Annotated in this window: 52 protein-coding genes (1 of these 52 running past the window's edge); 46 read left to right on the top strand and 6 right to left on the bottom strand. The window is 32.6% G+C overall.

Features of this window, described 5'->3' with window-relative positions:
- Positions 1–2 precede the first annotated feature (2 nt).
- Entirely contained in the window at positions 3–374 is a 372-nt protein-coding gene (gene folB / locus R1X58_RS06090; RefSeq protein ID WP_240572467.1) for a dihydroneopterin aldolase, read from the bottom strand.
- Positions 375–377: 3 nt separating this feature from the next.
- Positions 378–584, bottom strand: coding sequence for a zinc ribbon domain-containing protein (locus tag R1X58_RS06085; protein WP_188222633.1), 207 nt, complete (start codon positions 582–584; stop codon positions 378–380).
- Positions 585–722: 138 nt separating this feature from the next.
- On the opposite strand from R1X58_RS06085, the gene R1X58_RS06080 reads away from it, so the two are divergent.
- The 7 genes from R1X58_RS06080 (at position 723) to R1X58_RS06050 (ending at position 7,699) form a co-directional block, all read left to right on the top strand.
- On the top strand, positions 723–2,738 hold the full coding sequence (locus R1X58_RS06080) for a glutamine--tRNA ligase/YqeY domain fusion protein (RefSeq protein WP_240572466.1): 2,016 nt from the start codon (positions 723–725) through the stop codon (positions 2,736–2,738).
- 86 nt (positions 2,739–2,824) lie between these two features.
- Positions 2,825–3,307: a DUF1761 domain-containing protein gene (locus tag R1X58_RS06075; RefSeq protein WP_240572465.1), complete on the top strand. Its 483-nt coding sequence runs from the start codon at positions 2,825–2,827 to the stop codon at positions 3,305–3,307.
- A gap of 69 nt (positions 3,308–3,376) precedes the next feature.
- Positions 3,377–4,525, top strand: a complete 1,149-nt coding sequence (locus R1X58_RS06070) for a GNAT family N-acetyltransferase (RefSeq protein WP_240572464.1) — start codon at positions 3,377–3,379, stop codon at positions 4,523–4,525.
- A 71-nt stretch (positions 4,526–4,596) separates the two neighbouring features.
- The gene (locus tag R1X58_RS06065; RefSeq protein WP_240572463.1) at positions 4,597–4,818 is read left to right on the top strand and encodes a hypothetical protein; all 222 of its coding nucleotides are present in this window, start codon (positions 4,597–4,599) and stop codon (positions 4,816–4,818) included.
- 154 nt (positions 4,819–4,972) lie between these two features.
- Positions 4,973–6,640 carry a sensor histidine kinase gene (locus R1X58_RS06060; protein ID WP_240572462.1) on the top strand — a complete coding sequence of 556 codons (1,668 nt, stop codon included), beginning with the start codon at positions 4,973–4,975 and terminating at the stop codon, positions 6,638–6,640.
- The gene (locus R1X58_RS06055; protein ID WP_240572461.1) at positions 6,633–7,265 is read left to right on the top strand and encodes a response regulator; all 633 of its coding nucleotides are present in this window, start codon (positions 6,633–6,635) and stop codon (positions 7,263–7,265) included. The genes R1X58_RS06060 and R1X58_RS06055 overlap by 8 nt, the downstream gene beginning before the upstream one ends.
- Before the next feature lie 107 nt (positions 7,266–7,372).
- The gene (locus R1X58_RS06050; protein WP_240572460.1) at positions 7,373–7,699 is read left to right on the top strand and encodes a hypothetical protein; all 327 of its coding nucleotides are present in this window, start codon (positions 7,373–7,375) and stop codon (positions 7,697–7,699) included.
- Positions 7,700–7,793: 94 nt separating this feature from the next.
- On the opposite strand, the gene R1X58_RS06045 is transcribed toward R1X58_RS06050, so the two are convergent.
- On the bottom strand, positions 7,794–8,714 hold the full coding sequence (locus R1X58_RS06045; RefSeq protein ID WP_240572459.1) for an SPFH domain-containing protein: 921 nt from the start codon (positions 8,712–8,714) through the stop codon (positions 7,794–7,796).
- Positions 8,715–8,790: 76 nt separating this feature from the next.
- Here R1X58_RS06045 and R1X58_RS06040 point away from each other — a divergent pair, with 76 nt between their 5' ends.
- A complete protein-coding gene (locus R1X58_RS06040) occupies positions 8,791–9,474 on the top strand; it encodes a hypothetical protein (protein WP_240572458.1) in 684 nt (227 codons plus the stop codon).
- A gap of 72 nt (positions 9,475–9,546) precedes the next feature.
- Here the strand turns inward: R1X58_RS06040 and gltX are convergent, their stop codons facing one another.
- Positions 9,547–11,058 (bottom strand): glutamate--tRNA ligase, encoded by a 1,512-nt coding sequence (gene gltX / locus R1X58_RS06035; protein WP_240572457.1) that lies wholly within the window; start codon positions 11,056–11,058, stop codon positions 9,547–9,549.
- Positions 11,059–11,153: 95 nt separating this feature from the next.
- On the opposite strand from gltX, the gene R1X58_RS06030 reads away from it, so the two are divergent.
- The 10 genes from R1X58_RS06030 (at position 11,154) to R1X58_RS05985 (ending at position 26,281) form a co-directional block, all read left to right on the top strand.
- On the top strand, positions 11,154–14,543 hold the full coding sequence (locus R1X58_RS06030; protein WP_240572456.1) for a DUF4175 family protein: 3,390 nt from the start codon (positions 11,154–11,156) through the stop codon (positions 14,541–14,543).
- Entirely contained in the window at positions 14,536–14,946 is a 411-nt protein-coding gene (gene ybeY / locus R1X58_RS06025) for an rRNA maturation RNase YbeY (RefSeq protein WP_240572455.1), read from the top strand. Before R1X58_RS06030 ends, ybeY begins: the two co-directional genes overlap by 8 nt.
- 85 nt (positions 14,947–15,031) lie before the next feature.
- Complete coding sequence (mnmG, locus tag R1X58_RS06020) at positions 15,032–16,903, top strand: tRNA uridine-5-carboxymethylaminomethyl(34) synthesis enzyme MnmG (protein ID WP_240572454.1); 1,872 nt, start codon at positions 15,032–15,034, stop codon at positions 16,901–16,903.
- A 108-nt stretch (positions 16,904–17,011) separates the two neighbouring features.
- Positions 17,012–17,878, top strand: coding sequence for a class I SAM-dependent methyltransferase (locus tag R1X58_RS06015; protein ID WP_240572453.1), 867 nt, complete (start codon positions 17,012–17,014; stop codon positions 17,876–17,878).
- 223 nt (positions 17,879–18,101) lie between these two features.
- On the top strand, positions 18,102–18,617 hold the full coding sequence (locus R1X58_RS06010) for an OmpH family outer membrane protein (protein WP_240572452.1): 516 nt from the start codon (positions 18,102–18,104) through the stop codon (positions 18,615–18,617).
- A 221-nt stretch (positions 18,618–18,838) separates the two neighbouring features.
- A complete protein-coding gene (locus tag R1X58_RS06005; RefSeq protein WP_240572686.1) occupies positions 18,839–21,214 on the top strand; it encodes a TonB-dependent receptor in 2,376 nt (791 codons plus the stop codon).
- 5 nt (positions 21,215–21,219) lie between these two features.
- On the top strand, positions 21,220–22,071 hold the full coding sequence (locus R1X58_RS06000) for a DUF4249 domain-containing protein (protein ID WP_240572451.1): 852 nt from the start codon (positions 21,220–21,222) through the stop codon (positions 22,069–22,071).
- 300 nt (positions 22,072–22,371) lie between these two features.
- Positions 22,372–22,884, top strand: a complete 513-nt coding sequence (locus tag R1X58_RS05995; protein ID WP_240572450.1) for an RNA polymerase sigma factor — start codon at positions 22,372–22,374, stop codon at positions 22,882–22,884.
- Positions 22,885–22,936: 52 nt separating this feature from the next.
- Positions 22,937–23,863, top strand: a complete 927-nt coding sequence (locus R1X58_RS05990; RefSeq protein ID WP_240572449.1) for a FecR family protein — start codon at positions 22,937–22,939, stop codon at positions 23,861–23,863.
- A gap of 63 nt (positions 23,864–23,926) precedes the next feature.
- Positions 23,927–26,281 carry a TonB-dependent receptor plug domain-containing protein gene (locus R1X58_RS05985; protein ID WP_240572448.1) on the top strand — a complete coding sequence of 785 codons (2,355 nt, stop codon included), beginning with the start codon at positions 23,927–23,929 and terminating at the stop codon, positions 26,279–26,281.
- A gap of 4 nt (positions 26,282–26,285) precedes the next feature.
- Here R1X58_RS05985 and R1X58_RS05980 read toward each other — a convergent pair whose 3' ends face one another.
- Positions 26,286–27,437 (bottom strand): DNA polymerase III subunit, encoded by a 1,152-nt coding sequence (locus R1X58_RS05980; RefSeq protein WP_240572447.1) that lies wholly within the window; start codon positions 27,435–27,437, stop codon positions 26,286–26,288.
- 162 nt (positions 27,438–27,599) lie between these two features.
- Here R1X58_RS05980 and R1X58_RS05975 point away from each other — a divergent pair, with 162 nt between their 5' ends.
- The 4 genes from R1X58_RS05975 (at position 27,600) to R1X58_RS05960 (ending at position 32,615) form a co-directional block, all read left to right on the top strand.
- Positions 27,600–28,448, top strand: coding sequence for a T9SS type A sorting domain-containing protein (locus R1X58_RS05975; RefSeq protein ID WP_240572446.1), 849 nt, complete (start codon positions 27,600–27,602; stop codon positions 28,446–28,448).
- A 222-nt stretch (positions 28,449–28,670) separates the two neighbouring features.
- Complete coding sequence (locus tag R1X58_RS05970) at positions 28,671–29,858, top strand: phosphoglycerate kinase (RefSeq protein WP_240572445.1); 1,188 nt, start codon at positions 28,671–28,673, stop codon at positions 29,856–29,858.
- Between the two features lie 79 nt (positions 29,859–29,937).
- Positions 29,938–31,500, top strand: a complete 1,563-nt coding sequence (locus R1X58_RS05965) for a LysM peptidoglycan-binding domain-containing protein (protein ID WP_240572444.1) — start codon at positions 29,938–29,940, stop codon at positions 31,498–31,500.
- Positions 31,501–31,607: 107 nt separating this feature from the next.
- A complete protein-coding gene (locus tag R1X58_RS05960; protein ID WP_240572443.1) occupies positions 31,608–32,615 on the top strand; it encodes a DUF4837 family protein in 1,008 nt (335 codons plus the stop codon).
- Positions 32,616–32,682: 67 nt separating this feature from the next.
- Here R1X58_RS05960 and tatA read toward each other — a convergent pair whose 3' ends face one another.
- Positions 32,683–32,865: a twin-arginine translocase TatA/TatE family subunit gene (gene tatA, locus R1X58_RS05955; protein WP_240572442.1), complete on the bottom strand. Its 183-nt coding sequence runs from the start codon at positions 32,863–32,865 to the stop codon at positions 32,683–32,685.
- A gap of 118 nt (positions 32,866–32,983) precedes the next feature.
- Here tatA and R1X58_RS05950 point away from each other — a divergent pair, with 118 nt between their 5' ends.
- The 24 genes from R1X58_RS05950 to R1X58_RS05835 all read left to right on the top strand — a co-directional run.
- Complete coding sequence (locus R1X58_RS05950; protein ID WP_240572441.1) at positions 32,984–33,853, top strand: M23 family metallopeptidase; 870 nt, start codon at positions 32,984–32,986, stop codon at positions 33,851–33,853.
- Between the two features lie 3 nt (positions 33,854–33,856).
- Positions 33,857–35,350 carry a GH3 auxin-responsive promoter family protein gene (locus R1X58_RS05945; protein WP_240572440.1) on the top strand — a complete coding sequence of 498 codons (1,494 nt, stop codon included), beginning with the start codon at positions 33,857–33,859 and terminating at the stop codon, positions 35,348–35,350.
- A 37-nt stretch (positions 35,351–35,387) separates the two neighbouring features.
- A complete protein-coding gene (locus R1X58_RS05940; RefSeq protein ID WP_240572439.1) occupies positions 35,388–37,076 on the top strand; it encodes a DUF6909 family protein in 1,689 nt (562 codons plus the stop codon).
- A gap of 11 nt (positions 37,077–37,087) precedes the next feature.
- Positions 37,088–38,155: a hypothetical protein gene (locus tag R1X58_RS05935; RefSeq protein ID WP_240572438.1), complete on the top strand. Its 1,068-nt coding sequence runs from the start codon at positions 37,088–37,090 to the stop codon at positions 38,153–38,155.
- A gap of 5 nt (positions 38,156–38,160) precedes the next feature.
- Positions 38,161–39,207, top strand: a complete 1,047-nt coding sequence (gene rfbB / locus R1X58_RS05930) for a dTDP-glucose 4,6-dehydratase (protein ID WP_240572685.1) — start codon at positions 38,161–38,163, stop codon at positions 39,205–39,207.
- Entirely contained in the window at positions 39,208–40,074 is an 867-nt protein-coding gene (gene rfbA / locus R1X58_RS05925) for a glucose-1-phosphate thymidylyltransferase RfbA (RefSeq protein WP_240572437.1), read from the top strand.
- On the top strand, positions 40,074–40,619 hold the full coding sequence (gene rfbC, locus R1X58_RS05920) for a dTDP-4-dehydrorhamnose 3,5-epimerase (protein ID WP_240572436.1): 546 nt from the start codon (positions 40,074–40,076) through the stop codon (positions 40,617–40,619). Before rfbA ends, rfbC begins: the two co-directional genes overlap by 1 nt.
- Positions 40,616–41,467: a dTDP-4-dehydrorhamnose reductase gene (gene rfbD / locus R1X58_RS05915; RefSeq protein WP_240572435.1), complete on the top strand. Its 852-nt coding sequence runs from the start codon at positions 40,616–40,618 to the stop codon at positions 41,465–41,467. Before rfbC ends, rfbD begins: the two co-directional genes overlap by 4 nt.
- A gap of 193 nt (positions 41,468–41,660) precedes the next feature.
- Positions 41,661–42,779, top strand: a complete 1,119-nt coding sequence (gene gmd / locus R1X58_RS05910; RefSeq protein WP_240572434.1) for a GDP-mannose 4,6-dehydratase — start codon at positions 41,661–41,663, stop codon at positions 42,777–42,779.
- A gap of 5 nt (positions 42,780–42,784) precedes the next feature.
- The gene (locus R1X58_RS05905; RefSeq protein ID WP_240572433.1) at positions 42,785–43,870 is read left to right on the top strand and encodes a GDP-L-fucose synthase family protein; all 1,086 of its coding nucleotides are present in this window, start codon (positions 42,785–42,787) and stop codon (positions 43,868–43,870) included.
- Positions 43,863–44,660, top strand: a complete 798-nt coding sequence (cysQ, locus tag R1X58_RS05900; protein ID WP_394804322.1) for a 3'(2'),5'-bisphosphate nucleotidase CysQ — start codon at positions 43,863–43,865, stop codon at positions 44,658–44,660. Before R1X58_RS05905 ends, cysQ begins: the two co-directional genes overlap by 8 nt.
- A complete protein-coding gene (locus tag R1X58_RS05895) occupies positions 44,660–45,118 on the top strand; it encodes a DUF2061 domain-containing protein (protein WP_240572431.1) in 459 nt (152 codons plus the stop codon). The genes cysQ and R1X58_RS05895 overlap by 1 nt, the downstream gene beginning before the upstream one ends.
- Entirely contained in the window at positions 45,073–45,675 is a 603-nt protein-coding gene (gene cysC, locus R1X58_RS05890) for an adenylyl-sulfate kinase (RefSeq protein ID WP_240572430.1), read from the top strand. Before R1X58_RS05895 ends, cysC begins: the two co-directional genes overlap by 46 nt.
- Positions 45,668–46,573 carry a sulfate adenylyltransferase subunit CysD gene (cysD, locus tag R1X58_RS05885; protein WP_240572429.1) on the top strand — a complete coding sequence of 302 codons (906 nt, stop codon included), beginning with the start codon at positions 45,668–45,670 and terminating at the stop codon, positions 46,571–46,573. Before cysC ends, cysD begins: the two co-directional genes overlap by 8 nt.
- 53 nt (positions 46,574–46,626) lie before the next feature.
- Positions 46,627–47,880 carry a sulfate adenylyltransferase subunit CysN gene (gene cysN, locus R1X58_RS05880; protein ID WP_240572684.1) on the top strand — a complete coding sequence of 418 codons (1,254 nt, stop codon included), beginning with the start codon at positions 46,627–46,629 and terminating at the stop codon, positions 47,878–47,880.
- 48 nt (positions 47,881–47,928) lie between these two features.
- Positions 47,929–49,281: a flippase gene (locus R1X58_RS05875; RefSeq protein WP_240572428.1), complete on the top strand. Its 1,353-nt coding sequence runs from the start codon at positions 47,929–47,931 to the stop codon at positions 49,279–49,281.
- Between the two features lie 34 nt (positions 49,282–49,315).
- Entirely contained in the window at positions 49,316–50,218 is a 903-nt protein-coding gene (locus R1X58_RS05870) for a glycosyltransferase family 2 protein (RefSeq protein ID WP_240572427.1), read from the top strand.
- Positions 50,219–50,224: 6 nt separating this feature from the next.
- Positions 50,225–51,193 carry a sulfotransferase family protein gene (locus R1X58_RS05865; RefSeq protein ID WP_240572426.1) on the top strand — a complete coding sequence of 323 codons (969 nt, stop codon included), beginning with the start codon at positions 50,225–50,227 and terminating at the stop codon, positions 51,191–51,193.
- Positions 51,194–51,258: 65 nt separating this feature from the next.
- Positions 51,259–52,098 carry a sulfotransferase gene (locus R1X58_RS05860; RefSeq protein ID WP_240572425.1) on the top strand — a complete coding sequence of 280 codons (840 nt, stop codon included), beginning with the start codon at positions 51,259–51,261 and terminating at the stop codon, positions 52,096–52,098.
- 40 nt (positions 52,099–52,138) lie between these two features.
- On the top strand, positions 52,139–53,392 hold the full coding sequence (locus R1X58_RS05855; RefSeq protein WP_240572424.1) for an O-antigen ligase family protein: 1,254 nt from the start codon (positions 52,139–52,141) through the stop codon (positions 53,390–53,392).
- On the top strand, positions 53,379–54,677 hold the full coding sequence (locus R1X58_RS05850; protein WP_240572423.1) for a glycosyltransferase: 1,299 nt from the start codon (positions 53,379–53,381) through the stop codon (positions 54,675–54,677). Before R1X58_RS05855 ends, R1X58_RS05850 begins: the two co-directional genes overlap by 14 nt.
- The gene (locus R1X58_RS05845; RefSeq protein WP_240572422.1) at positions 54,655–55,740 is read left to right on the top strand and encodes a hypothetical protein; all 1,086 of its coding nucleotides are present in this window, start codon (positions 54,655–54,657) and stop codon (positions 55,738–55,740) included. Before R1X58_RS05850 ends, R1X58_RS05845 begins: the two co-directional genes overlap by 23 nt.
- 10 nt (positions 55,741–55,750) lie before the next feature.
- Positions 55,751–57,019, top strand: a complete 1,269-nt coding sequence (locus R1X58_RS05840; RefSeq protein WP_317293011.1) for an O-antigen ligase family protein — start codon at positions 55,751–55,753, stop codon at positions 57,017–57,019.
- Positions 57,019–57,671, top strand: the 5' portion of a protein-coding gene (locus R1X58_RS05835; protein ID WP_240572420.1) for a glycosyltransferase. It continues 469 nt past the right edge of the window; 653 of the gene's 1,122 nt are visible here — the first part of the coding sequence; its start codon is at positions 57,019–57,021; its stop codon lies off the right edge, out of view. Before R1X58_RS05840 ends, R1X58_RS05835 begins: the two co-directional genes overlap by 1 nt.

Genomic DNA, 57,671 nt, shown 5'->3' with positions numbered 1-57,671 from the left:
GGTTATCCTTGAAAATCTTTGCGTCTATCCATCATTTTAATGGTTACTTTCTCTACATCGCCACCAATAGGAGGATTTAATTTACTAACCCAAACCGTAGCTTTTCTAACCATTTTATCTTCATTAAAAATACGATCTAAAATACGGCGCGCTACAGTTTCTAATAAATGCGAAGGCACAGCCATTTCCTCTTTTATTATGCGGTTTAATAAAACATAATCTACCGTATCTTTTAACTGGTCAGATTTAGCCGATGGCTGTAAGTCGGCCTTAACTTCTAAATCTACAAGATAATCGCTACCTATTTTAGTTTCTTCTTTTAAACATCCGTGGTATGCAAATACACGAATATTTTCAACTTTAATAATGCCCATAGTTTATGTGAATAAATCAAAAATATTACTCAACGCGCTGGTACTGGCTTTGTAAAATTCGGTGTAGGTACAATTCGAGCAGGTTACCGAGGTGAATTTCTTGTTTTGAACATCAAAAATTTTCGATAAGGTGCCGCCGGTTGCACGTATTTCACCAACTTCAAAAGTTGTATTAGCACATTTAGGGCAAATGTAGTTAGTATTTTTCATTGTTATCAGGTGTTTTGTAAGATTTAAATGATTAGTAACGTTAAGTTAAATTTTGTTACGCTTCTGTTGGTATATTCATTTATAATAACTTGTTTTTATGTAATTTTGAGCCTTATTTAGTTGAAATAAATTTCAAGTATGTCTGAAGAAAGAAAATCGCTCAACTTTTTAGAGCAAATTATAGAAGAAGATTTGGCTAATGGCATGCCAAAAAGCAACCTAAGATTTCGTTTTCCACCAGAACCAAACGGGTATTTACATATAGGTCACACTAAAGCTATAGGTATTAGTTTTGGTTTGGGAGAAAAATATAACGCACCAGTAAACCTTCGTTTTGACGATACGAATCCAGCTAAAGAAGAGCAGGAGTATGTTGATGCTATTAAAGAAGATGTGGCGTGGTTAGGTTACAAATGGGATAAAGAATTATACTCTTCAGATTATTTTCAGCAGTTATATGACTGGGCTGTTCAATTAATAAAGGACGGTAAAGCTTATGTGGATTCACAAACCAGTGAAGCTATGGCAGAACAAAAAGGAACGCCTACACAACCTGGTGTCGATGGACCTTACCGTAATCGTACAGTAGAAGAAAATCTTGATTTATTCGAACGTATGAAGGCTGGTGAGTTTAATGAAGGCGAACATATTTTACGAGCTAAAATAGATATGCAGCATCCTAATATGTTGATGCGCGATCCTATTATGTATCGTATTTTAAAGAAACACCACCACCGTACAGGAGACGATTGGTGTATTTATCCAATGTACGACTGGACGCATGGTGAAAGTGATTATTTAGAACAAATATCACACTCGTTATGTTCTTTAGAATTTAAACCGCATCGTGAATTATATAACTGGTTTAAGGATCAGGTTTACGATTACAGTAAAACCGAATATCCGTTATTACCTAAACAACGCGAGTTTGCCCGTTTAAACTTAAGTTATACTATCATGAGTAAACGTAAGTTATTACAATTGGTAAACGATAAAGTTGTTGCCGGTTGGGACGATCCGCGTATGCCTACCATTTCAGGATTACGTCGACGTGGTTATACGCCTGCTGCTCTTAGAAAGTTTGTAGAAACCGTTGGTGTGGCTAAACGTGATAATGTTATTGATGTATCGCTTTTAGAATTCTGTATTCGTGAAGATTTAAATAAAACGGCACCACGTGTTATGGCGGTTTTAGATCCGGTAAAAGTGGTAATCACCAATTATCCGGAAGGTAAAGAGGAATGGTTTGATGCTGAAAACAATCCGGAAGATGAAGCTGCAGGTTCAAGAAAAGTACCTTTTTCTAGAGAAATTTATATTGAAAAAGATGACTTTAAAGAAGAAGCAGGAAGTAAATTTTTCCGTTTAAAATTAGGTGGCGAAGTACGTCTTAAAAATGCTTATATCATTCAGGCTAATGATGTAGTAAAAGATGCTAATGGAGACATTACAGAAATTCACTGTACCTATTCTGAAGACACCTCTAAAAAAGTAAAAGGAACATTACACTGGGTGTCTATTAAGCATGCGGTAAAAGCCGAAGTTCGAGAGTACGACCGCTTATTTATGGACGAAGCTCCGGACAGTCATCAGGATAAAGATTTCATGGATTTCTTAAATCCGGATTCTTTAAAAATTATTGAAGCTTATGTTGAGCCAAGTTTGGTTGAAGCTAAAGTAGGGGATCGATTCCAGTTCCAACGTCTTGGGTATTTTAATGTTGATAACGATGCAACTTCAGATAAGTTAGTATTTAATAAAACCGTTGGATTGCGAGATACCTGGGCTAAACAAGAAGCTCCGGTAAAGCAGGAAGCAAAACCACAACATGCGAAACCACAAAATCAGCCACCAAAGAAAAAGGCGATTGATGTGATTCAGCAATTAGGTAAAAAATACACGAATTTACCAGAGGCAAAGCAGGAAAAAGTAAAAGCTGAAATTTTAGAATTAGCTAAAGACGTAACCTACGAAGAACTTCAACCGTTATTCAATACCGCAGCTAAAAAGGTGGGAACACGTATTGCCGTGGCACTGGCATTAGGGGTGTTATTAGAAAATGGTTTAGATAAGAATTCTGAAATTCAGGAGTTCATAGATAAAGCTTTAGAAGATTCTAACGATGTTTTAGTAGCTGAAGCTCAGACTTTATAATAAGTCGCTTTCATTCAGTAAATTATATTGAAAATCCATAATAATTTTGGTTATATTTAAAGTATCTAACTGTAACTAAAATTATTATGGATTTTAATTTATTAGCAATTATTGTTGCTGCGTTTTCAGCTTTATTGGTTGGTTTTATCTGGTATCACCCAAAGGTATTTGGAACAGCCTGGATGCAAGCTGCCGATATGACTGAAGAGAAAATGCAGGGCGCTAACATGGGTAAAATTTTCGGATTAGCCTTATTGTTTTCATTTTTCTTAGCCTTTGCCCTTCAGTTTTTAACTATTCATCAATCTGGAGCTGTAAGTATGGTAGGTGGCGATGTTGAAAATGCATTACCATCATTCCATGCATTTATGGAAGATTACGGAACGGCCTTCAGAACATTCAAACATGGTGTTTTACATGGTGTAATAGCCGGAATTTTTATTGCCATGCCTATATTGGGAATCAATGCACTTTTTGAGCGTAGAAGCGGAAAATACATTTTAATCCATACAGGGTATTGGATTGTAACATTAGCATTAATGGGTGGAATTGTTTGCGCCTGGCAATAATGTTGTAATTTTTATAGATATTTAGAGACTGAAGGGATTTAACTTCAGTCTTTTTTTGCTTTCAATTGTATGTATCAAATTTATAATACTGTTTCCAATTTACCTGATTCCTGGGATGCTTTAGTTAAGCATGATATTTTTCTTCAATCAGATTATTTAAAAGCCCTGGAACATTCGGCTCCTGCTAATATTAGGTGTTATTATGTTGGTATTTTTAAAGAGGAAACTTTAGTAGGTGTTGCCATAATACAGCGTGTGCAATTGTATTTAAAAGATATGTTTAGAAATTCTCAGGTGTCCTGTGCTAAAGACTTTTTAAAAGATCAGGTGTCTAAGATTTTAAAGGGAAATATTCTGGTAGTTGGAAATTTAATGCATACCGGGCAGCATGGTATTTATTTTCAAAAGGAATGTATTAGTCAGCAAGATTATTTAGAATGTGTTTTTCAGGCGTTAGAAGTTATTGAAAAGGAAATAAAACTAGATCAGAATAAAACCATTCGGGCTTTAGTTTTTAAAGATTATTTTCTGAAGGATGACATACATACCCAAACCGATTTTTTTAATAAACATAAATTGTATCAGGTCGCTGTACAACCAAATATGATGATGGATGTGCGTTCCAACTGGAACACTTTTCAGAATTATATTTCAGATTTGAACAAAAAATACAGAGATCGGTACAAACGTGCCAGAAAGAAATTTAATGGCATTATAAGTCGGGAGTTGGCTTTAGAGGATATTCAAACTCATGAAAAACAACTTTACAATCTATATTTTAATGTTTCCGACAATGCTAAGTTTAATACGTTTATTCTTTCTGAAAATCATTTTTATCAGTTAAAACTTCAGCTTAAAAATCGATTTAAAGTCTTTGGGTATTTTTTAAATAATCAATTGGTCGGATTCTACACGTTGCTTTTAAACGGCACCGATTTAGAAACTTATTTTTTGGGGTATGATTGCGAACATCAATACCCTAATCAATTGTATTTAAATATGCTTTACGATATGGCAGAGTTTGGGATTAATAACAATTTTAAAAGTATTGTTTATGCCCGAACGGCAATGGAAATTAAAAGTTCGGTGGGAGCAGAGGCCAAACCTATGGTAATGTATTTAAAGCATACCAATTCGGTTTTAAATGCACTTTTAAGTCAGATTTTCGGATTAATGAATCCGGAACAAAACTGGGAACCCAGACATCCTTTTAAGTAGTGTTAAAATACTTTGTTAAAAGGTTTAAAATTAATAACTTATAAGGATTATAGATTTTAAATATTTTAGTTATGCAACCTTTAACAAAAACGCTTTCTAAAATTTCGCATCTTATTCGATATATAGAAACCGATTACCCGGAATTGTATCAGCATTTAGATGAAAATCCGGTGACATTATCACAGCATGCAGGTGCTCAAATGGATACCGATTCGATGCAGAATTATTTAGAAACCTTGAAAAGTATATTACATAATTATAAGCTTGAAAAAGGTATTATTGCAGCATCATAAATGCTAATGATTTCGTTTTTTATAGCTTTTTAAAAATAGTCGTGTGACTTTTAATTACTTCAAAAGCACGCTAAGTTGTTTACGGCCTTATTTCTTCATTTTATTTCCTTAACTTTTCAGCTTAAAATTCTTCAAAAACTTATAAAACGGTAGCATGAGTATTAGAACACTGATATTGGTTATTATGAATAGCTTAATTTTTCTCGTGGTTTTAGTGCTGTCGGTGACATTCTATTATCAGTTTTCAAAAGTTTTAGACGATAGAATATTACTTCAGTTAAATTCTATAAAAACCTTGAAAAAGGTACAGATTGAAAAATTAATAGACGACGAATGGCTTGAATTTAATACTGAGTTTGCAAATAATGACAGCCTTGTTTCAGTCGATACTTCTGATGTTATTCTTCCAAAAAACAGACAATTTAAATCTGGTATTTACGATTTAACAGGATATAGTAAAACTGGAAAAACGGCCATTGGCTTAATTTTGAATAAAGGAGGAAGGATGGTTTTTAAAGTTGTTGATTACAATAAAATAAAATCTATTCTTTTAGAGCGTACCGGTATGGGAAATACGGGTGAATCTTATCTGGTAGGAGAAGATTTAAAGATGCGTTCGCCATCACGTTTTTATCCCGATTCGTTACCGTCTAAAATTAAAGTCGAAACCAATGGTGTTATAAGTGCTTTTGCAGGAAATGAAGGCAGAGCTGTTATAAAAGATTATCGTGACGTTGATGTGTACAGCCTTTTTAGTGCGATTAAAATTTCAAATCTTCATTTAGCTATTCTTTCGGAAATCGACACAAGTGAGGTTAATGCACCATTAATAAAATTAAAGGTTAGGCTCTTTGAGTTAATTTTAATAACTATGCTTATCGCTGTTGTATTATCATTGTTTCTGACTAAAATTATTACAAGGCCAATTATAAATATGCAGAAGAGTCTTAAAATTATGGCTTCTGGTGATTATAATCAAACCAGTACATTCCGTAAAAATTCAACCGAAATTAATGAGATGTTCGAAGCCTTGGATAACCTTAAAAAGTCCTTGCAAGGTGCCGTTAAATTCTCGAATGAAATGGGTGAATTAAATTTGAATACAGAGTATGTACCTAAAGGTAATAACGATTTGTTAGGGAAAAGTTTGTTGAAAATGCGTGATAAACTTATTGAGTTTCGTAACAATGAAAATAGAAACAGAATGAATACAAAACGTTTGCTCGTTGATGGCTTGGAAAACGAAAGACAACGTTTATCTCGCGAGCTTCACGATGGTATTGGCCCTTTGTTAACCTCGTTAAAATTTTATATAGAAAATCGTATTGAAAGTAGAAAGAAACGAACAGAAATGAAGCAGCTTTTAGATGCCACAATTTCTGAAATTCGCTCCATGTCTAATGATTTAATGCCTTCTACTATTGACGATTTTGGAGTAGGAGCGGCTTTATCTAATTTTGTTGAAAGTATAAAACAGTCCTCAGATATCGATATTGAATTTGAAGATTTAACCAATTCTGAAAATAGTAAAATCACAAAAAATCAGGCTATCAATCTTTTTAGAATCGGACAGGAACTTATTAATAACACATTGAAGCATGCCAATGCATCACAAATTCGATTAACTTTATCTGAATTCGAAAATTTTATTTCCTTTTTTTATTTTGATAATGGAAAAGGTTTCGATTTAAATACGGTTAAATTGGGTTCTGGAATTATTAATATTAAGGAGCGGGTAGAAATTTGTCAAGGCGATATTGATATTAATTCCAAAGAAGGTAGAACAACTTTTGAAATAGAATTACCTATAAACAATGAATAATATTAGACTTATTATAGCAGACGACCACGAATTATTCAGAAATGGTTTAACAGAGTTATTAAAAAAATACGACGATGTTACCGTTGTAAAAAGTGTGGCTGATGGTAAGGAGTTTATGAAAACTATTGAGGAGTATGATGATATTGATATTGTACTTTTAGATATTACCATGCCTAATATGGATGGTTTTCAGGTATTGAAAAAAATGAAGAGTTTAAACACTAAAATAAAGCCTGTAATCATCTCAATGCACAACGATGGTAATTATATTGCTAAATGTGCTAAGAGTGGTGCTTATGGCTATTTATTAAAGAATACAGATCAGGAAGAATTGATTAAAGTCATTCGTATTGTAAATCAGGGAAACAAATATTTTAGTCCGAGTATTACAGAAAAGATGATCAATTTCATGTCTGTTCAGAATGTGAGTGAAAATCTGCTTTCTAAAAAAGAAAAGGAAGTTTTAGGACTTATAGCTGAAGGTCTTACCACTAAAGAAATAGCAGCCCAACTCTTTGTAAGCAGCAGAACCATAGAAACGCATCGCGCCAATGTTTTAAAGAAACTAGAGGTAAAAAATACTGCCGAATTAATAAAAAAAGCGACCCAGTTAAATTTAATATAGAGTCTTCCATATCCGTATTTATACGGATATAAATTACGTGATTTCTCATATCTGTAATACATGATGTTTGCCTGTAACTTTGCAGAGAACATTTAAATTTATATATCATGAAGAATCTATATTTCATACTTGCATTTGTATTTGTTACTTTTTCTGCATTTTCACAAGATAGAAGTGATTTAAAAGGACCAGCATATAAAAATTATAAGCACGGTAAGAACAAAACAGAAGTGAAACAGGTTTATACTTCAGACAACAAGGCGAATTTAACCGGTCCGGCTTATAAAAATTATAAACCAGGAAAAAATACAGAAGAAGCAACTTATACCCAAGTTGTATTCGAAAATAAGAAAGCAAATTTAACTGGGCCTGCTTATAAAAATTATAAGCCAGGAAAAACTCAGGAGGTTAGTGTGATTGCTGTTAATGAATAGAGAGCATTACAGCATCATAATTTTTTAGTTAATTAGGATAAAAAAAGCATTTCAAATTTTGAAATGCTTTTTTGTTTTAGATACTCTTGTTGTATTATGAATTTTTCTTCTTGTTTTCTTTCATAGCTTCACCAATTTGATTGCTTGCCGTAAAGCTTGCCACCATATCATTAAGCATATTGCTACCTGCTTGTGGTGAATTTGGTAGCAGAATTAAGTTGCTATTGGTTTCACCTCCTATGGCTTGTAAGGTATCGTAATGTTGTGTTACTACAATTAAAGCTGAAGCTTCCTGGCTATTGATGCCTACTCGGTTTAAAACATCAACCGATTCTTCTAAACCACGTGCAATTTCACGACGCTGATCGGCAATACCTTGTCCTTGTAAACGCTTACTTTCAGCTTCTGCTTTTGCTTTTTCAACAATTAAAATACGTTGTGCATCACCTTCATATTGAGCAGCTGTTTTTTCACGTTCTGCAGCATTAATACGGTTCATAGCTGCTTTAACTTGTGGATCCGGATCGATATCGGTAACCAAGGTTTTAATAATATCAAAACCGTAATCAAGCATGGCATCGTTTAATTCAGCTTTTACAGCCAAGGCGATGTCATCTTTTTTTACGAATACATCATCCAGTTTCATTTTAGGAACTTCGGCACGAACCACGTCAAAAACATAACTGGTTATTTGGTCGTGCGGATAATCGAGCTTATAGAACGCATCGTAAACTTTATCCTTTATGACTTTGTATTGTACAGATATTTTTAAACGAACAAATACGTCGTCTAAGGTTTTAGTTTCTACCAAAACATCCAGCTGTTGAATTTTTAAACTTAAGCGTCCTGAAACCGTATCGATTAATGGAATCTTCAATTGTAACCCGGAATGACGAATACTTTGAAATTTACCAAAACGCTCTATAATAGCAGCTGTTTGTTGTTTAACTGTAAAGAACGAAAAAAATAGGATAACAAGTCCTAAGAATAGAAAAACAGGTATTGAGAATAACATAATGTATTATTTAATGAGTTAGAATAAATTAAGATACTAAAATTATGTGTTATATTTGGTTACAAACCACTAACCAATGAATTTTAAACAATCTTTACTATTAGTAGCATTTGTACTATGTTTTGTTACAACAAGTTTTTCTCAGCATCGAAATTATCGCATTACAAACGGGTTTTCCATTTTTGGAGGAATGACCCAGCTCGACATTGCTACCGACAATTTTGCCACCAGCAAAGAATGGGGGGGATTAGGAGGTATGTGGGCAACCGTCGATATTCCACACCGTTGGTACAATGTTAGTTTTGGTATGCAACTTTCAGAAAGTAAATTGGGTATTTCTGCACGTGAACTTCAGGGAACACCTGAGGATGCGTTTGTAGATTATAAAATGTTTGCTGCTCAAATTGCTTTGTTAGGTCATATAAAATTAGGAACTCCAGATGTAACTATTGATTTAGGGCCTATGTTTCAATATAATAGTGATTTGGAAATGAAGGATAAGGCATATGAAAGTTATTACATTAACAATTATAACAATATACAAGCTTCTGAAATAGGTAGTATTTCAAATTTCAATCTCAATGGTGTTGCAGGAATAACCGCCGGGTACAAGTATGTTAAATTGCGTGCGCAGTATATTTATGGAGCTACGAATATTTTAAAAAGATTAAATTCAAAAGATTTAGATACAACCGGAGGAAAGTCAACATTTAAAGGAAATCAAACCATGTTGGTTTTAGGACTGAACGTGTCTTTTTAAAGGCTTAGATATACAAATGAAAAAGCCATCTTCAAATGAGGATGGCTTTTTTATTTTTAAGAACATTTGTTACTATAATGTTGCTATAACGTTTTGAATACGTTTGATGGTTTCTGCTTTTCCAATCATGTAAATAATATCGAAAACATCAGGACCTTGTAAAGCACCAACTAAGGCTAAACGTAAAGGCATCATCACTTGACCAAAACCAATCTCGTTAGAAGTAATCCAACCTTTAATTTCGTTTTGAAGCGTTTCTGCTGTAAAATCTTCGTTAGTTTCAATAATTGATATTACTTGTGTTAAAATGTCTTTTGTACTATCCTTAAAAGCCTTTTTAGAAGCTTTTTCATCATATTCGGTTGGTGCAGTAAAGAAATAGTGACTTAAGTCCCAAAAGTCGCTTACAAACGTCGCACGTTCTTTAACTAAGCCAATAACCATGGAAATGTAGTTCACATCCATATCGGCTAATTCTGTACGCTGTACTTTAAAAGCTTCAGCTAACTCATCATTATGTTGCTCTTGCATATAATGGTGGTTAAACCATTTAATTTTATCTGGGTCGAAACGTGCCCCGGCTTTATTTACTCTTGCCAAGTCGAAAGCTTCGGTTAATTCTTCAAGGCTGAAAATTTCCTGCTCTGTACCCGGATTCCATCCTAAGAATGCTAAAAAGTTTACTACAGATTCTGCGAAATAGCCATCTTCTTTATAGCCACGAGATACTTCATTGGTTTTAGGATCTGTCCATTGTAATGGAAAGACCGGGAACCCTAATTTATCACCGTCACGCTTGCTTAATTTTCCTTTTCCTGTTGGTTTAAGGATTAAAGGTAAGTGTGCAAATTCTGGAGCATCCCAACCAAAGGCATCGTATAATTGATAGTGTAAGGCTAAACTTGGTAACCATTCTTCACCACGAATAACGTGAGTGATTTCCATTAAATGGTCGTCTACAATATTTGCCAAGTGGTAGGTAGGCATACCATCACTTTTAAATAATACTTTATCATCCAAAATGTTGGTGTCAATTTTAATATCACCACGAATAATATCTTTTAAATGTAAAGTTTCATCCTGTGGACTTTTAAAGCGAATAACGTAGTCTTCACCTGCATCTAATTTCGCCTGAACTTCTTCTTTGCTAAGCGATAAAGAGTTGCTTAATTTTAAACGATTGTGCCAATTGTAGATAAAGGTTTTCCCTTTTTCTTCATGGTCTTTTCTGTGTGCGTCTAAAGCTTCGGCAGTATCAAAAGCATAATAAGCTTTGCCTTTAGCAATTAATTCTTCGGCATATGCTTTGTATAAATGCTTGCGCTCACTTTGTCTGTAAGGTCCAAATTTTTCATTTTTATCTACGCCTTCATCAAATGGGATTCCACACCAGTTTAAAGCATCTATAATGTATTTTTCTGCGCCTTCGACATAACGGTTTTGGTCTGTATCTTCAATTCTTAAAATAAAAGTACCGTTGTGTTTTTTGGCAAATAAATAATTAAATAAAGCAGTACGAACACCCCCTATATGAAGTGGTCCGGTTGGGCTTGGTGCAAAACGCACACGAACATCTTTAGTCATGTTTGAAAAATTTGCTGCAAAGATACAATTAACACATTATTATAGACACTCTAAAAAATAAAATTGTAGATTTATAGGTTATAAAGCCAATAACTGTGACGAATTTTAACAACATACAATTAAAGCTTGAAGGGTTTATAAAACGTTATTATTATAACGAATTACTAAAAGGCGCCATCTTGTTTTTTGCCATTGGATTACTCTATTTTTTAGGAACTTTATTGGTGGAATATATGTTATGGTTAAACACCACAGCACGAACTATTTTGTTTTGGTTGTTTGTATTTGTTGAGATAGGTTTGTTGATTAAGTTTATTGTCTGGCCTTTGTCGAAGCTTGTAAAACTTCAAAAAGGTATTAACTATGAGCAGGCATCAAGAATTATAGGAGAACATTTTCCAGAAGTTAATGATAAGTTATTAAATGTACTTCAGCTAAATAAAAATTCCTATAAGAGTGATTTACTCTTAGCAAGTATAGAACAGAAGTCTGTTGAGCTTTCACCAATACCTTTTAAGTTAGCTATTAATTTTAAGGCTAATATTAAGTATTTAAAATACGCAGCTATTCCTGTTTTAATTTTATTGGCTGTTTTCTTTACTGGAAATTTTAATTGGTTTAGTGATAGCTACAAACGAGTGGTGCATTATAAAACTGCTTATGAACCACCTGCGCCATTTCAGTTTTTTGTAATTAATGATGATTTAAATGCTTTGGAAGATAAGGATTTTAAATTGCTTGTTAGAACATCTGGAAGTCTAACACCAGAGAATGTTCAAATCACTTACAATGATGAAACTTATTATTTGCAGCAAACTGGAGTAGGGGAGTTTGAGTATATTTTTACTAAACCGAAAGAACAAATTTCGTTTCAATTACAAGCTAATAATGTTGAATCTAAACCTTACCTATTGAAGCTTATTGAGGTGCCTTCCTTATTAGATTTTCAAATGGTGTTAGATTATCCGGTGTATACTAATAAAGAGGATGAAATTTTAAGAAGTACAGGAAATGCCGTTGTGCCTGAAGGGACCAAAGTAAGCTGGAAATTGAAAACGAAATCAACCTCACAGGTTCATTTGTATTCTAAAGATACCATTTTGTTTGCGGAAAATACCGATGGTGAATTTGAAACTTCGAAGCAGGTTTTTAATGATTTTAATTATAGTTTAAGTACTAGTAATACTCAGTTATCAAACTATGAAAATTTAGGTTTTAATATTGATGTTATTAAGGATGCCTATCCTGAGTTGAATGTTAAAATGCAAACAGATAGTTTGGATTTACAAACCTTATATTTTTATGGTCAGGTTAGCGATGATTACGGATTTAGCAAATTGCAAATGGTTTATTATCCGGCTGATGATGCTTCAAATTTGAAAACTTTAGAAATGAATGTTTCTAATTCAAATTATGATGAATTTATTACATCGTTTCCGTATAATGTTGATATTCAGGATGGTGTAGCTTATGAGTTGTTTTTTCAAGTGTATGATAATGATGTAGTTAACCATTATAAAACTGTTAAATCCAATACGTTTAGTTATAGAAAGCGTACTGTTGAGGAGGAAAAACAAAAAAATCTTCAGGAACAGAAGGAAACCATTAAAGATTTAAATAAATCTCTAAAGAATTTTGAGGAACAGGAAAAGCAACTGGAGCAATTATCCAATACTCAAAAAGAAAAGGAGACTTTAAATTTTAATGATAAAAAGAAATTGGAGTCTTTTCTGGAACGTCAAAAACAACAAGATGAATTGATGAAAAATTTCAATAAAAAATTTAAAGATAATATTGAAAATTTTCCTCAGGATAAAAAGGATGACCCGTTTAATGAAGATTTAAAAAAACGTCTTGATGAAAATGAAGAGAAGTTAAAACAGGATGAAGAATTGCTTGAAGAATTAGAGAAATTTAAAGACAAAATTACCAAAGAGCAATTGGCAAATCGTCTTGAAGAATTAGCGAAACAAAACAAAAATAAAAAACGAAGTTTAGAGCAGTTGCTTGAATTGACTAAACGTTTTTATGTGCAACAAAAGCTTGATAAGTTGAAAGATGATTTAATGCAAATGGCCATTAAGCAAGATGATCTTTCTAAACAAGAACGTGAAGAAAATACAAAGGAAAATCAGGATGCTCTCAATAAGGAATTTCAAAAATTCACGGAAGAATTAGAAAATTTACAAAAGGAAAGTAAAGGGTTAAAAAAGCCTATTGATGTGCCGCAGGATAAACTTGAGGAAAATGAAATTAAGAAGGAACAGAAAAATGCTTCCAAGTCTTTAGATCAAGATCAGGAGCTGCAAAATTCTGATCAGCAGTCGAAGGATTCAAAACAAAATGAAAACATGCAGAACGCTCAAAAGAGTCAAAAAAGGGCTGCTGAGAAAATGAAAAAAATGAGTGATCAAATGCAGTCTTCAATGCAAGCCGGTGGGGGTGAACAAATGCAGGAAGACGTTGATATGTTACGTCAGATTTTGGATAATTTGGTGTTGTTTTCATTTGATGAAGAAGCGTTAATGAATCAGTTCAAAGGCATAGAGGAAGGACATAGTAAGTATGCTGGGTATTTAAAGAATCAAAACAATTTAAGAGAGCATTTTGAGCATATCGATGATAGCTTATTCGCTTTGTCGTTACGTCAACCTAAGTTATCTGAGCAGGTAAATAAGGAGATTACGGAAGTATATTATAACGTTGATAAAGCTCTAAATTATTTTGCTGAGGGGCAGGTTTATCAGGGTATTTCTAATCAGCAGTTCACAGTTACCGCCGCGAATAATTTAGCCAATTTTTTAAGTTCGGTTCTTGACAATATGGAAGAGCAGTTGAATATGTCGCAAAGTTCAAGTGGTCAAGGGGATATGCAGTTGCCTGATATTATTATGAGTCAGGAGCAGTTAAATGAAATGATGCAGGAGGGGATGAAACAAAGTGAAGAAGGTCAACCAAAAGATGAAGAAGGACAAGGAGAGGAGAAGAAGAGTCAAGGAGACAATGAAGGTAAAGATGGTAAGTCAGGTGAAGAAGGGGAAATGAATGAAAATGGAGAGGGGGATTCTGAGGAGCTTAACGGATTATTGTATGAGATTTATCAGCGCCAACAAGAGCTTAGAAATGCGCTTGAGGAGCGTATTTCCAAAGAGGGGAGCAATGCCAATTCAGATCGTTTGATACGTTCTATGGAGCAGATAGAAATGGAATTATTAAACAAGGGATTCACAAATCAAACCCTTCAAAAGATGATGAATTTGAAGCATCAATTATTAAAGTTGGACAATGCTACCTTTCAGCAAGGAGAGGATAACAAGCGTGAATCTGAAACAAATAATAACACATTTAATAATACGTCTAACAATCAATTACCAAATGCAAAGCAATATTTTAATACTACTGAAATATTGAATAAACAAACACTACCTTTGCAGCCGGATTATAAAAAGAAAGTTCAAGTTTATTTTAAGCAAAGCAATGATTAATTTCAATTACGAAACCGATTTCAATTTAGACAATGAAGAAGAATTAGCTACCTGGATTACTGGTGTTATTTCAAGTGAAGGCTATAAGCTGGAAGAAATTAATTATGTCTTTTGTGATGATGACTACCTTCATAAATTGAATGTTGAATTTCTTAATCATGATACGTTAACTGATATCATTAGTTTTGATTATACTGTTGGTAAGTTGATACAGGGAGACATTTTTATTTCTGTGGAGCGCGTAGCAGATAATGCTAAGGATTTTAATGTTGAATTTAATAAGGAATTACAACGGGTAATTGTCCATGGCGTATTACATTATTGTGGGTATAAAGATAAGTCTGAAACAGAAGAGGTTCTAATGAGGGAGAAAGAAGATTTCTATATTAATCAACTTGATTAATATTCACGAAATCAACGTATATTTGCAAACTCAAAATTAAAAATTGTCTAGTGTTCCACGTGGAACAGTCTTAAAAAGTAAAGTTATGTTTAGTGATGTATATGATGTTATAGTTGTTGGTGCTGGTCATGCTGGTAGCGAAGCTGCGGCGGCAGCGGCCAACATGGGAAGTAAAACATTACTTGTTACAATGAACCTGCAAAACATCGCACAGATGTCTTGTAATCCTGCTATGGGAGGTATTGCTAAGGGGCAAATTGTACGTGAGATTGATGCACTTGGTGGGTATAGTGGAATTGTTTCTGATACCTCTGCTATTCAATTTAAAATGCTTAATAAATCTAAGGGGCCTGCTATGTGGAGTCCGAGGGTGCAGAGTGATCGTATGCGTTTCGCTGAAGACTGGCGCATGCTTTTAGAAGGGACTCCTAATTTAGATTTTTACCAGGAAATGGTTTCCGGTTTATTGATAGAAGGTGATCAGGTTGTCGGTATTAAAACTTCACTTGGTGTTGAGATAAAAGGTAAGTCGGTTGTTTTAACTAACGGAACGTTCTTGAATGGTTTAATTCATATTGGTGATAAAAATTTTGGTGGAGGTAGAGCAGGTGAAAAGGCTGCGACGGGAATTACAGAACAGTTGGTTGATTTAGGTTTTGAGTCTGGAAGGATGAAAACAGGAACACCTCCTCGTGTGGATGGCCGTTCTTTAGATTATTCTAAAATGACTGAGCAACCAGGAGATGAAAACCCTGAAAAGTTTTCTTATTTAGACGTCACAAAACCGTTAACAAAACAGCGTTCTTGTCATATGACTTACACCAGTGAGTTGGTTCATGATTTACTTCGAGAAGGCTTCGATAGATCGCCAATGTTTAATGGTAGAATCAAAAGTTTAGGCCCGCGTTATTGTCCTTCTATTGAAGATAAAATTAATCGTTTTGCTGATAAAGACCGTCATCAATTATTTATCGAACCGGAAGGATGGAATACATGTGAAGTGTATGTAAATGGATTTTCAACTTCGCTTCCAGAAGATGTTCAATTTAAAGCATTGCGTGCGGTTGCTGGTTTTGAAAATGTAAAATTCTTTAGACCTGGTTATGCTATCGAATACGATTATTTTCCGCCAACACAGTTAAAGCATACTTTAGAAACCAAACTAATTAATGGACTTTATTTTGCTGGTCAGATTAATGGAACAACTGGTTATGAAGAAGCGGCTTCACAAGGATTAATGGCAGGTATAAATGCAAGCTTAAAAGTTCAGGAGCGCGACCCGTTTATGCTTAACAGAGATGAAGCTTATATAGGTGTTTTAATTGATGATTTAATTACAAAAGGAACCGAAGAGCCATATCGTATGTTTACATCGCGTGCAGAGTATCGTACGTTGCTTAGACAGGATAATGCTGATTTAAGATTAACACCTAAAGGATTTGAATTAGGTTTGGCTTCTGAAAAACGTTTAAAACGTATGGAAGAAAAACATGAGGCGGCTGAAAAATTTGTTTCTTTTTTTGAGGAAACCAGTGTGAAACCTGAAGTAATAAATCCTATTCTTGAAAGTAAAGATTCAGCTCCGGTAAACCAGTCTGGAAAGATTTTTAAAATATTCGCTAGACCAAATGTGGAGATGAGTGATATGCGAAAAATTGAAAGTGTTGAAAATTATATTCAGGAAAATAATTTAGATGCTGAAATTATTGAGCAGGCCGAAATTCAGGTTAAGTATTCAGGATATATAGCTAAGGAAAAAAATAATGCTGATAAATTAAGTCGATTAGAATATGTAAAGATTCCAGAGAATTTTGATTATTCTCAAATTAAATCGATGAGTTTTGAAGCTCGTGAAAAATTGAAAAAGATTCAACCAAGAACAGTGTCGCAGGCATCACGAATTAGTGGTGTTTCTCCAAACGATATTTCCGTTTTATTGGTTTATATGGGAAGATAATTGTTAAACGTTCCACGTGGAACGTTTATTTTTTATTCAAAAATGAATCAATTTTAAATTAATTCAAGAACAAAATTCATTTTAATTTTTAAAAATAGTTGTGCATTCGTGGTAAAAGAAAACGAAACAAAAGTGTATTTAAATGTAAAAGATCATTCCGTTTCAGGAGAAGAATTTCGATTAATTAAAAATTCAGATTTTGGATTTTTAGAAACCACACCACAACCCAGTTTAGAAAAATTACCCGACTATTATAAAAGCGAAGATTACATTTCGCATACCGATGCGAAGCGAAATACTTTTGAAAAAGTATATCATATTGTTCGGTCGTATGCTTTAAATAAAAAACTGCAATTAATAAATTCCTTTTCATCGGAATCTAAAACCATTTTAGATATTGGATGCGGAACCGGAGATTTTTTGCAAACCGTACAAAAAAATGGTTGGACCGTTTTTGGTATTGAACCAAATAAAGAGGCTAGGGGAGTAGCAAATCAAAAAACGCATGATTCGGTTTTTGACGTCGATCAACTTTCAAAATTTGAAAATTATAGTTTTGATGTTATTACGCTTTGGCATGTTCTTGAACATTTACCAGATTTAGAAGATCAGATATCTAATTTTAAAAAACTTTTAAAACCAAACGGCACTTTGGTAATTGCGGTTCCGAATTTTAAAAGTTACGATGCCAAATATTATAAATCGTTTTGGGCTGCTTTCGATGTGCCGAGACACTTATGGCATTTTGATGCTGATTCTATTTCAAAATTATTTGCATCAGTAGCTATGGAGGTCGTAAAAATAAAACCGATGTTGTTTGATGCGTTTTATGTAAGTCTGCTTTCTGAAAAGTACAAAACCGGAAAGATGAATTTTCTAAACGGATTTTTGGTGGGTTTACGATCAAATGTAAAAGCGATGTCTTCAAAAGAGGCTTCTTCCTTAATTTATGTTCTCAGAAACGTTAAAAATTAGATTTAAGCCTGTATTTGCTTTTTAGTCTTGTTTGAATGATGAAATACCAGTCTGATTTTTAAAAGTGTCTTAAATCGCTTTAAAATGGCTGGTTTTTAATAAGAGTTTCTTATTGATGAATATTTTATAGATAAAAATTATTTATCATTTAAATAAAACTTAATTTATATCGAATTATACTTTACTTTACTACATTTGGCTTTATTAAATTAACGAACAAAACATGAAGAAAGTATTTTATCTTGCTGCAGTAGCTGTGGCTTTAACATCTTGCCAGAAACAGGCAAAAATTGGATTTGTAGATAATGGAGTGGTGATTAATGATTACCAGGAGAAAAAAGATGTTGAAACAAAATATGAAGAGAAAGAAGCTGCTTTTAGAAAAAAAGCAGATAGTATAGGTCAGGCGTTTCAAATGGAAGTTCAGTCAAAGCAGGCTGAAGCTCAAAAATCTTCTCAGGCAAAGGCACAAGAATTAATGGCTGGTTTACAACAAAAGCAACAACAGTTACAGCAACAAATGCAAGTGGAACAGCAAATGATGCAACAAGCATTTCAAGCCGATATCGATTCTGTTATTAACCACGTTAAAGCTTTTGTGAAAGATTATGGAAAAGATAATGGTTATACATATATTTTAGGAACCAGTGAGGCTGCCGCTACTGTAATGTATGGTGTAGAAGAAGACGATTTAACAAAAACAATTACCGATGCTTTAAACGAAGCATATAAAAAGTAAAACAAGTTTCAGTTTTTTATAATTTTAGGCTCAGATTTTTAGTTTCTGAGCTTTTTTTATGAGTTTTATTTTAATTATAAGAAATTTCTTATATAATTTATAGAAACAATTTGAGGACTTGTTCGTTGTCTTAATAGACTATTTTGACCCAAATTGATTTTGAATTTATTTTCAAAATCGAATATTATAAAAACGTTTAACCTTAAAATAAATTAATTTTGATGAAACACGTTGTGTTTAGCTTATGTATGTTATTTAGCTGTGTTATTCTGGCACAGGATAAATATACCATTCGGGGAGTTTTAAAAGATAAAGCCAATGGTGAAACCATTATTGGAGCAACAGTCTTTTTGCAAGGCACATCGAACGGTGCAATTACCAATGAATATGGTTTTTATTCGTTAACAGTCCCTAAAGGGGATTATACAATTTTAGTTTCCTATTTGGGGTATAATACTATTACAAAATCTATTAGTTTATCAGCTGATATAACTTTAGATTTTGAACTTGAAGAATCGGCAACCTCATTAAATGAAGTTGTAATTGTAGCCGAGGAATCCGAGCAGATTGCTATTAAAAAACCTCAAATGAGTGTTTCTAAATTAAATGCCGGTACTATTAAACAGATTCCTGTAGTTATGGGTGAGGTCGATGTTTTGAAATCTATTCAAACTCTTCCTGGAGTTACCAATAATGGAGAAGGTTCTTCCGGTTTTAATGTGCGTGGAGGTGCAGCCGATCAGAATTTGGTGCTACTTGATGAAGCTATTATTTATAACACATCTCACTTTTTTGGTTTCTTTTCGGTGTTTAATGCCGATGCTATTAAAGATATAAAGCTTTATAAAGGTGATATCCCGGCTAATTTTGGAGGACGTGTGTCATCTGTATTAGATGTGCGTCAAAAGGATGGAAACAGCAAGAATTTTAGCTTAAATGGAGGTGTTGGGCTTATATCAAGTAGGTTGGCTGCAGAAGGTCCTGTATTTGGTGATAAAGGATCGTTTTTAATCGCCGGAAGAACATCGTATGCGCATTTATTAATGAAAGCTATAGAGGATTTAAAAGATGATAAAATTTCGTTTTACGATTTAAACTTAAAAACCAATTATCAGATAAACGATAATAACCGAATTTATCTATCCGGATATTTTGGTCGTGATGTGTTTAATCTATCTACGGTTATTGAAAATAACTATGGGAATGCGACAGGAAACCTTAGATGGAATCATATTTTTAATGATAAATTGTTTTCTAATTTATCATTTATTTATAGCAAGTACGATTATCAAATTATCCTTGATTTTATTGAGTTAGATTGGATTGCCGATATTAAAAATTACAACCTTAAATACGATTTAAAGTACTATTTAAATGATAAAATAAATCTGGATTTCGGAGTTAGTGGTATATCCTATAATTTGAATCCTGGAGAGGTAATGCCAAGCTCAGAAAGTTCTTCAATTAATTATTTAAAATTAGATGATAAACGTGCTTTCGAAGGTGGTTTATATGTTAGTGCTGAGCATGAAATAACTAAAAACCTATCGGCACAGTACGGATTACGTTTCAGTACGTTTTCCAGATTAGGAGGTCAGAGTATGACCAATTATGTTAACGACCAACCCGTTGTTTATAATCCGGAATTGGATATTTACGAGCGTGGTGAAGCATCCGGAGAAACCTATTTTAAAAATGGTGAAAGTATTAAAGATTTCAGCAATTTTGAGCCGCGTTTAGGCTTATCTTATCAGTTGAATAATAATACAGCTTTAAAAGCGAGTTATACCAAATCAACGCAGTATTTACATTTATTGTCTAATACATCTTCTGTTACGCCTTTAGATGTATGGACACCTAGTGGGCAGTATATAAAACCTCAAATTTCGAATCAGTATGCGATGGGGTATTTCAGAAAGTTTAAAAACAATACTTACGCTCTAGAATTAGAAACCTATTACAAGACAATTGACAACCGAATTGATTATATAGATGGGTCTGATTTAATCGGAAATAATAATATAGAAACCGAAATTTTAAATGGTGAAGCACGTGCTTATGGTTTAGAGTTACTGTTGAGAAAGAATAAGGGAAATTTCACAGGTTGGTTTGCTTATACCTTATCGAAATCTGAACAACGAACTTTAGGCGGAAAGGCCGGAGGTCCGGGAATAAATAATGGCGACTGGTATAATACGCCTTACGATAGGACCCATGATATTTCGGTAACAGGAAGCTATAAGTTAAATAACAAATGGAGTTTTAGTTCGAATTTAATATTTCAAACTGGAAGACCGGTAACCTATCCAAACGGACAATATAATTACGAGGGGCTCTCAGTGGCAACGTATGCGAATAGAAATGAAGATCGTTTACCAAGCTACCACAGGTTAGATTTATCGGCAACTTATAAGCCTAATAGAAAGCCAGAGAACCGTTGGAAAGGCGAGTGGGTATTTGGTATTTATAACGTGTATAACAGAAAGAATGCGGCTTCTATTTCGTTTAATCAAAACGATCAAACAGGGTTAAATGAAGCATCGCGAATTTCAATATTCGGAATTATTCCTTCAGTAGCTTACAATTTTAAATTTTAAACAGAATGAAACGATATATAAAAAACATAGCCGTATTAATCATTGCAAGTTTAGGGTTATTTGCTTGTGAAGATGTGATTGATGTAGAAGTACAAACGGGGCAAATCCGTTTGGTTATAGAAGCATCTTTAGATTGGGAAAAAGGGACTTTAGGGAATAATCAAACTATTAAATTAAGCACTTCAACCCCATATTTTGAAACTGCCAATAATACAGCGGTAACTAACGCTACCGTAATGGTAACAAATTTAGACACGAACGAGGTTTTTAATTTTGTAAATCAAAACGATGGAACATATACAACAGATGTTTTTGTGCCTGTTGAAAATAACCAGTATCAATTAGAAGTGGTTTATAACAATGAAACATATATTGCCACAGAAACCTTAATGCCTGTGCCAGATATTAATGATGTAAATCAATCGGTTGATGGCGGTATAGATCCAGATTTATTGGAGGTGAATATTTATTTTGATGATCCTGCCGATGAAGATAATTTCTACTTAATACGTTACTACGAAGAAGGCGATTTATTTCCGTATTTCGAAGATTATTCAGATGAGTTTTCAAACGGAAATGAAGTTCATGATTTCTTTGAAAAGCAAGAAGATGAAGATAATGATCAGGCTGAGTTTCAACCAGGGGATTCTGTCGATATAAGTTTGTATGGTATTTCAGAACGTTATTATAACTATATGCGTATTTTAATAGAGCAGTACTATTCCGGAGGAAATCCGTTTTCTTCAAATGGCGTTCAGTTAAAAGGAAACTGTGTTAATGCAACCAATCAAGCCAATTATCCTTACGGTTATTTCAGAGCAACGCAAGTGGTGAAAACCAGTTATACATTTCAGTAAAAGAATAGAAATAAAAAGTGAAAAGTCGGCGAATTTGAAACAAGGTCTAATAGCAGAAAACGTTGTGACAAATTCGCTTTTTACTCTTCTTCACTTAAAATACTCCCAGCATAAGTTTTAGCTATTAAACCAGTCTTGGAGGTTAAGATTTTGGGAACAAAAAAAGGATTAACTCACTAGATTGTTCTAGATCATTTAAAATCTCTCGTTTATATTAAAACAGCTGAAAATAGATTTACCCTACTTTTTATTTTAATTTTTTTAAATTTGATTGTCAGGCCCTAAGCATTTTAGCAAGTTATGGACAATGAAAACCAATCTGTTTGCGAACAGAAAACCTACGAATTTCTCTTTAATATGCATTCGGAGACGTTGTATAGCTTCATTTATTATAAATGTGGCGATCAGCAACAGGCCGAAGATATTGTCCAGGAAGCTTATATAAAACTTTGGAATAATTGTTCTAAAGTTCTTTTTACAAAAGCAAAATCTTATCTCTATACAGTTGCCAGAAATTTATTTTTAAATGAAGTTGCACACCAGAAAATCGTTTTAGAACATCAATCGAATCAGATAAAACAAAACAATTTAGAAACTCCTGAATTTTTATTGGAGGAACAGCAATTCATGGAAAAATTGAAACGGGCTATAGCTAATTTACCTGAAAAGCAACGCGAAGTTTTTTTGTTAAGCAGAATAGGTAAGAAAAAATATACTGAGATCTCAGAGATTGTTGGCATCTCTGTTAAGGCTGTAGAAAAACGTATGAGTCAAGCCTTAGAATTGTTGCGAAAGCAAATAGTTGAAATTTAAAGTAGGGTAAAACCGTAATTAACTGTTTTAGAAGTATAATAACGTATGTTATATGGAGCCATTTAAACAAGATGAATCATTTTTAGCACGCTGGATTGCTGGTGAATTAACTGGTGAAGAGCTTGAAAACTTCAGAAAATCTGAAGATTATGCGCTTTATAACAAAATTAATGAAGCATCGCAAAGTTTACGTGTTCCAGAGTTTAACAAAGCACAGGTTTTTGATAAAATACAAGAGAACACCTTAAAAGTGAATCATAAACCTAAAGTAAAACGATTAGTACCTGCCTGGGTTTATGCAGCTGCAGCCATATTAGTCTTAGCGTTTGGTGTGTTTTATTTTACATTGAGAGAATCTCAATATACTACAGGTTACTCAGAGCAGTTGGCAGTGGTTCTTCCTGATGAGTCAAAAGTTCAGTTAAATGCCAATTCAGAATTACATTTTAAATCTTTTAATTGGGAAAATAACAGAGTTTTAGAGTTATCTGGCGAAGCGTTTTTTGATGTTGAAAAAGGCCAGAAGTTTAGGGTAGAGACAGCTTTAGGCTTTGTTGAAGTTTTAGGTACAGAATTCAATGTGGTTGCTCGGGATGGTTATTTTGAAGTACAATGTAGAGAGGGTAAAGTGCAGGTTACCACTATGTCTGATAAAGAAAAAACTATACTTGTTCCTGGTAAAGCGGTTAGAATTGTAAATAATAAGTTAGAAACCTGGACTTTTAAAACCAGTGAGCCAAGTTGGATTACAGGAGAAAGTAGCTTTTACGATACTCCTATGAAACAGGTAATATTAGCTTTAGAAAATCAATATCAGATAACAATTGATGCTTCACAAGTTGATATAAATAAACGTTATACGGGTGGATTTACGCATAAGGATATAAATCTGGCTTTAAGAACCGTTTTGATTCCTATGGATTTTACCTATACTTTTAATGCCGATAAACGCGTTATAGTTCTGAAATCAAGTAACTAAGAATTAGATTAATAAAAATTATTTTAAATTTAAGGTGTTATTTGAATGAACTTAACCGAATAAATGAAATATAAATTAACAATAGCCTTCCTGTTAGTTTCATTTACTATGCTTTCTCAGGAAAAAGCATCGGTTAACTATTTAAACACTCCAGTAGTTCAAGTGCTTTTGGATTTTGAATCTAAATTCAATGTTAAGTTCTCGTATAATGCAAAGTTAATAGGCGAGCAGTTAATCTCTTTAGAAGCGAAACAAGCTACATTAGATGAACTTTTATTTGATATTGAAGCGTTGGTTGATATTAAATTTACAAAGGAGACAGAGCGTTATTATACCGTTCAAAAAATTAAAAACCGAAGTATAACAGATACTCAGCATTTAGAAAAAGTTGTAGTAAAGGAATATATTACTTCTGGAATTAGTGAAAATAACGATGATACTTCAATTATTCTATCTCCTGAAAAATTAGGAATCTTACCAGGCTTAACCGAGCCAGATGTACTGCAAAGTATTCAGTTGTTACCCGGCGTTCAAAGTCCGACAGAAACCGCTTCTGGTTTGTTTATTCGAGGAGGAACACCCGATCAGAACTTGGTGCTTTGGGATGGTATTAAAATGTATAATTCCGGGCATTTTTTTGGAACTATTTCAGCCTTGAATCCATACATCACTCAGGATATAAAACTTTATAAAAACGGAACCAAAGCACGTTACGGTAATCGAATTTCCGCAGTTATTGATATCACATCCGATGAAGATATCCCGGATAAATTAACCGGAAGTACCGGATTTAATATGACGCATACCGATGGCAATCTGAAAGTGCCGTTGAGTAATAAGGCTGCTATAATGATTTCAGGAAGGCGGTCTATTGCTGATATTGTAGATACCGAGACGTTTAGGAATTTATCAAAAAGAGTGTTTCAGGAAACAAAAATATCAGAAGGCAATAAGGTATTTGAAGATGATGAAGTTACCACAACTAAAGACTTATTCTTTTTTAATGATTTTACTGTAAAAGCCATTGTAAAACCTAATGAGAACAATACTTTTTTAGTGAGTAATTTATTCACGAAGAATAAACTGGATTATGGGTTTTTAATTGAAGATTACGATGAAGCTTCTCAGGATAAATTAGATATTAAAAATCAAGGGTCAAGTATAAAATGGAACCATGGCTATAGCGATGATTTTAATCATGAATTTAGTGCCTATTATTCAAACTACGATTTTGATTACACGGGTACAAATTCAATAACTAATGAGTTTAATGACCGGCTTAACAAACAAAATCGAGTAGAGGATTTAGGTTTTGCCTTCGATACAAATTACAACTTAGATGAGGCGTCAACCTTAGGTTTTGGGTATCAGTTTTCATCGAATAAAGTAAAGTATTTATTGAATTTTGAAGATAGTGAAAGTCCGGAAGATAACTATAATGAATCCAATGTGAACACTAATAACAATCATGGAATATATGGTGATTATAAGTATTATGTTTTAGATAAATGGTTGCTCAATTTTGGAGTTAGAGCTAATTATTTTTCAGTAGTCGATAAACTCTTTTTTGAGCCAAGATTTCAGTTAGAAACAAAGCTTTTTTCGAATTTAAAATTTAAAAGCTCTGTGGAAAATTTACATCAATCGGTTAGTGAGGTTATTGAATTTAATACGCAGGATTTTGGATTGGAAAATCAAATTTGGGTATTGTCCGATGGCGATGAGATTCCTGTTTTAAGGAGTTTTCAAGTCACATCTGGTTTTGTTTTCGATAAAGCGGGATGGCATTTGGATGTTGAAGGATACTATAAAGATATTGATGGTTTAACTTCGTTTACGTTAGGGTTTGATAATATTGACGATTTCTTTTCTAAAGGAAAAAGTAAGGTTTTCGGACTTGATGTTTTAATTAAAAAGAAAATACAAAATTATCGAACCTGGTTAAGTTATTCTGTAATGGATAACAATTTTACTTTTAATACCATCAATAATGGGGAAGCGTTTCCGGGTAATTCTGATATCACTCATCATCTAACATGGTCTCTTACCTACGAATGGAAACATTTCGATGTGTCTTTAGGCTGGACTATGAGAACCGGCATTCCGTATACTAAAGCAAATGGTTTAATAGAAACTTCAGGAGATCCTGTAATTGATTTTGAAGCAACCAATGGAGCCAGACTACCAAACTATCATAAATTGGATGTTTCTGCGACTTATGCCTTTAATTTTTCAAGAAGTGAGCGATGGAAAGGAAAATTGGGTGTGTCCTTTTTAAATGTTTACAATCAAAAAAATGTGTTGAGTCGTAAATATGAAATAGCAAAAAGTACAGAAGATGATGGTTTTGTACTACGTGAAATCAATAAGAATTCGTTAGGGTTTACGCCGAATTTAGTGTTTAGAATTGACTTCTAAATAACTACTCTTTTTTATGAAGTAAGCGGGTAAGTTTAATTGATAAGTCGGTTAAAATAATTTTTGCATTTCCGTTACGTTCAATATGGTAAATAGCGTCCTGGAGTTCATCACTAATTTCCATTATGTTATTACCATGAATAAATGGCGCGAAGTTTTCCAGTTTAAATTTTTCGGTTTTCGGTTCTAGGTAAACTAAATCGGTAGCGCTGTAATTCATTAATAGAGCTTGTCTGAAGAAATCTATACAAAACTGAAGGAATTGCTTTTGAGTCTCTCGACCTGTTTTTGCTATATCTTCACTCCAAGATATTAAATCGTGAATAGCTGCCTTGTTGCCTTTGGCTTTAAAGGCGCTGCGTATCCAGAAAATAAACCAGGTTTCAAACTGAAGATCTTCAGAATCCTGATAAACCAAATCACAGGCTTTATTATAGTTACCGTTAGATTGATGTGCAATTTTTGTTGCAGCGGCATCGTTTAAGTCGTATTTACTTTTGAGTGATTCTATAATAACATCTTCTGCTAAAGGAGGAAAATGCAATACTTGGCAGCGCGAACGTATGGTATTGATAATTTGTTCTTCATCTTCAGCAATAAGCAAAAAAATAGTTTTGGTTGGTGGCTCTTCAATAAGTTTTAAAAGTTTATTGGCGGCTGCAATATTCATCTTTTCAGCCATCCAGATAATCATCACCTTATAACCTCCTTCGTACGATTTTAAGGAAAGTGCTTTTACAATATCCTGAGCTTCATCAACCCCAATTTGTCCTTGTTTGTTGTCGACCCCTAAAAGCTTGTACCAATCAAAAAGGTTTCCGTAAGGTTGTTCCTTTAAAAGCTGGCGCCATTCTTCGAGATAATGACTCGAAACCGGATGACTTTTTGCTTTTTCACTGGTTGTTACAGGAAAAGCAAAGTGTAAATCTGGATGCGAAAGGTTGTTGAATTTTAGATTACAAGATTCGTTCCCAGTGGTATTTTCTCCATTGTTATTATTACAAAGAATATACTGTGCATAGGCAATGGCCATAGGTAAGGTGCCAGAACCCTCAGGTCCAACAAACAATTGGGCATGCGGAATTCTGCCATTATCAACACTTTGTGTTAAATGGGATTTAATGTAGTCTTGACCTAAAATTTCTGAAAATAGCATGCAACAAATATAACCGAATTCATAACAGATTTCATAGCAACTCATGTAATAAGACTAAATAACAGGCAGATTATCGAAATTGTAATGGGAAATTATAATTTTATTTTAGATTTGATAAACCCTATTAATCTATTCATTTTTAGTTGTTTAAAAACAAGAGTCATGAACAAAACTACAATCACTTTTCTCTTTTTGGTGGCCTGTTCATTTTTTCTTGGAGCTCAGGCTTTTAAGCAGGGTTTTGATGCCAGCGATAAAGACAACTGGGCATATTCAACGAATGTTCCGTTTTATTCCAAACAAAATGGAACCGATTTATGGGGAAGATTTTCACAGGCTAACGGAAGAATACCAAGAGCTTTTTCAGGAACAACGTATATAGCTGGTAGAGATTTAGATAACGATTATTCACAATCTGTTACAGGCTTAGAGTCTCCTGAACATATTCTGCTATTTAATCCAGTTGAATTGAATGGTGTTCCTGCCGATATTTCTTTTAGAGTACAGTATGTGAATTTAAAATCTTCTGATTATATCTATTTTGAAGTGGCTTTTGATGATGAAACCGAGTGGACGAGATATGATTTTCATGAAGATATTTTTAAAACGGCTTTAAGTGGTAACTTTAACTCTCAGGGGTGGAAGCAGATAACTTACAATGTTCCATCCGGTTATCAATATGTTCGTATGCGCATAGTGATTTACCAGAATGGAAATGCTTATTTGGGTTTTGATGATTTTGAATTAACTATGAAAACGTTGTCTTCAAACAATTTGAGTATTGAAGGTTTTTCATTTGGACCAAACCCAACCAAGGATTATTTGAAAATTAAAGCAAATGCTATTCTAGATGGCATCTCGCTTTACAATGTTCTTGGAAAGGAAGTGTTAACCAAAACGATTAAAAATACGGAAACTAATCTAGATGTGTCAAATCTCCCAAATGGCGTTTATATTGCTAAAGTGATATCGGGGAGCGATTCTCAAAGTGTCAAGATTATAAAGAAATAAGCTTAAATTCAATAATAGATTATAAATCCGGTTAGCTATTTTTAGTTATCCGGATTTTTTATTTAAGTAGGCATATCATATCTTCTATTTTTGAACTTATTTTTCTACTGAAATCTATTTTTTTAATAATTCTTAAGTAGTTACATCGTTTTCGTAAAAAAAGGCGTTTTAAACCTGTTTTTAATTAGTTACATTTGTGAATCAAATTAATTAAGAATAATAATGAAAACGCTAAACGATTTTAACTTCAAAGATAAAAAAGCACTTATCCGTGTGGATTTTAACGTGCCTTTAGATGAAAATTTTAATGTTACCGATGCAACCAGAATAGTATCTGCAAAGCCAACAATTATAAAGGTTTTAGAAGATGGCGGAAGTTGTATTTTAATGTCTCACCTAGGGCGTCCGAAAGGTGTTCAGGATGAGTTTTCATTAAATCACATTGTTGCTAAAGTTTCTGAAATTTTAGGAGTTGAAGTAAAATTCGTTTCAGAATGTGTTGGTGAAAAGGCTGAAGCCGCAGCAGCAAGTTTACTGCCAGGCGAGGTTTTATTACTTGAAAATTTACGTTTTCATAAAGAAGAGGAAGCTGGAGACAAAGCGTTTGCTGGTCAGTTAGCGAAACTTGGAGATATTTATGTAAACGATGCCTTTGGTACAGCACACAGAGCACATGCATCGACTACAATTGTTGCAGAATTCTTCCCTGATCACAAATGTTTCGGAAGCTTATTAGCTCAGGAGATTGAAAGTATAGACAAGGTGATGAAAACAGGAGAGAAGCCTGTTTTAGCAATTCTTGGAGGCGCAAAAGTATCTTCTAAAATTACAATCATCGAGAATATTTTAGATAAAGTAGACCACTTAATTATTGGTGGCGGTATGGCTTTTACATTCGTTAAAGCACAAGGTGGAAAAATAGGGAATTCTATTTGTGAAGATGATAAAATGGACTTAGCCTTAGATATCTTAAAACAAGCTAAAGAAAAGAACGTTCAGGTACATATTCCTGTTGATACTATTGCTGCCGATGCATTTAGTAATGATGCTAATACTCAGGAAGTAGATATCGATAAAATTCCTGATGGTTGGGAAGGTGTTGATGCCGGACCGAAATCAAGAAAACAATTCCACGATGTGGTTATGCAATGTAAAACAATCCTTTGGAATGGTCCGCTAGGTGTTTTCGAAATGGAAAGTTTTGCTAATGGAACCATTGAATTAGGAAATTCTATTGCAGAAGCAACTAAAAACGGAGCATTTTCTCTTGTTGGAGGAGGTGATTCTGTAGCGGCTGTTAAGCAATTTGGATTCGAGGATAAAGTAAGTTATGTTAGTACTGGAGGTGGTGCTATGCTTGAAAGTTTAGAAGGAATTGTATTGCCAGGTATCGCTGCAATTCTCGATTAATTGGAATTAAGTTTTTAATTTAGACTAAAAAATACGATTTTAGCCATATTGTCGTTCAATAATGTAATGAATTGATTTTATGGCTTTTCGCATTTTTATATTTATGTTTTTTGTATCGTTTACGAGTGCTTTCTCGCAAACGAAGGGTGCTGTGGTGGAAGAAAAGGATGATGTTGTTAAAAACAATGTCCTTTTAAAGGATTCTTTAGTAGATGGAAAAAAGCCTGCAGTTACCAAAGTTTTATTTCAAAATGACTCCCTTTTAATTCAAAAGTTTGAAGATAATTTTTTAGCGGCAGGTGTCGATGAAAAATGGTTGGAAGAACTTTATAGTAATTCACTGTATGACACGGTTTATAATTCAGTAACCGAGATTGATTTTGAAGAAGTAGAGTATCCAGAGTTACCAACAGATACTTTAAAGGCGAGATTAGCCTTGCTAAATGCTAAAACACCATTTAACGTAGAATATAATCCGAGTCTTGAGAGTGTTATTAAATCTTATTTAAAAAACCGCAGAGAGTTATTACAACGCTTAATTAATTTAAGTGCATTTTACTTTCCTATGTTCGAGCGTGAGCTTGATAATTACAATTTGCCATTAGAAATTAAATATCTGGCTGTAGTAGAGTCGGCGTTGAAACCTCGTGCAAAATCTAGAGTAGGAGCGACCGGTTTATGGCAGTTTATGTTTAGTACCGGTAAAATGTACGGATTAGATGTTAGCAGTTATGTCGATGAACGTAGCGATCCTATAAAATCTACCGAAGCGGCGGCAAAATACCTGTCTAAACTTTATGAAATTTTTGGCGATTGGGATTTGGCTTTAGCAGCTTATAATTCTGGCCCTGGTAATGTTACCAAAGCGATTAGACGATCTGGAGGTTATCAGAACTACTGGAATATCAGACATAATTTACCACGTGAAACAGCGGGATATTTACCGGCATTTTTAGCCAATATGTATATTTTCGAGTACGCTGAAGAACACGGATTTACTAAGCCAAGACCGGAAGTAGCTTATTTTGAAACCGATACCATTCGCGTTAAGCAAATGATTACTTTAGATCAGGTTGCAGAGGTTACTGGTGTGGCTATTGAAGAGCTTCAGTTTTTAAATCCGTCGTACAAACTCGATATTATTCCGTTTATAAAAGACGAAAATTACACACTGCGTTTACCAAGAACTGTAATAGGTGATTTTGTGACTAACGAGGAACAAATTTATGCCTTCGCAAAAACAGAATTTGATAAACGTGAAAAACCACTTCCGCAGTTTTTTGAAGCTGACTCTAAAACGGTTTACAAAGTGCGTTCAGGCGATTTTTTAGGTAAAATTGCAAGAAAATATGGGGTTCGTGTTAGTCAAATTAAGCAATGGAACGGTTTAAGAAGTAACGATTTAAAAATAGGACAGCGTTTAACTATATACCCAAGAAATCCCCATGTAGCGGTGGCAAACAGTACGCCTACAAAGGCTGTTACAAGCAACGGAACAACTTATGTTGTTAAGAGCGGAGACACGCTTTGGGGTATTTCGCAAAAATTTCCTGGAGTTTCTGTTCAAAATATTAAAGATTGGAACGGTATTCGCAGTAATACTTTAAAACCGGGAATGAAACTTAAAATATCTAAGGGATAATTCCGTAAATTTATCGAACGATAAAACACCTTTTTATTAAAAATTGGATATCAATAAAAGTAAATTTGGGTGTTAGTCAGACTATTAAATCTATTAAAATTTAACAGATGAAAAATCTTTTTGTTTCAATTTTAACCTTATTACTTGTTGTGTCTTGTGGCGATAAAAAATCGTCTGAAAAGAAAATCGTTTTAGATTCATCTGGAAATATCAATAATGTTTCAGTGATTTTAGAAAACGATTTGTGGGATGGTAGTATTGGTGATGCCATTAGAAATGTTTTAGCTGCACCTCTTTATGGACTTCCTCAAGATGAACCAACGTTTACTTTGAGTCAGATTCCACCTTCTGTATTCTCTGGTTTTGTAACTAAAAACAGGACCATTTTAAAAATTGAAATGAACAAAGAAGCAGCTGTTCAGTATTTAGATAATGTTTATGCACAGCCTCAAAAAGTTATTGTAGTTTCAGGAAAAGACAGAAGTGAGATTATTGACTTAATAGATGAAAATGGCTCTAAAATTGTTGAAACGTTCAAGGCTATGGAATTGAAAGCAAGACAGCGCCAAATGGCTAAATCGCCTCATAAATTTGATAATATAGAACAGAAATTGGGGTTAACTCTTCAGTTTGATGCTGCATATTTTATAGCAAGAGAGGCTGATGATTTTTTCTGGATTAGAAAGGATATAACAACAGGAACAACGAATTTAATGATTTATGAATTACCATATTCAGCAATTAAAGATAACGATAGCGTTGTTAATGAGATTATTAAAATAAGGGATTCTGTTGCGAAGAAATATATTAAAGGCAGACAAGATGGAGAGTTAAAAGCTAATGGTGAAAAAATAGAGTCTTATATGACTACAGAAATGGCTTATGCGCCTTTTGTTATAGAAACAACCGTAAATGATAGAATGGCAATTGAAACCCGCGGCATTTGGGATTTAAAAAATGATTTTATGGGTGGCCCGTTTTTAAATTACGCTATAGAAGATAAAAAGAATAACAGATGGGTGGTTATTGAGGGTTTTGCCTTTGCGCCATCGGTTGAAAAACGAGATTATATGCTAGAGTTGGAATCCATTGTAAAATCTGTTAAAATTAATTAGAAATATACCATAACAAAAAAGCCAGCAAATTTTGCTGGCTTTTTTGTTTATAGATAAAAGATGATAATTATTGCTTATCTTCTTTCTTTTCGTCGTCTTTACTAGCGTCTTTAAATTCTTTAATTCCGCTTCCAAGTCCTCTCATTAATTCAGGGATTTTTTTACCTCCAAATAATAATAAAACTACTATAACTATTAGAGCTATTTGTAATGGGCCAATAGCACCTAAAAATATACTTGATGAGATCATAATTAAATATTTAGTTACGCAAAGTTAATAATTAAAGTTTAATAAAATCGTTATTAACAATAACTTTAGAATAAAGCAAAGCTATCATGCTATAATTTTAATTATTTTTGTTTTTATCATGGAAGATAAGAAGAAAAGACCGAAAAGAATAAAACGCAAATTACTTGACAAGTATCGCCTGGTAATCCTTAACGAGAATACTTTCGAGGAGCGTTTATCGCTTAAGTTAACGCGTCTAAATGTATTTGTTATAGCATCGCTATCGGCTATATTTTTAATGGTTGTAACCTGTTTAATTATAGCTTATACACCGTTAAGAGAGTATATTCCAGGGTATTCATCTGCGGCTTTAAAAAAGAAGGCGACAGAGCTTAATTATAAGACTGATTCGTTACAACGTGTACTGGCATTAAACGATCGTTATTTCGAATCGATTAAACAGGTTTTAAAAGGCGATGTTAGTGTTTCTGATGTGAATAAAGATTCTATAATTCAAGCTGTAAAATTAGAAGCCAGTCAGGTGGATTTTACGCCGAGTGCGGAAGATTCGTTATTAAGAGAACGAGTGGATAAAGAGGATAAGTACAACTTATTCGAGTCGGCTACATCGGCATCTAATTTTTTATTGTTTTCTCCGGTTAACGGGACCATTAGTGAGCCTTACAATTTAAAGGAAAAGCATTATGCAGTAGATATTGTAGTAGCTAAAAATACACCTATTAAATCGGTGGCCGATGGGATTGTTATTTTTGCTGAGTGGACAGCAAGTACAGGTTATGTGGTTATTATTGAGCATAGTTACGGATTAATTTCGGTATATAAACATAATGCGGCACTTACTAAAGGTCAAGGCGATTTGGTTAAGGCAGGAGAAGTTATAGCTACTTCTGGTGATGAAGGCGAATTGTCGACGGGGCCACATTTACATTTTGAGCTTTGGAATGACGGTTATCCCGTTAATCCAACAAATTTTATAGATTTTAACTAGTATATGATTTCATTAAAATCGGCATTGGCGAAACCATTTGCCAAACGTATATATAAAAGTGTTTTAAAGTGGGCGAATAACCCTGTTGAAACACAGGAAAAGGTATTTCAGAATTTAATAGCCGATGCAGCAGGAACAGCCTTTGGCAAGGATCATGATTTTATAAGTATAAATAATCATTCCGATTTTGTTAAGCGAGTTCCTATTCGAGATTACGAGGCTTTAAAGCCATATGTAGAGCGCGTGGTGGCAGGAGAAGAAGATGTACTTTGGAAAGGGAAACCCATTTATTTTGCAAAAACATCAGGGACTACTTCTGGAGCGAAATACATTCCAATTACTAAGGAAAGTATGCCGTTTCATGTTGAAGGCGCGCGTAATGCTATTTTGTTATACATCAATGAAACAGGTAACAGTAAGTTTGTTGATGGTAAAATGATTTTCCTCCAAGGGAGTCCTATTTTAAAAGAGCAAAACGGCATTCAGTTAGGAAGGCTTTCCGGAATTGTTGCACATTATGTGCCTAAATATCTTCAAAAAAACAGATTACCTTCATGGGAAACTAACTGTATTGATGATTGGGAAACCAAGGTTGATGCTATTGTTGAAGAAACCCTTCCTGAGAATATGACCGTGATTTCAGGAATTCCATCTTGGGTGCAGATGTATTTCGAGCGACTTCAGCAGAAAACCGGTAAGAAAGTCGGCGATATTTTTAAGAATTTCAATCTGTTTATTTTCGGAGGTGTCAATTATGAGCCATATCGAGCGAAATTTGAAAATCTTATAGGAAGAAAAGTGGATAGTATTGAGCTTTATCCGGCGAGTGAAGGTTTCTTTGCATATCAGGATAAACAAAATGAAAAAGGGATGCTTCTTTTACTAAATTCAGGTATTTTTTATGAGTTTATAAAAGCCGATGAATTTTTTACTGAAAACCCGAAACGTATCACCATTAAAGATGTTGAGATTGGGGTTAATTATGTGATGATTATTTCCACAAATGCCGGGCTTTGGGGGTATAATATAGGAGATACGATTCAGTTTACTTCTACGAAGCCTTATCGAGTTATTGTTTCCGGAAGAATTAAGCATTTTATCTCTGCCTTTGGAGAACATGTTATAGGGAAAGAAGTAGAGCAGGCCATGCAGGAAGCCATTTCAGAAACTAATATTAGGGTCTCTGAATTTACCGTGGCTCCACAAATTAATCCTGAAGAAGGTTTGCCGTATCATGAATGGTTCGTAGAGTTTGAAAATGAACCGGATGACTTATCCGATTTGGAAAAACGTATCGATGAATCGCTTCAAAAGCAAAACATTTACTATTTCGATTTAATAGAAGGTAAAGTTTTAAGACCCCTTGTTATTCGGAAAGTAAAAAAGGACGGATTTAAAGAATATATGAAATCTATTGGTAAGTTAGGCGGACAGAATAAGTTACCAAGATTATCGAACGACAGAAGTATTGTTGAGGGTTTTCCTCATATCGATTAAATGAAATAATAGTATATTTGGCCGAATATTAAGACGTATGAGTAATAGAAAACATCACGAAAGAACACGAGCTCAGGAGAGTTCGAACGCCATTGAGCGGATGTATATTACTATGCGTCATTTGTTTAACCGTGGGTTTTATAAACCTATGGGGGTTTCTGGTGAAACGTTAAGACAAGCTTTGCTGCTTTTGCGTCCGGAGATTTACGGATCTATTGGTGATGAAAAAGCTGAGTTGGAAGGCTTACTTTATGTCATTGATCGTCTTCCAATGGGTATTGAAGAGTGTATGTTCATCAATTTAACAAGTGATGAAGGGTATTTAAATTCTCATTTTAAACCTATTATTCCTTCAAAACGTCGTCGTAATTGTTACCGCATAGATGCTGAGCAAATGAATATTGAAATTACGCGCGGCCGATCTGAGATTTACGATATTTTAACGCATTTAACGTTCTTGTTTGTTGAATCGCATAAAATAAGTAAACGTGTCGTAATTAACGAATCCGGGGCGACTACACGTGATTGGATGAAGCTTGAAAAGGCAGTTCTGTTGAATAAAGAATTATCTCAGGAAGAACGCGAAGTAGCCATAACACATACTGCAAATATTTTAGGAAGAACGTTTAATGAGTTGATGACGGTTTACAATCAGTTTGCGATTGAAAATCAACCTGAGCGTTTTTTGCATATTATTTATTGGCTGGGTAAATTAGCCATCGAGGAGCAAACAACAAACAATAAACGTACAGTTACGTTTAGCCCGATGCTTAGAGAGCGTATAGGTCACCATATTCACGGTGAAATCTGGTCAGATAATATCAAGGACATTCTTTTTAAGGAAGGACTTTTAGAGCGTCCAATTCATATCATAAGTGCTAATATGCATAGTGTAATGAATACTTTATTTGCTCCGAATGCATTGAAAGCATTAGTAGCTAAAGAAGATATTTTTAGGGTTTACGAAGCCATTAGTAAAAAAGAAAATGAACAGCTTCGAAGTAAAGTGAATAAAGAAGCGTTACAACGAGGTATGATTTATGTTAAAGATACCTCAGGAACAAATATAGATGTTCAAATTTTTGATACTAGTAAAATAGATGTTTCCAAAATTGATATTCCGGTAACATCAAGTTATATTGTGGAAAATAAGCCTGTAATTTTGGTAATGGATTATGCCTTTGGGGAACAAGCCTATGAAACCATAGATGAGCTTTTAAAACCGTTCAAAGTGAAGGGTAAGAACGTCCACTTAAATGTGGAATCGATTTCTATTATGGGTAAAGCAGGTATTTTACAAGGCGGTAAAGGAGATATTATGATTCCGTCTGCCCATATATTTGAAGGTACCGCCGATAATTATCCATTTGAAAATGAGCTTAAAAAAGAAGATTTAGAAAATCAAGGGGTCAATGTTTATGATGGAGCGATGATTACCGTTTTAGGGACTTCATTACAGAATAAGGATATTTTGAAGTTCTTCCATAATTCTACCTGGAAAGTTATAGGTTTGGAAATGGAAGGTGCACATTATCAAAAAGCCATTCAGGCAGCTTCAAAAGTAAGGGGAAGCATTGGTAAAGATGTGAAGGTAAGATATGCCTATTACGCCAGTGATAATCCGCTTGAAACAGGAGCGACTCTAGCATCCGGAGGATTAGGAACTTCAGGTGTTAAGCCAACATATTTGATAACAAGAAAAATATTAGAACAAATTTTCAATTAATAATTTAATGTATGAGTAAAGAATTGCAAACGCCACAGCAATCATCGGAAGAAGTCGATTTAGGACAGTTGTTTAAGTTAATAGGTAATGCTTTCGATCGCTTTTTCAAGTTTATCGAATCTATTTTTAAAGGCATATTTCATGTTGTTTTATTGCTGTTAACCCATTTTTATAAGCGTTTTGTATGGTATGTAGGAGCTGTTGTTTTAGGTGTTGTTGCTGGATTTATAATTGATAAGAATTCAGATACCCTTTATGGAGCTAATATGTATATTGAAACGAATTTTAACTCTGCTAGACAAGTTTATGAAAACTTAAAAGAAATGCATCAATTAGCTTATGAAGATAAGGATAGCATTGAATTGGCCAATAGATTAAACATAACACCTTCAGAAGCAGCTAGCTTAAAGGGTTTTTATATAGAGCCTGATATAGATGAAAATAAGCGATCTGAAATGTACTCTCTTTATTTTAGTAGATTGGATTCGATTACACAATTGGAAATGACCTATGATAAGTTTAAGGACGCATTAACGGACTATAATTTTAATATTCATAGGATAGGTGTAGCTTCCATTAATAAATCAATATTTAAAAAAATTGAAAAAAAATTTGAGGAAGAATTGGTAAATAATACGTATTTAGAGGAGTTAAAGAATGTTAATCAGGAAAACTTAACACGTAAAGAACAGTCGTTATCTATTCAGGTAAAAAAAACAGATTCTTTAATTGATATGTATCTAAAAATACGAATGAAGGAATCTGATAAAGAAGCAGGAAATCAATCTGGTACAACGTTATATATGGGAGATGCTGATTCTGGTAATTTAGTGGTTGACGAGTCTAAAGTTCTTGATAAAAGATTAGATTTAGAGAGTCAGTTAAGAGGAGTTTTCAAGGATAAGGTTGAGCAAGATCATGTTGTAAATGTTTTAGCGGGATTCCCTAAAACAGGTTATGATATAAGTGATTGGACCAGTAAGAAGAAAATTGTATTGCCTATAGTGTTATTAGGATTAACTTTAATATTATTTGTTTTATTAGGAATCTCTAAATATATAAAAGAACAAACCAAATAAGATTTATAATGAAAATTTTAATAACAGGAGGAGCAGGATTTATTGGTTCGCATGTGGTTAGGTTATTTGTTGAAAAATATCCAGACTATCTTATTTTTAATTTAGATGCCTTGACCTATGCTGGGAATTTGGAAAATTTAAAAGATGTTGAAGAAAATACCAATTATAGATTTGTAAAAGGGGATATTAATGATCCAGAGTTTGTTAATAAATTGTTCAAAGAACATCAGTTTGATGGCGTTATTCATTTGGCAGCTGAATCTCACGTAGACCGCTCTATTAGTGACCCTTTGTCTTTTGTAAAAACAAATATTATTGGAACGGTTAATTTATTAAATGCAGCTAAAGAGTTATGGGCTAATGATTTTGATAAAAAGTTGTTTTATCATATCAGTACGGATGAAGTCTATGGTACCTTAGGAGAAACAGGTCTGTTTAAAGAAACAACATCGTACGATCCTAATTCACCATATTCTGCTTCAAAAGCGAGTTCAGATCATTTTGTTAGAGCTTATGGAGAAACATATGGTTTGCCATATATTATAACGAATTGTTCAAATAATTATGGACAAAATCAGTTTCCAGAGAAGCTGATTCCCTTATTCATAAATAATATTATTAATAACAAACCACTTCCTGTTTATGGAGATGGCAACTACACACGTGACTGGCTCTATGTGAAGGATCATGCCTTAGCTATTGATTTAGTGTTTCATAAAGGAAAACATAGAGAAACCTATAATATTGGCGGCTTTAATGAATGGAAGAATATCGATTTGGTAAAGGTTTTATGTGACCAGATGGACAAGAAATTAAACAGACCATCTGGAACTTCTGAACAACTTATAACTTATGTTAAAGATCGCCCTGGACATGATTTAAGATACGCTATTGATGCTTCTAAAATAAATACCGAATTAGGGTGGAAACCATCAGTAACTTTTGAAGAAGGTTTAGATATAACGATTGACTGGTATTTAAACAATGAAAATTGGTTGAATAATGTCACTAGTGGGCTATATAAAACCTATTACGATAAACAATACAGTTAAATGAAGGGAATTATACTAGCAGGAGGTTCTGGTACGAGATTACATCCATTGACTTTATCGGTAAGTAAGCAGTTGATGCCTATTTACGATAAGCCTATGATATACTATCCGCTATCAACACTTATGTATGCTGGAATTCGCGAAGTATTGATTATTTCCACACCTAAAGATCTACCACTTTTTAAAGATTTATTAGGTGATGGTAAAAAGTATGGTTGTCGATTTGAATATTCTGTACAAGAAGAACCTAACGGATTAGCAGAAGCATTTATCATCGGCGAAGGTTTTATAGGAAATGATAAGGTGGCTTTAATTTTAGGAGATAATATATTTTATGGGACAGGTTTAGCAAAATTATTACAGGCTAATAATGATCCTAATGGAGGTATTATTTATGCCTATAGAGTCAATGATCCGGAGCGTTATGGTGTAGTAGAGTTTGATTGCAAAGGTCAAGCCATTTCAATAGAAGAGAAACCAGAACACCCAAAATCATACTATGCTGTCCCTGGTATTTATTTTTATGACAATTCAGTGGTTGAGATCGCTAAAAATATTAAACCTAGTCATCGAGGTGAACTTGAGATAACCGACGTCAATAAAGCCTATCTTAAACAAAAGAAGCTTCATGTGAGCATTTTAGATAGAGGGACTGCCTGGTTAGATACGGGTACGTTTCAATCGTTGATGCAGGCCTCTCAATTTGTAGAAGTCATTGAGGAGCGTCAGGGGCTTAAAATAGGTGCTATTGAGGGAGCTGCGTACGAAATGGGATACATTAATGAAGAGCAGTTTAAAGCTTTAGCAGAGCCTTTATTGAAGAGTGGTTACGGAAAGAATTTATTGGGCTTATTGAATAAAAAATAATGATTGTAAAAGAAACAAAATTGAAAGGCTGTTTTGTTATTGAGCCTAAAATTTTTAATGATAGCAGAGGGTATTTTTTTGAGAGTTTTAATCAAAAAACATTCAATGAACTTACAAATCAGAATGTGAATTTTGTTCAGGATAATGAGTCGTTTTCGTCAAAAGGTGTTTTAAGAGGTTTACATTTTCAAAGAGGAGAACATGCTCAAGCCAAGTTAGTAAGAGTTATTAAAGGTTGTGTTTTAGATATTGCCGTTGATATTAGAACGGATTCTGAAACTTTTGGAGAATATGTTGCTTTAGAATTGACACAGGACAATAAAACGCAGTTGTTTATTCCTAGAGGTTTTGCACACGGATTTGTGGTGTTAAGTGATACCGCTATTTTCTCTTATAAATGCGACAATTTCTATAATAAAGGCTCTGAAGGTGGCATCATTTTTAATGATAAGGTCTTAAATATCGATTGGAAATTACCAGAAGCATCTCTTATTATTTCAGATAAGGATTTAGAGTTACCAAAATTAAAAGACGCTAAGCTATGATTAATGTTTTAGTAACAGGTGGTAATGGGCAATTGGCAACTTGTATCAAGGATGTTGAGGTCGAATATGATAATTTAAACGTTCTTTATGCCGATTCGAAAGACTTGGATATATGTAACTTAAACCAAGTACAATCGTTTTTTAAATCACATGATATTGATTATTGCGTTAATTGTGCAGCCTATACGGCAGTAGATAAAGCTGAAGACGAACAAGAATTGGCGTTTAAGGTAAACGCCGAAGGAGCTAAAAATTTAGCTTTAACTTGTGAGGAGCATCATGTCGTTTTAATTCATATCTCAACGGATTTCGTTTTCGACGGGTCTAAAAGAGAACCTTATACAGAAGAGGATCAACCAAATCCGATTAGTGTATATGGGGCTTCTAAATTACAAGGCGAAATTGAAATCCAAAATATACTAAGTGAGTACTTTATTATTAGAACGTCTTGGTTGTATTCTGAACATGGCAACAATTTTATGAAAACGATGCTACGTTTAGCCGAAACACGTGATGAAATTTCTGTAGTTGCCGACCAAAAAGGAACACCAACTTATGCTGGTGATTTAGCTAAGGTGATACTTGAAATTATTGGTAAGGCATCAAAGGATTTTGGTTTGTACCATTATAGTAATCAAGGAAAAATTAGCTGGTATGATTTTTCTAAAGCGATTTTTGAGGAATCTAAAATTAACATGCAAGTGAATCCTATTACTTCAGAACAGTTTCCAGTAAAAGCAAAACGACCAGGATATAGTGTTTTGAATAAAGAAAAAATAAGAAGTAAATTAAATATAGAAATCCCTGATTGGGATTTAAGTTTAGAAAAAGTCCTTTCAAAAAAATAATTAGGCTTATCTAAATTTACTTTATTTTATGAGTGAAATAAAAAATATTTCTTAAAATAATGAGAAAAATAGCAATGATTAGTTATTTTATTGTTGATGTGTTAATACCGTGTTTTAAGTGATATGAATAATATGAATAATCTTGCAAAAGGGAGTTAAAAGGCTATTTTTGCATAGAAATTTTTAATGATAAATGAAAAAAAAAGTTGCTTTAATTACAGGGGTAACAGGTCAGGACGGGGCCTATTTAAGTGAGTTCTTACTAAAAAAAGGGTATGAAGTTCATGGTGTTAAAAGGAGGTCGTCTTTGTTTAATACTGATAGAATAGATCATTTATATCAAGATCCACATGTTGAGGATCGTAATTTTTTTCTTCATTATGGTGATTTAACCGATAGTACCAATTTAACGCGTTTAATTCAGGAAGTACAGCCAGATGAGATATACAATCTAGCGGCTATGAGCCATGTCCATGTATCTTTTGAAATGCCTGAATATACCGGAAATGCGGATGGTTTAGGAACCTTACGTTTACTGGAAGCTATTCGCCTATTGGGCATGGAGAAAAAGACCCGTATTTACCAGGCTTCAACTTCAGAATTATATGGTAAAGTTCAAGAAGTACCTCAAACCGAAAAAACACCGTTTTATCCAAGAAGTCCTTACGCAGTTGCTAAAATGTATGCCTATTGGATTACCGTAAATTATAGAGAAGCATATGGTATTTATGCTTGTAATGGTATTTTATTTAATCATGAGTCTCCTATTAGAGGGGAAACCTTTGTGACGCGTAAAATAACCAGAGCTACTTCGCGAATAGCATTAGGTTTACAGGATAAATTTTATTTGGGAAATTTAGATGCACAACGCGATTGGGGACATGCTAAAGATTATGTGAGAATGATGTGGATGATTCTTCAGGCTGAAGAAGCAGAAGATTGGGTAATAGCAACAAATAAGACCACTACGGTTCGCGATTTTGTAAAAATGAGTTTTGCCGAAGTAGGTATAGAATTAGAATTTATAGGAGAAGGGGTTGATGAAAAAGCATTTGTTAAAGCGTGTAATAACTCCGAGTATCAATTACCAATAGGAAAAGAGGTATTAGCTGTAGATCCTAAATATTTTAGACCTACAGAAGTGGATTTGTTAATTGGTGATGCTACTAAAGCAAAGGAAAAACTTGGTTGGGTGCCAGAATACGATTTACCAGCCCTAGTTAAAGATATGATGCAGAGTGATGTTAAACTCATGAAAAAGGAGCAATATCTTAAGGATGGAGGTTACCAAATCATGAACTATTTTGAGTAAACCTTATGAACAAAAATGCTAAAATTTATGTAGCTGGTCACCGAGGTTTAGTTGGTAGTGCTATTTTAAAAAATCTTCAATTAAAGGGCTATTCAAATATTGTAACTCGGACCCATAAAGAGTTGGATTTAACTAATCAGGTTGATGTTGCTTCTTTTTTTAAGGAAGAAGAACCTGAATATGTGTTTTTAGCAGCAGCCAAAGTAGGAGGAATTGTTGCTAATAATGTTTATAGAGCTGACTTTATTTACGAGAATATGATGATTCAGAACAATGTGATTCATCAAAGTTATATTCATAATGTAAAAAAGCTGTTGTTTTTAGGAAGTACCTGCATTTACCCTAAATACGCGCCTCAACCCATGAAAGAGGAGTATTTGTTAACCGATACTTTGGAGTACACTAACGAGCCTTATGCCATCGCAAAAATAGCGGGTATTAAAATGTGCGAAAGTTATAATTTGCAATATGGCACGAATTTCATTTCGGTGATGCCAACCAACTTGTATGGTCCCAATGATAATTTTGATTTAGAAAAGTCACACGTATTACCAGCGTTGATTCGTAAAATACATTTGGCGAAGTTATTATCCGAATCAAAATACGATGAAGTTGTTAAAGATTTAGGGGTTTCAACTATTGAAGACGCTAAAGCCTATTTATCAAAGTTTGGTGTTTCTGAAAATAGTGTTGAAATATGGGGTTCAGGAAATCCTAAACGCGAATTTCTGTGGAGTGAAGATATGGCTGATGCCTGTGTGTTTTTAATGGAAAACAGAGATTTTAAAGACTGTCATCCTTCGCTTACATGTCATTCTGAACTTGTTTCAGAATCTTTTTCCATAGGAGCAGAAATCCGAAACACTCACATTAATATCGGAACTGGAACCGACGTGTCTATAAAAGAACTCGCCGAGACGATAAAAGACATTATTGGATTTAAAGGAAATTTAGTATTTAATACTGATAAACCTGACGGAACCATGAGAAAGCTTACAGATGTATCTAAGCTAAATAACTTAGGGTGGAAACATAAAATCGAATTAAAAGAAGGTGTAGAAAAAATGTATTCGTGGTATGTTAATAGATAAAAATTTAAAAATAGCAATTACAGCTGCATTAAAAGCCGGAGAGGCTATCCTTAAAATATACAATAAGGATTTCTCTGTAGAATATAAAGAAGACGAGTCGCCTCTTACCGAAGCAGATTTAGTTTCCAATAAAATTATTGTAACCTTACTTCAAGAAACTAATCTTCCAATTATAAGTGAAGAGAATAAACAATTACCTTATTCCATTAGGAAGGAATGGAAACAATGTTGGATTGTAGATCCAATAGATGGTACTAAGGAGTTTATAAAAAAGAACGGAGAGTTTACGGTTAATATAGCCTTAGTAGAAAATGGAATTACTAAGTTAGGTGTAATTTATGTTCCAGTAACCAAGGAATTATATTATACAAACGAAAGTAAATCTAAGGCCTATAAGACTGTATTTGCTGATAATATTGAAGATATTAATGGCGTTTTGTTTAAAGAAGAAGATATACTAAAACCTAATCAAGAGGTTAATGGTATAGTTAAGGTAGTAGGGAGTCGTTCTCATATGAATGAAGATACATTGAATTATGTAGAAGGCTTAAAGCATAATGGAAATGACATAGAAATAGTATCAAAAGGAAGCTCTTTAAAGTTTTGTTTGGTGGCTGAAGGACAAGCAGATGTATACCCTAGATTTGCCCCAACTATGGAGTGGGATACAGCAGCAGGACAAGCTATTTGTGAGGCCGTCGGACTTAAGGTTTTGAATCAAACAACAAATGAACCAATGAAATATAATAGAGAAAATTTACTTAATAATTATTTCTTGGTAACAAAGTAATGCCTTTAAGCCTATCTAAAAGACATATCGCTAAAGCCATTACTTGGAGGATTGTAGGAACTATCGATACCATAGTTTTATCTTGGATAATTACAGGAAATCCTTTAACTGGTTTGAAAATTGGAGCTTTTGAGGTTATTACAAAAATGCTTTTGTATTATTGTCATGAGCAAGTTTGGTTTAAAGTCAAAATAAAAGAAAGTAAAAAAAGACATCTGCTAAAAACAGTTACATGGAGATTATTAGGGACAATAGATACCATGTTGTTAGCCTGGGTAATTTCAGGAAATCCGTTAACGGGTTTTAGTATAGGCATTGCTGAAGTACTAACAAAAATGATTTTATATTATTTACATGAAAGAACATGGTATAAAATAGATTTTGGTATAGAAAAAAGAAGACGATTAAAGGAATGGAAAAAAACATCACAGCACACGAGTACAAAATCACTAGATTAGAACGCCAACAATTAAATGGCCATAATTCTTTTTTAGTGTTTTTTACAGGTTTATCAGGTTCAGGTAAGTCTACATTAGCTAATGCTTTAGAGGAAAAATTACATGAATCTAAAGTACATACTTATGTTTTAGACGGTGATAATGTGAGACGCGGAATTAATAAAAATTTAGGATTTTCACCTGAAGACCGGTCTGAAAATAACAGGCGAATAGGAGAAATTTCAAAGTTATTTATTGATGCTGGTGTTGTTGTATTAGCTGCTTTTGTAGCGCCTTATGAAAAGGATAGAAAGTTTATAGGAGAAACCGTTGGCGTTGAAAATTTCTTTGAAGTATTTGTAAATACAAGCCTTGAAGAATGTGAAAAGCGCGATGTAAAAGGGTTGTATAAAAAGGCAAGAGCAGGTGAAATTAAGAATATGACCGGTATTTCAGCACCTTATGAAACCCCAGTGAATCCTGATGTTGAGGTGTCTCATTTAAATACAATAGAAGAATCTGTTGAAATTATTTTTCAAGCGATTAAAGATAAATTAGAATTAAAAACACATGAGTAAGTATTATTTAAATTATTTAGACGAGTTAGAGTCTGAAGCCATTTACGTTTTAAGAGAAGTATGGGCACAATTTCAAAATCCAGTGATTTTATTTTCAGGAGGAAAGGATTCAATAGTAGTTACTCATTTGGCAAAAAAGGCCTTTTACCCTTCTAAAATACCTTTTTCTTTAATGCATGTCGATACGGGGCATAATTTCCCTGAAACTATTAAATTCAGAGACGATTTAATTGAAGAATTAGGTGTTAATTTAATTGTAGGATCTGTTCAGGAATCTATAGATGAAGGTCGTGTAGCAGAGGAAAAAGGTAAAAATGCAACACGTAATGCCCTACAAATAACTACACTTTTAGACGCTATAGAGTCTAATAAAGTAGATTGTGCTATTGGTGGCGGTCGTCGTGATGAAGAAAAAGCAAGAGCTAAGGAGCGTTTCTTTTCGCATCGAGACGATTTTGGGCAATGGGATCCAAAAAACCAACGTCCAGAGCTTTGGAATATCTTTAACGGAAAACATTTCGAAGGCGAACATTTTAGAGCATTCCCAATTAGTAACTGGACAGAAATGGATGTCTGGAATTACATAAAAAGAGAAAATATAGAAATACCATCACTTTATTTTGCTCATGAAAGAGAAGTGGTTTGGCGTCAAAATTCATGGATTCCTAATTCAGAATTTTTAAATCTTGAAGAAAATGAGGAGGTTGTTACGAGGAAAATACGTTTTAGAACCTTGGGAGATATTACCATAACAGGAGGAATTGAATCGGATGCTGATACGGTTGAGAAAATAGCTCAGGAAGTATCAGCTATGCGTCAAACTGAGAGAGGAAACAGAAGTGATGATAAACGATCAGAATCGGCTATGGAAGATCGTAAACGCCAGGGGTATTTTTAAAATTTAAAAACATTGTCATGCTGAACTTGTTTCAGCATCTCATTCAACATATTATGATAGATAATAATCAATTACTAAGATTCACAACAGCAGGAAGTGTAGATGATGGAAAAAGTACGCTAATTGGGCGTTTATTATACGATTCAAAATCTATTTTTGAAGACCAATTAGAAGCTATAGAAAATACTAGTAAACGAAAAGGTCATGAAGGAGTAGATTTAGCATTGTTTACAGATGGTTTAAGAGACGAACGTGAACAAGGTATTACAATTGATGTTGCTTACAGATATTTTACAACACCAAAACGTAAATTTATAATAGCAGATACTCCAGGACATATTCAGTATACTCGTAACATGGTTACTGGAGCATCAACAGCTAATGCGGCATTAATTTTAGTTGATGCACGTCATGGTGTTATTGAGCAGACTCGCAGACATGCTTTTATAGCATCATTACTTCAAATACCTCATATTATTGTTTGTGTTAACAAAATGGATTTAGTTGAGTATAAAGAGGAAGCTTATAATAACGTTTTAAGTCAATTTGAAGAGTTCTCCTCTAAGCTTTTAGTAAAAGACGTGAGATTCATTCCAATGAGTGCTTTGTTAGGCGATAACGTTGTTAATCGCTCTGAACATATGGATTGGTACCAAGGTGCACCATTATTACATACTTTAGAGACGATGCATATTAGTAGTGATATTAATAAGGTAGATGCGCGTTTTCCTGTACAAACCGTATTACGTCCACAACGCGAAGGGTTTATTGACTACAGAGGCTATGCCGGACGTATTGCAAGTGGTGTGTTTAGAAAAGGAGATGAGGTAACAGTCATGCCTTCAGGGTTTACATCAAAAATAAAATCCATTGATGCTTTTGACAAGGATCTTGATGAAGCTTTTGCTCCAATGTCTGTATCTATTACTTTAGAAGACGATATTGATATTAGCCGTGGCGATATGTTAGTGCGTTCCAATAATAAACCAGAGGCGTCACAGGATATAGAAGTAATGTTATGCTGGCTGAACAATACCGAAGCTAAACCGCGTGCAAAATATACCATTAAGCATACGTCTAATGATCAAAAAGCAATGATTAAAGAGGTGGTTTATAAAATAGATATTAACACCTTAGAACGTAATAGTGAAGATAAGGTTTTGAGTATGAACTCAATCTCTAAAGTTAAAATTCGCACCACAAAACCGTTAATGGTCGATTCATACAGAGAAAACAGAACCACAGGTAGTATTATTCTGGTTGATGATGCCACCAATGAGACTATTGCGGCAGGAATGATAGTTTAAAATCTTTTCAAATTCAACAAAAATAACTATTAATAAATAATTTCAAAATTGAATTTAGTAAAAGTAGCAAATAACTTGATAAAAAGTAATGGCTTTGTTAAATACGGTAAAAACACCATTTGGTTATTGTCAGAGAAGATAGTTAGGTTGTTGTCTGGGTTGTTAATAGGGACTTGGGTTGCAAATTATTTGGGTCCTGGAGAATATGGACTTTATAATTATGCTGTAAGCATTGCTACATTGTTTGCTTCTATAGCCTCTTTAGGTTTAGACGGTATATTGGTACGTGAACTCCTAAATAATAAGAATGAAGAGAATATTATTTTTACTTCTTTTGTTTTAAAATTAATTGGAGCAACGGTATCATTAATTTTAATTATAATTTTTTTACAAATAAGGCCTGAAAGTAATATTGTAACAAAACTTATTATTATTATGGCTTTGTCGACTTTTTTTCAGAGTTTTAGTGTTATCGATGTTTTTTTTCAATCGGTTGTAAAAAGCAGATATACTGTAATATCAAATATTACATCGATTATCTTAAGTTCTGTATTAAAAGTTATTTTAATTATGTCCGCATCTTCTTTAATAGCTTTTGCTTGGGTGCTTTTTGCTGAAAAATTAATTGCAGCAGTATGGATGGTATATTTTTTTTATAAAGATAAAGCCAATCTTTATTTAAAAAATTTAAAGTTCAGTAAACTACTTTCGGTTAGTTTACTAAAAGATTCATGGTTGTTAATATTTTCAGCAATTTCTATAACACTATACATGAAGATGGATCAAATTTTTTTAATGAATATGGTTAGTGAAAAAGCTGTAGGCGAATATGTTGCAGCTACTAGGTTGAGTGAGCTTTGGTATTTTATACCTTTAATAATATCCTCGTCACTTTTTCCTGCAATTATAAATGCAAAAAAGAGAAGTCAAGCTCTTTATCTTTTCCGTATTCAAAAGTTATATAATTTAATGGTTTTATTAGCTCTTTTGGTATGTATTCCAATTACTTTATTTGGAAAGTTTGTTATAGATTTTCTATACGGAATTGAGTATCATTCTGCTACACCTGTTTTAATGATTCATATCTGGGCAGGAATTTTTGTGTTTTTAGGGGTAGCAAGTAGTAAGTGGCTCATAAACGAAAATTTACAATCTTTAGTTTTTAAAAGAACTTTATTTGGGGGTTTTGTTAATTTAGGATTGAATTTAATTTTGATTCCTCATTGGGGTGCTATTGGAGCTGCAGTAGCAACTTTAATTGGGCAATTGTCCGCTAATTATTTATTTGATTTATTTGGAAGTAAAACTATTGAAATGTTTAAAATGAAAACCAAAGCTTTAATTTTGTTTTGGGATATTTCCTTGGAATTTAAAAACAATATTGTAAATAAGAAGTGTTAATTAAAAAAGGAACAGTGTTAATCTCTAATAATTTATGCAAGAAAACCCATTAGTATCAATTGTGATAACATCTTATAATCAAAGAAATCAACTTATAAGAGCAATTGAGAGTGTGCTAAATCAAACATATAATAATATTCAAATTGTTATTGCAGATGATTGTTCTACTAAAGATGATAGTAAAGATGTAATAAAACAGTATAAATTAAAATATCCCGATAAAATAAAACCTGTATTTCAAACTAATAATGTAGGTATTTCTAAAAATAAGAATACAGGATTTAAAGCATGTGATGGTGATTATATTACTTATTTGGATGGAGATGATTTTTACTATAAAGATAAGATTAAAAATGAAATAAAAGTTTTTGAGGATAACACTTGGGCAGATATAGTTTATTCGAATTTTGTTTTTACAGACACAGAAGGTAAAATAAATAAACAATGGGCAACGTCTAATTTTAAGGCTATAGAGGGTAATATATTCAATGAAGTCTATGCCAGAGCTTTTCCGAAAAATACACTTTACAGATGTGAATTAACAAGAAAAGGTATTCTTAGCTCGATTAATTACTATGATGAAAGCCTTAGAACATATGAAGATTGGGATTCTAGAATTCGAATGACTAAAACTTACAAAGTTGCTTTTAGTGATTATGTTGGTTGTGCATATGTTCAGGATCCTTCAGGTATATCCAAGACCTCAAAAAGGAAATTGTTGTTAGAGGATATGAAAAAGGTATATTTAAAAAATATTGATTTGTTAGGTAATATTCAAAAAGAAGATAGAAAGGTTATAGAAGATAAAATGAAGGAATATTTTTCTTTAAATGAATCTAAAACAAAAGGATTTTCAGCTCTTTTTTATCATATTTTGAATTATCCTCTTAAGATAGGAGGTTATAAGGCATTGATGACTAATTTGTTAAATAAATAATTTTTTATGACAAATCCTATTTTTGTTTTTTCATTACCGAGGTCTGGCTCTACTTTATTACAGCGTGTTTTAATGACGCATCCTGATATTTGTAGTGTTGCAGAACCTTGGATATTATTACCCTTTTTATATTCGAGAAAAAAAAAGGGTGTTTTAGCTGAGTTTTCTCAACTAGGATCCAAGAAGGCTATAGATGATTTTATCAACAACTTACCTAATAAAGATGAGGATTACAATAAGGAATTGGGCTGTTTCATAAAAAAATTATATGAAATGCAATGTAGTAACGGTGAAGTATATTTTTTGGACAAAACTCCGCGATATCATTTAATTATTCCTGAAATTGTTGAATTATTTCCTAAGGCAAAATTTATATTTTTATTTCGTAATCCTATTCATGTAATGACTTCAATTATGGAAACTTGGTGTGATGGAGGTTTTTATGGGCTGTTTAGTTATAAAATTGATTTAAATAGAGGAGTGCCTAACTTGGCTAATGGGTATTTGAAAATTAAAGATAAGGCATTAGCAATATCATATGAAGAGTTAATTCAAGATTCAGAAAATACCACAAAAATTATATGCAAGTATCTTGATTTGAATTTTGATCCTAACATGCTTGAAAATTTTTCAAGGCAAAAAACGAAAGGAAGAATGGGAGATCCGATAGGTGTAAAAAGATACTCTAAGATAGAAAAGGATTCTCTTCAAAAATGGAAGAGAGTATTAAATAATCGTTATCGAATTAATGTAATGAAAAAGTATATAATAAGTTTAAATAATGAAGATTTGATTATACATGGATACGATAAAAATTTGTTGTTGGAGGAATTAGCTAAACTTAAGCCGAAAAGAATTATAAGTGTAAAGGATTGGTTTTATGTATTAATTGGCAATTTTATTTTAAAATATAAACTAAATATTTTTTTTGGTAGAGAAACTGGTAAATTGACAAAAAACAAATATTTTTCTTAGTTCATTTTGTTAGATAAAAGACTAAATAAATAATTTGAAATATTTAATATGATTAATCCTTTAAAATGAAAAGTAAGAATTTTAAGAAGAATATACAAAGAGTAATAAAAATCGTATCACCTAAATATGAGCAGTTTATTTTTCATATATGGTATAACAGAACAAAGCGGTTACTATTTAAGACGCCTGAGAATAAATTTATTTTTATTTTGTGCCCTCCATATTGTGGATCTACTTTAATAAATCAGGTGGTGTCTTCATCTTCAAAAGTATCCGTTAATAATTTTTTTGGCACAAGGGAAGGGCAGCAATTGCCAACTCTGAGAACAATGATGTTTGATAATGAAAATAGGTGGGATGAAAATTATGATCATGATTGGAAGTTTATAAAAAATGAATGGATGAAATATTGGGATATTACAAAACCATTTCTTTTAGAAAAAAGTCCTTCAAATATTCTCAGAGCTGAATCAATTGACGAAGTATTTGCAAATTCACATTACATAATTACCTACAGAAACCCATATGCCCATTGTGAGGGTATTATGAGACGAAATAAAGCAACGGCAGAATATGCTGCCAACTTTACAATTAAATGTTTGTATCACCAAAAGAAGAACATTGAAATGCTACAAAATAAAGTAGTAATGTCATACGAAGAAATTACTACAAATCGAAATGAATTTAGAAACAAGATTATATCTATGTTACCTGAATTGAATGATATTTCTGTTGACAAAAAATTTAGTGCTCACAATCAGTATAATAAAAATTTAGAAATTAGTAATTTGAATCAGAAGCAAATAGAAAAATTAAGTAAACAGGATTTGATAAAAATAAATAATATTTTCTCTAAAGAAGAGGAGTTACTCGAATATTTTGGTTACAAATTGATTAATTTCTAAGAGAAAAGGGAATTTAAAAAAAGAAAAAAGTATAATTTAAATGAACTTTATTGATCGACTGCTTTTATTTACCTTTCCGTTTATGGATGTTGGTTTTAATGCTTTTGGTGTACCCTTTCGCCTAGGGGAATTGACTTTTTTTTTAACTTTTTTGAGACTCATTGATTTAGCTCCAATTCTCAACATTTCAAAGGTACATAAGGCAGGATTAGTTTTGATTTTTTTGATGGTTACTAATCTTATTCTAACAATTTTATTTTCGAGATTTGAAAATATAGATAGTCCATTTTATGTCAAATATATATTGAGAAATGCCTTATATCTTCTTGTAATGATATCATATTTATTAAAGCCAATTAAATTTGATAAAATAAAAGGAGAGTCTTTTATAAAATATATTTTATATGTTATTCTGATATTTTATATAATAGAATATATTGATTTTTATTTGGTATCTTTAAACTGGGATTCAATATTTGTTAGTAGGCAAGGCAAAAGTATTTTTGGTAATTTTATAATAAGATTTTCAGGTCCTTCTTCGGAACCTGCTTACATAATCCCTCTTTTATCTATACCCTTAATGTATGGTTTACAAACAAGAAAATTTAAGGTTATAATACTGTCTTTAATTTTAATGATATTGCCATTTTCTTCATTTGGTTACGTTGCTATAGTATTTGCTTTATTATATTTTTTAAATAATATTGTTGATAAAGAACTAAAAAGGAAGATATGGAAAGGGGTTTTTTCAGGAATGGTGTTTTGTTGTATTTTATGTATTTTATTTTTTAATAGAATAAGTGAAATATTCGCATACAATTGGTTGAAATTTCAAGCTTATTTTGGATTAGGTGATGCATACGAATGGTCTGCATCTCAAAGAATAGGTCATGTGAAATTGGCATTTAATTTATTTTTGGAAGCACCATTTATTAATATGCTTTTTGGTAATGGTACAGGATATTATAGTAAAATGAGTAAAGAATTTACAAAATATTATTTAGATGATGCAGAAGAAGCCCATAGTTTGTTTTTTTCAACATTAACAGATAGAGGTTTCGTGGGGGTTTTATTACTTCTATTTATGTTTTATGCTATTACAAAAATTAGAATACCTAGAAATATTTCAGAACAGAATAAGTTTTTTTTTATTGCAATAAAGTTTGGTGTTTTGGTAAGAATGCTTCATTGGGTTTTTACGGGTATGCTATGGCAATATTATTTTTGGGTGGAAGTAGCTATTTTACTTTCTGCTAGTATATATTATATAAAAGTATTTAATGAAAACCAATAAAATAGATTTTTCAATAATAACTATATGTTATAACTCTGTAAATACAGTTGAGAAAACAATAAAAAGTGTAATATCTCAGTCTCACGAAAATTATGAATATATAATTATAGATGGAGGATCTAAGGATGGTACTTTAGAAATAATCAATAAGTACAAGGGTAAAATAAGTCTTATTATTTCTGAGCCTGATGATGGAATTTATGACGCATTTAACAAAGGAGTAAAATTGGCAAAAGGTAATCATATAGGTATTTTAAATTCGGATGATACATATAACTATAATACATTAGAATTAGCCTTTAAGTCAATAAAGAAAAAGCCTTTAGCAATTATTTACGGGAATACTTGTTTTATTGATGAAAATGATGTTGTTTTTTCTCAAAATGATGGGGATTTTGGTAATAGTAAATTGAAAAGAGGGATCGGTTTTATGCATCCAGCCTCTTTTGTCCCAATGGAGGTTTATAATAAAGTTGGGTTATATTCAGTTTCAAAAAATTTATTTATTGCTAGTGATGCAGATTTTTTATTAAGATGTTATAAATTTGGAATAGAATTTTATAAATCAGATTTTAAGGTGTTTATGAGGACGGGAGGTCTAAGTGAAACATCATTTTATTTAGCACATAAACAGTATTTGAATTCATTGTTCGACAATGGTATAATTGATAAAAAGGAGCTGTTTATAGAGAAAAACAAATTGCTTTTTAAGAGCATTTTAAAGCGATTTTTAACAAGAAAAAATGTTGCTAAAATAAAGCTTCAAATATGGATTGTTATTGTTTCGATATTCAACTTTTTAATTAGATATATTCCTTTTAATTTTTTTAAAAGGAAACTTTTAAAAATTTCAGGAATCAGTTTGGGGTCAAATAGTTATATACATAATTCAACTTTTTTAAGTCTAGGTAAATTATCTGTTGGCGATTTTACAGTAATTAATCCCAAATGTATAATTGATAATAGAGGAGAAATTAAAATAGGTAGCAATGTTTCCATTGCGCACTACTGTAAGATTTATACAACTGGGCATGATGTTAATTGCTCATATTTTACAGGAATTAAAAAAGCTGTCGTAATAGAAGATAATGTGGTTTTATTTTCAAATTGTATAATTCAACCAGGTGTAACTTTGGGAAAGGGATGTGTTGTTTTTCCTGGTTCAGTTGTTACCAAAGATGTACCTCCATTTACCATGGTAGGAGGAAATCCTGCAAAATTAATTGGACAAAGAAATAAGAACTTGAATTATAGAATTGACTATGGGTTTAGGTTCATTAAATAATTCTTTTACCCACTTTCACTTTCTTTGTACTAATTATGGTAGTAATAAAGATGGAATAGGCCATTACACTTCTAAGGTCGTTAAAGAGTTAGGGAAATCAAAAGGAATTTTGATAGATGTTTATTCTGGTAAAACTGAAGAACTTTCAAAATTTGAATTAGTGTTTTCGTTTATAATGATTAAAGAAATCATAAAATTGATAAGGGCTACTTATAAAAGAACAAATGAAAATATAATAGTTTTAGAATATCCTTTTGTTGAATATAATCCTCTAATTTTAATTTTTCTTGCCATATTAAAAAGTTTAGTTAGAGAAAATAGTATGATTGTATTATCTCTTCATGAATATAAGCGAACACAACTTTTAAGGAAATTGTTTATAAAATTTCTCTTACCAATGGCAGATGTTGTTTTATATACAAAACAGGAGGATGTGGAGACCTTTAGGAAATACAATAGCATTAACTTCAAAAAAAGAATTATTCCAGCTAATATTGAGCCTGATTTAAAGGAATTAAGAAAAGAAGTAAATGAAAATGAATTAAATGTTTGTTTTTTTGGAATTGTTAATTATAAAACTAAAGAAATTAAAGAAATGATTGATGGATGGGAAAAGTACGTCCAGCTTAATTCGTCAAATAGGACGATTAAAAAATTTCATTTTATAAGTAGTTCGAATGATAATCAAATCAAATCAAATCCTAATATAATTTATCATTATAATTTGGACGATTTAGAGGTTTCGAGTATGCTAAAAAAGATTCATTTTGTTATATTACCATTGAAGCCAGAGATTTCTATTAATAACGGAAGTTTGGCAGTAGCCTGTATTCATAAGTGTATACCAGTTGGAGTTTTTCAAAAAGAATATTTTCAAAAAGGTTTTGGGGTATCTATGAAAGATTATTCCGTTAATTCTTTTTTTCAAACATTTCAAGATATTGATAGACTTAATAATGAAAAGATTTTGCTTAAATCTGAGTTAGCTTATGATTATGGAAAATCAAAATCAATAGTTAATTGTGCTAAGTCTTATCTAGAACAATTGGAAAGAATAAATTAAATAATAAATTTTGAGTTTTAGAATGGAGTGCGATAAGCAAGATAAATATAATTTAATATTAAAATTCTTATTTTTTTTAGTAGGTTTTAGCATACCTTTTTCTTATGCATTCAATAGTATCGCTATAGGTTTATTGTTTTTATTTTCCTTTAAATTTTTTAGTTTGGACAAATATAAAAATGATATAATTATAAAAATTGGATATTTACCACTACTTTTTTTTGTTGTGTTTTTACTTCAAGTGCTTGGTGTTTTTTATTCACAAGATATAAATAAAGGTTTGTCATATGCTATACAGAATATCGTTTTTGTATTATTTCCAATAATCTTTTTTAATTTGTCTACATATTTAACCAAAGATAAAATTAGACTAGCTGTTTACGGTTTAATATTTGGAGTAAGTGCTATTTTGATAAGTATTTATATAAATATATTTATTGAAATTTTTAAAAAAAATCTAGAATTTAACACTTTGCTTACTAGATTTACGAGAGTTGGGTTTGTTAAATATGGAATTGAGGAAATTCATCCTCCATATTTGGGAATTCTCACAATTTTTTCTTTGGTAGTTCTTTTGCATGTTAAGTTGATTAAGAGGAAAAGTCTAGATTATATTTTAAGAGGCTTTTTATTTTTGTTTTTAGGGTGTTCTTTGTACGGAATATCATCCATTATGTCTGTAATAGTTTTATTTATTTTTTTAATTACAAGTATAATTTTTTTATCCAAGAGTATAAAATTTAGAATTTTAACAACATTGTCATTCTTTGGAATTTTTATTATAATTTTGATTAATTTAAATAGTATTAGAATTGTTACTAAGGATTTCCCAGGTAACAGTTTATTGGGAAGAATTCAGTGGAGCATATTTAAAGGTAAGGGAGATACTTCTAGGCCAGAAAACTGGAAAAGTGTAACAAATGTTATAAAAGATAATTTGTTTTTTGGTGTTGGTTCTGATGGAGGATTAAAAGATTTACAAAGTTTTAGAGATCCCAAAAGCGAATCTTTTAAATTTAAACATAATGCACATAATCAATATTTAGAATTTTTTTTAAGACATGGCATTGTTGGGTTTATTATTTATTTATTTATGTTATATGAATTAATAAGAGTGGCCTTTTATTCTAGAAATGAAGTTTTTATTTGGTTTTTAATTACTTTTCTTATTTCATCCATGACTGAGTCTTATTTGGTAAGACAAATTGGATTAACTTTTTTTACTTTTTATTCAATTTTATTCTATACTTATTATAAACCGAAAATAAACGAATTTTGATGAAGAAAGCACTGATACATGATTGGTATTATGTAAATGGAGGAGCAGAAAAGGTTCTTAAATCAATAAATAATATTTGGCCAGATTTTGATCATTATGCTCTTATTGATTTTTTAGATGAAAAAGACAGAAAAGAGATATTTTTAGGAGATAATAACTATGTTAATACATCTTTTATTCAGAAGTTACCTAGTGCTAAATCAAATCATCGAAAATTTTTAGAGTTATTCCCGTATGCTATTGAGCAGTTTGATTTATCTGAATATGATCTAGTAATATCATCATCAGCGTCAATAGCTAAGGGAGTTTTAACAAATGCAAATCAGTTACACATATCTTATATTCATTCTCCTATGAGATATGCGTGGGATTTGTACCATCCATACTTAAAAGAATCAAAATTAAAAGGCTTAAAGGCCTGGTACGCTAAACGTGTTTTAAGTAAAATTAGACTTTGGGATGTTTTAAGTACTAATAGGGTAGATTACCTGATAGCAAATTCTAAATATATAGCTAAACGTATTAAAAAGGTCTATAGAAGAGACTCAAAGGTTATTTACCCTCCTGTTGATATTTCTAGTTTTGCTTTAGAAATTAATAAGAAAGATTATTATGTTACAGCTTCAAGATTTGTTCCGTACAAAAAAATTGA

The sequence above is a fragment of the Aestuariibaculum lutulentum genome, from assembly GCF_032926325.1.
Lineage (GTDB): Bacteria > Bacteroidota > Bacteroidia > Flavobacteriales > Flavobacteriaceae > Aestuariibaculum > Aestuariibaculum lutulentum.
This window is presented reverse-complemented; position numbering and strand designations above follow the sequence as displayed.

Bases quoted from the DNA above. Each gene is read 5' to 3' on its own strand.
- R1X58_RS05980 (WP_240572447.1), bottom strand. From the start codon at position 27,437: ATGCTATTTTCAGAAATTTTAGGTCAAGACTACATTAAATCCCATTTA.
- R1X58_RS05945 (WP_240572440.1), top strand. From the start codon at position 33,857: ATGATTTCATTAAAATCGGCATTGGCGAAACCATTTGCCAAACGTATA.
- R1X58_RS05860 (WP_240572425.1), top strand. From the start codon at position 51,259: ATGAAAAGTAAGAATTTTAAGAAGAATATACAAAGAGTAATAAAAATC.
- R1X58_RS06000 (WP_240572451.1), top strand. From the start codon at position 21,220: ATGAAACGATATATAAAAAACATAGCCGTATTAATCATTGCAAGTTTA.
- R1X58_RS06040 (WP_240572458.1), top strand. From the start codon at position 8,791: ATGAATTTTAAACAATCTTTACTATTAGTAGCATTTGTACTATGTTTT.
- R1X58_RS05985 (WP_240572448.1), top strand. From the start codon at position 23,927: ATGAAATATAAATTAACAATAGCCTTCCTGTTAGTTTCATTTACTATG.
- R1X58_RS05950 (WP_240572441.1), top strand. From the start codon at position 32,984: ATGGAAGATAAGAAGAAAAGACCGAAAAGAATAAAACGCAAATTACTT.
- cysN (WP_240572684.1), top strand. From the start codon at position 46,627: ATGATAGATAATAATCAATTACTAAGATTCACAACAGCAGGAAGTGTA.
- R1X58_RS06070 (WP_240572464.1), top strand. From the start codon at position 3,377: ATGTATCAAATTTATAATACTGTTTCCAATTTACCTGATTCCTGGGAT.
- R1X58_RS05850 (WP_240572423.1), top strand. From the start codon at position 53,379: ATGAAAACCAATAAAATAGATTTTTCAATAATAACTATATGTTATAAC.
- R1X58_RS05865 (WP_240572426.1), top strand. From the start codon at position 50,225: ATGACAAATCCTATTTTTGTTTTTTCATTACCGAGGTCTGGCTCTACT.
- R1X58_RS06060 (WP_240572462.1), top strand. From the start codon at position 4,973: ATGAGTATTAGAACACTGATATTGGTTATTATGAATAGCTTAATTTTT.
- R1X58_RS05935 (WP_240572438.1), top strand. From the start codon at position 37,088: ATGAGTAAAGAATTGCAAACGCCACAGCAATCATCGGAAGAAGTCGAT.
- R1X58_RS05990 (WP_240572449.1), top strand. From the start codon at position 22,937: ATGGAGCCATTTAAACAAGATGAATCATTTTTAGCACGCTGGATTGCT.
- R1X58_RS05975 (WP_240572446.1), top strand. From the start codon at position 27,600: ATGAACAAAACTACAATCACTTTTCTCTTTTTGGTGGCCTGTTCATTT.
- mnmG (WP_240572454.1), top strand. From the start codon at position 15,032: ATGTTTAGTGATGTATATGATGTTATAGTTGTTGGTGCTGGTCATGCT.
- tatA (WP_240572442.1), bottom strand. From the start codon at position 32,865: ATGATCTCATCAAGTATATTTTTAGGTGCTATTGGCCCATTACAAATA.
- R1X58_RS05895 (WP_240572431.1), top strand. From the start codon at position 44,660: ATGCCTTTAAGCCTATCTAAAAGACATATCGCTAAAGCCATTACTTGG.
- R1X58_RS05905 (WP_240572433.1), top strand. From the start codon at position 42,785: ATGAACAAAAATGCTAAAATTTATGTAGCTGGTCACCGAGGTTTAGTT.
- R1X58_RS06085 (WP_188222633.1), bottom strand. From the start codon at position 584: ATGAAAAATACTAACTACATTTGCCCTAAATGTGCTAATACAACTTTT.
- cysC (WP_240572430.1), top strand. From the start codon at position 45,073: ATGGAAAAAAACATCACAGCACACGAGTACAAAATCACTAGATTAGAA.
- R1X58_RS06005 (WP_240572686.1), top strand. From the start codon at position 18,839: ATGAAACACGTTGTGTTTAGCTTATGTATGTTATTTAGCTGTGTTATT.
- R1X58_RS05870 (WP_240572427.1), top strand. From the start codon at position 49,316: ATGCAAGAAAACCCATTAGTATCAATTGTGATAACATCTTATAATCAA.
- R1X58_RS06010 (WP_240572452.1), top strand. From the start codon at position 18,102: ATGAAGAAAGTATTTTATCTTGCTGCAGTAGCTGTGGCTTTAACATCT.
- R1X58_RS05995 (WP_240572450.1), top strand. From the start codon at position 22,372: ATGGACAATGAAAACCAATCTGTTTGCGAACAGAAAACCTACGAATTT.
- R1X58_RS06080 (WP_240572466.1), top strand. From the start codon at position 723: ATGTCTGAAGAAAGAAAATCGCTCAACTTTTTAGAGCAAATTATAGAA.
- R1X58_RS06050 (WP_240572460.1), top strand. From the start codon at position 7,373: ATGAAGAATCTATATTTCATACTTGCATTTGTATTTGTTACTTTTTCT.
- gmd (WP_240572434.1), top strand. From the start codon at position 41,661: ATGAAAAAAAAAGTTGCTTTAATTACAGGGGTAACAGGTCAGGACGGG.
- R1X58_RS06075 (WP_240572465.1), top strand. From the start codon at position 2,825: ATGGATTTTAATTTATTAGCAATTATTGTTGCTGCGTTTTCAGCTTTA.
- cysD (WP_240572429.1), top strand. From the start codon at position 45,668: ATGAGTAAGTATTATTTAAATTATTTAGACGAGTTAGAGTCTGAAGCC.
- R1X58_RS05970 (WP_240572445.1), top strand. From the start codon at position 28,671: ATGAAAACGCTAAACGATTTTAACTTCAAAGATAAAAAAGCACTTATC.
- rfbA (WP_240572437.1), top strand. From the start codon at position 39,208: ATGAAGGGAATTATACTAGCAGGAGGTTCTGGTACGAGATTACATCCA.
- R1X58_RS05845 (WP_240572422.1), top strand. From the start codon at position 54,655: ATGGGTTTAGGTTCATTAAATAATTCTTTTACCCACTTTCACTTTCTT.
- R1X58_RS05940 (WP_240572439.1), top strand. From the start codon at position 35,388: ATGAGTAATAGAAAACATCACGAAAGAACACGAGCTCAGGAGAGTTCG.
- R1X58_RS06055 (WP_240572461.1), top strand. From the start codon at position 6,633: ATGAATAATATTAGACTTATTATAGCAGACGACCACGAATTATTCAGA.
- R1X58_RS05855 (WP_240572424.1), top strand. From the start codon at position 52,139: ATGAACTTTATTGATCGACTGCTTTTATTTACCTTTCCGTTTATGGAT.
- rfbC (WP_240572436.1), top strand. From the start codon at position 40,074: ATGATTGTAAAAGAAACAAAATTGAAAGGCTGTTTTGTTATTGAGCCT.
- R1X58_RS06065 (WP_240572463.1), top strand. From the start codon at position 4,597: ATGCAACCTTTAACAAAAACGCTTTCTAAAATTTCGCATCTTATTCGA.
- folB (WP_240572467.1), bottom strand. From the start codon at position 374: ATGGGCATTATTAAAGTTGAAAATATTCGTGTATTTGCATACCACGGA.
- gltX (WP_240572457.1), bottom strand. From the start codon at position 11,058: ATGACTAAAGATGTTCGTGTGCGTTTTGCACCAAGCCCAACCGGACCA.
- R1X58_RS05960 (WP_240572443.1), top strand. From the start codon at position 31,608: ATGAAAAATCTTTTTGTTTCAATTTTAACCTTATTACTTGTTGTGTCT.
- ybeY (WP_240572455.1), top strand. From the start codon at position 14,536: ATGATTAATTTCAATTACGAAACCGATTTCAATTTAGACAATGAAGAA.
- R1X58_RS06045 (WP_240572459.1), bottom strand. From the start codon at position 8,714: ATGTTATTCTCAATACCTGTTTTTCTATTCTTAGGACTTGTTATCCTA.
- R1X58_RS05965 (WP_240572444.1), top strand. From the start codon at position 29,938: ATGGCTTTTCGCATTTTTATATTTATGTTTTTTGTATCGTTTACGAGT.
- rfbD (WP_240572435.1), top strand. From the start codon at position 40,616: ATGATTAATGTTTTAGTAACAGGTGGTAATGGGCAATTGGCAACTTGT.